Origin of the sequence: Mesorhizobium sp. WSM4312 (genome assembly GCF_002294875.1) — a bacterium.
In the GTDB taxonomy this organism is placed as follows: Bacteria; Pseudomonadota; Alphaproteobacteria; order Rhizobiales; family Rhizobiaceae; genus Mesorhizobium.
The window spans coordinates 1-54,032 of sequence record NZ_NSFU01000009.1 but is presented as its reverse complement, the minus strand read 5'-3'; the positions used below and the strand labels follow the sequence as shown (position 1 = coordinate 54,032).

Here is a 54,032-nt window from a genome sequence, read left to right as displayed (position 1 = left end):
CGCCGCACAGCTGGTCAAGACCCATGTCGGTACGCAGGCGCAACTGGACGACGCGCAGACCGCGCTCGACCAGGCCAATGCAGCGCTGGTTGGCGCCGATGCGCAGATCGCCGCCGCGCAGGCCAATATCGGCGTGTTCGAGGCGCAGCGCGCCGAGTCCGCGAGCACGCTCGCTTCGCTGCAGCTCAGCCGCGACAAGGCCGCGCGCGACCTGTCCTTCACCGTGCTCAAGGCGCCTTATGACGGCGTCGTCGGCAACCGTTCCGTCGAGCAGGGCGACCTCGTCAGCCCTGGCCAGAAGCTCGCCGTCGTCGTGCCGTTGGACAAGCTCTACATCGTCGCCAACTTCAAGGAGACGCAGCTTGCCCGCCTGGTTCCCGGCGAAAAGGTCAACATCTCGGTCGACGCCATAGACGGCCATCCCATCCAGGGAACCGTCTCGTCGCTCGCTCCTGCCTCAGGCGCGGTCTTCTCGCTGCTGCCGCCGGAAAACGCCACCGGCAACTTCACCAAGGTTGTGCAGCGCGTCCCGGTCCGCATCGACGTGCCGGCCGATGCCCTGAAGGCCGGCAAGCTGCGTGCTGGCTTGAGCGTTGTCGTCAACGTCGACAGCCGCACCGCACCTGCCGCGACGACCAACTAAGCGCTTTCGGAGGGCGGCTCGGCGGCTGATGAAGCGCTGGGCCGCCCGGCCTGCCTCAAGGAGGCCCATGAAATGGCAACCGCAACCATCACCGCAGGAGCGCCGCCGGCAAGGCCGGCGGTCCCTGACACCATTTCCACACGCCGCGTCATCGCCTTCCTGGCGATGGTGTTCGGCATGTTCATGGCGATCCTGGACATCCAGATCGTGTCGGCTTCGCTGGCCGAAATCCAGGCGGGCCTCAGCGCCAGCTCCGACGAAATTCCGTGGGTGCAGACGGCCTATCTGATCGCCGAGGTGGTCATGATCCCGTTGTCGGGCTTCCTCAGCCGGATGCTGTCGACGCGCGTGCTGTTCACCATCGCCGCTGCCGGCTTCACCGCGGCCAGCGCGCTTGCCGCGACCGCCACCAACATCGACCAGATGATTGTCTACCGCGCCGTGCAAGGCTTCATCGGCGGCGGCATGATCCCGAGCGTCTTTGCCGCGGCCTTTACCATCTTTCCGCCCTCCAAGCGCGCCGTCGTCTCGCCGATGATCGGTCTGGTGGCGACGCTGGCGCCGACCATCGGCCCGACCGTCGGCGGCTATATCAGTCACGCCTTTTCATGGCACTGGCTGTTCCTGGTCAATGTCGTACCCGGCATCCTGGTGGCGACCGCCGCCTGGTCGCTGATCGATTTCGACAAGCCCAATCTCAAGCTGTTCAACAAGTTCGACTGGTGGGGCCTCGCCGGCATGGCGGCCTTCCTCGGCTGCATGGAATATGTGCTGGAAGAGGGTCCGAACAATGACTGGCTGCAGGACCAGGGCGTGTTCATCTGCGCCATCGTCATGAGCGTCGGCGCGGTGATCTTCTTCTGGCGTGTCTTCACCGCCGAGGAGCCGATCGTCGATCTCAGGGCCTTCAGCAACGTCAACTTTGCCTTCGGCTCGCTGTTTTCCTTCGTCATCGGCATCGGCCTCTACGGCCTGACCTATCTCTATCCGGTCTTCCTCGGCCGTATCCGCGGCTATGATTCGATGATGATCGGCGAGGCGCTGTTCGTCAGCGGCCTGGCGATGTTCGTCACCGCGCCGATCTCCGGCATCCTGTCGAGCAAGATGGATTTGCGGCTGATGATGATGATCGGCTTCTTCGGCTTCGCCACCGGCACCTGGTGGATGACGCATCTGACCGCCGACTGGGATTTCTACGAGTTGCTCATCCCGCAGATCCTGCGCGGCTGTTCGATGATGCTGTGCATGGTGCCGATCAACAACATCGCGCTCGGCACCTTGCCGCCCGACCGGCTGAAGAACGCGTCCGGCCTGTTCAACCTCACCCGCAACCTCGGCGGTGCCGTCGGCCTTGCCCTCATCAACACCGTGCTGATCGACCGCAACGCCTTCCACTATGCGAGGCTGGCCGAGCATGTGCAGTGGGGCAGTGCCGCCGCGCAGACCAAGCTGCAGAACATGACGCTGAACTTCGAGCAGACATCAGGCCTCGACGCGGCCGGTGCGGCGATCTCCAAGCTGTCGGGCATGGTCCATCAGCAGGCGGCGCTGCTGTCCTTCATGGACGTGTTCTACATGCTGACGGTGCTGTTCGCGACGCTCGGCCTGTTCACCATGCTGATCAACAAGCCGGCCGCGCCCAGTGGAGGTGGGGGCGGCGGGCACTAAGCAATTCCAGGAAAAGTGTGAAGCGGTTTTCCGTCAGGAATTGCGCCAAAACAGAATAACCAACACGTGGGCAGCGGTTTCGGGAAGTTCCTCCAGTCCACGCCCGAAAAGCTCTGACCGCGCAAAAAAAACTCCGGGCCGCAAGACCCGGAGTTTTTCGTTTCCGGTCTAACTCGTCAGGCCGTGGCCGGCTTGAAGGTCAGTGCCACGCCGTTGATGCAGTGGCGCAGGCCGGTCGGCGCCGGACCGTCGTCGAAGACATGGCCGAGATGACCGCCGCAGCGGCGGCAATGCACCTCGGTGCGCGTCATGCCGAGCGACCTGTCCTCGGTCTTGCCGATGCCGTTGGCGATCTCCTGCCAGAAGCTCGGCCAGCCGGTGCCGGAATCGAATTTCGTCTCAGAGGGATAGACCGGCAGGTCGCAGCCTGCGCAGGCGAAAATGCCCTTGCGGTGCTCGTTGAGCAGCGGGCTAGTGCCCGGATATTCCGTGCCTTGCTTGCGCAGCACGTCGAAAGCGGCGGGCGACAATATGGCTTTCCACTCGTCGTCCGTCTTGGTGATCTCGAACTTCTCGGCCGCCAGCGCGGGCTGCGGAGTGCCCATGCGCAGCATGGTCGCGGCGGCTCCGACGACGCCAATGGCGGCGGCCCCGCTCAAAAGAAAGTCGCGACGGTTCATGACCAGTTCCTCCGGTTGTCCTTTTGCCAAACTATACCGCCACGCCAAAATCAAAAGCCGGTGACGGTTGCCCCAAACGACACTCCGCGCCGTTCCATGGTTGACCATGCGCGGCGCGGAGCGTGCGCGTCGATTGCGGATCACGGGAGCGGGACGACGCAATCGGCGGAGAGCTCTTGCCGCAGGTTCGTCCGCGGCAAGCCCCTTGTTACATCTTCGGCAAAAGAACCTTGTCGATGACGTGGATGACGCCGTTGGACTGCTCGACATCGGCGATCGTCACATTGGCGACATTGCCGTTCTCGTCGGTGACGGTGACCTTGCCGCCCTCGGCCTTCAGCGACAGCTCGCAGCCGCCGACCGTCTTGACCTTGTGCGTGCCGCCGTCAGCCTTGGCCATCGAGGCCACATCCGCCGCCATCGCCTTGGCGCCGATGACATGGCAGGTCAGGACCTTGGTCAGCTTGTCCTTGTTCTCGGGCTTGAGCAGCGTGTCGACCGTGCCGGCCGGCAGTGCCGCGAAGGCCTCGTTGGTCGGCGCGAAGACGGTGAACGGACCGGCGCCCTGCAGCGTCTCGACCAGGCCAGCGGCCTTGACGGCGGCGACCAACGTCGTGTGATCCTTCGACTTCACGGCGTTCTCGACGATGTTCTTCTGGGCATACATGGCGGCGCCGCCAACCATCGGGTTTTCGGCATAGGCCGCGGTGGCAAGAGCGGAAATAGCGATCGTACCGGCAAGCAAAAGGGTGGCGTATCTACGCATGATGTTCAAACTCCTCGGGTTTCTCTTCCCATTTGTGGGAACGCGAGGAGATACGGAACACAAACGCACGAGTTTCAGAATATTCTCAGATTTTTGATTTTTTCGCTCGGGCAAAGAGATCTGCTGGCGTACCTTCTTGCCGGCACGCACACCTGTTCTAGGCATGTGTCACATAAGATATATTGGGAACATTCCGGAGACGGCTTCGCTGCGATATGCAGCAGGTCAGATGCCCTTCAGGTCGCCAGCGGCAACCACCGGTCCGGTCGGTTGTCCCGTCGGCGAGCCGCCGGCCGGTTCCAGGCTAACGGCCAGCACCGCGCCCTGCGCCAGCTTCTGCTGCGTGGCGGGCGAGACCCCGATATGGGCGGTCGCGCCGGCCGGGATGACGCCCATCGAGACCGGAGCGTTCTTGCCCTCGATCATCCAAAGTTCGAAGTCCTTGCCGGAAGCGAGCGTGCCGGAAACATGCGAAAGGCTGACCTCATGCCGCTCGGAATCATAGACGGCGAGATATTTTACGTCGCTGCCGTCGGCCGCCAGCGAGGCGACAAGCCGCGCCTGCGGCTGTTCAGCCGGCCGGTTGACATAGGGCACGGCGATATAGAGCGCCAGGGCCGCGACCGCCGCCACGGCAAGGCCGCGCCAGAAGGCGAGGCTGGACCACAGGCCGGCGCGTGCCTCGGCCGATGTGGCCGCGGTCGATGCGAACAGCCGGCGGTCGACAGCAGCCTTCACCATAGGCGGCGGCTCGACCTCCGCATAGGTTGATGCCAACGGCGAGAGGCGTACCTCCCAGCCATCGACGAGCCGCGCGAAGTCGGTCTCGCTGTCGATGCGCCTGGACGCGATCTGCCGCTCTTCCACCGGCAGAACGCCGAGAACGTATTCGGCGGCGAACAGGTCGTCGCCTCCACGTTCCGGTCCATTGTCTTCTGCCAGTGTCATCGTTCCAGACATTCTCTCAGTTTCATCAGGCTGCGGCGCAGCCAGGTACGCATCGTGTTCAGCGGCACGCCGTGGCGCTCCGCAAGTTCGGCATAGCTTTCGCCCTTGAGATAAGCGCCCCGGACGGCCGCCGCCCGGTCCTTCTCCAGCTCCTCGAGACAATGATGGATGCGTACGGATTCGTCGCCCGCCACCACCATCGCTTCAGGTCCCGGTGCCGGATCGGCCACGTCAAGCGCGGCATCGATATCGGCAGCAGGCTTGCGCCGCGCCCTGACGCGATCGATCGCGTGGTTGCGGGCGATTGCCACCAGCCAGGAGATCGGGCTCAGATCGGAGACGGCAAAACGATCCGCCTTCGTCCATATCTTGACGAAGACTTCCTGCAGCGCTTCTTCAGCATCTCCCCGGTCGTTCAATACACGAAGGCACACACCGAAAAGTTTCGCGCTGGTCTGCCGGTAGAGCAGATCGAACGCGGCCCGATCCTTCATCGAAGTCCGGACGATCAGCTTGGTGATGTCCTGCGGCGTCATGCGCGCCAAGTTAGGCGATTGCGTTGTATTTGCAACGCTGGAAATATTCCGTGCACCTAAAGTCCGGCGTCTCGGCGCAGGCTTCGATTGCCAAGGGATCAGCCGCTGGCTAGCTTGGCAGGGAACGGGGAAGCGCCGATGTCGATCGAACGGATCCTGTGGCAAGAAGACGCGACCGGCCTCGCCGGTCTGGTGCGCAAGGGCGAGCTGTCGGCGATCGAGCTGACCGACGCGGCGATCGCGCGCGCCGAGGCCACGAGGCCCGACATCAATGCCACGGCCGAGCCGCTCTACGAGGCCGCGCGGGCGCGGGCGAAAACCATGGACCGCTCGCTGCCGCTGGCCGGAGTGCCCTTTGCCATCAAGGACCTCGGCATCGCCGTCAAGGGCGTGCCCTCGCATGGCGGCAGCCGCATTCCGGCCTCGGTGCCCGACGTCAATTCGCTGATGACCGACCGCTATCTCGCCGCCGGACTGATCCCGATCGTCACTTCGACATCGCCGGAGCACGGGCTGCGGCTGATGACCGAATCCGAGGCCTTCGGCATCACTCGCAATCCCTGGAACACCGGCCACACCAGCGGCGGCTCGTCGGGTGGCGCGGCGGCCCTCGTCGCTGCCGGCGTGGTGCCGGTGGCGCATGCCTCCGATGGCGGGGGCTCGATCCGCGTGCCTTCCGCCTGCACGGGCCTGGTCGGCCTCAAGACCTCGCGCGGCCGCATCCCGCTGACGCCGCTGGTCAGCGAAAGCTGGTACGGCATGGTGGTCGATCATGCCGTCACCCGCTCGGTGCGCGATAGCGCGCTGCTGCTCGACCTCACCCACGGTCCCGACTCCCTGTCGCCCTATGCGGCACTGCCGCCGAAGGGCACATTCGCCGCCGCTGCCGCGCGTGATCCGGGCAAGCTCAGCCTGGCCGTCTACCGCGAGTCGCCGCTTGGCCTGCCGATCTCGGCCGAAACTATGAAAGCGCTGGACACCGCCGTGGCGCTTGCGCGCGAGGGCGGCCACACCGTCGTGGAGATCGACCTGCCCTTCATCGGCCGCGATTTCATGGCCGATTTCTGCAGGACGGTTGCTTCCGCCGTCGCCGGCATGCTGCGGGCAGAAGCGCTGCGCGTCGGCCGTTCCGTTACCGGCGACGTCGAGCGCGCCACCCGGGTGCTCGGCCGGTTGGGCGAAATGGTCTCTGCCGGCGAGATCTATGCCGGCCTGCAGCGGCTACACGCCGCCTCGCGCCGGATGATCGAGGAAACCGCGCACTACGATGCGGTGCTGATGCCTGTTATCGCGCACCCGCCGCTCGCCTGCGGCGCCATGGACCCGAAAGGCGCCGACGAGCTGATCGAAAACCTGCTCGACAAGCTTCATCTCACGCCTTTGCTGAAGCTCAAGCCACTGTTCGGCCAGTTGATGGACAAGAGCCTTCTGTTCACGCACTGGCCGGCGATCCACAATGTCAGCGGCCAGCCATCGATCGCGCTGCCCGTCCATGTCACCGAGGCCGGCCTGCCGCTCGGCATCCAGGCCGCCGGGCGCCCGGGCGACGAGGAGACGCTTTTGTCCTTCGCCGCGCAGATGGAGAAGCTTTCGGGTTGGCTGAAACGGCGGGCGCCGCTGATGGTGCCGTCATGATGACGAGGCCGTGAACGCGGCGAATATGACAGCAATGCCATTTGCCCCCCGCGCCAATTCCCGCTAAGACGCCGCCGTCTTTACCTGATGCATGTCTCCAAAAGTGCCCGGCGGTTTTGGGGCAACGACATGCATAAACCAAAAAGCCAGGGAACCGCCCGATGACGGACATCGCCGCCACCGCCGAAATGCAGGCCGCCCTGCTGTCTCGCGCTTTGCCCTACATGCAGCGCTACGAACACAAGACCGTCGTGGTGAAATATGGCGGCCACGCCATGGGCGACATCGAGCTCGGCAAGGCCTTCGCCCGCGACATCGCGCTGCTGAAGCAATCGGGCGTCAACCCGATCGTCGTTCATGGCGGCGGGCCGCAGATCGGCGCCATGCTGACCAAGATGGGCATCGAATCCAAATTCGAGGGCGGCTTGCGCGTCACTGACCAGAAGACGGTCGAGATCGTAGAGATGGTGCTGGCCGGCTCGATCAACAAAGAGATCGTCGCGCTGATCAACGCCGAGGGCGAATGGGCGATCGGCCTCTGCGGCAAGGACGGCAACATGGTGTTCGCCGAAAAGGCGCGCAAGACCATGATCGATCCCGATTCCAACATCGAGCGGGTGCTCGATCTGGGCTTCGTCGGCGAGCCGGTCGAGGTCGACCGCACGCTGCTCGACCTCCTGGCCCGCTCCGAAATGATCCCGGTGCTGGCGCCGGTGGCGCCCGGGCGCGACGGCCATACCTATAACATCAATGCCGACACTTTCGCTGGCGCCATCGCCGGCGCCTGCAAGGCCTCGCGCCTTTTGTTCCTCACCGACGTGCCCGGCGTGCTCGACAAGAACAAGAAGCTGATCGACGAATTGACCGTCGCCGAGGCCAGGGCGCTGATCAAGGACGGCACGGTCTCCGGCGGCATGATCCCCAAGGTCGAGACCTGCATCGAGGCGATCGAGCGCGGCGTCGAAGGCGTCGTCATCCTCAACGGCAAGACGCCGCATGCGGTGCTGCTCGAACTCTTCACCGAACACGGCGCCGGCACGCTGATCGTGCCTTGAGCTGTACGCTCGTCGCTCGCGGCTCAGCCGATCAGGCGGGTTGCGGAAGGCGCGCGATGACCTTTATCTCGAAGTCGAAGCCCGCCAGCCAGTTCACGCCCACCGCGGTCCAGTTCGTGTAGGGCGGTTCGCCGAACACCTTCAGTCGGACGGCGTCGATCGCCTGCCACTGCGCGGCGGGATCGGTGTGGAATGTGGTGACGTCGACAATGTCGTCGAACGTGCAGCCTGCGGCCTTCAGTACGGCCGCGAGGTTGTCGAAGGCAAGCTGGACCTGCTTTTCGAAGACAGGCTCGGGTGACCCGTCCTCGCGGCTGCCCACTTGCCCTGAGACGAACAGAAGGTCTCCCGAGCGGATCGCCGCCGAATAGCGGTTGATGTCATAGAGAGCCTGCCGGCCGGCAGGGAAGATCGCGTCACGTTTGGTCATTTTCACTCCGTTCAAACAAAGGCAGGCCCGATCTCCCGACGATCGCGACCTGCGCTCCACTGTCCGGGGCAATTTACATACGCCCCGTATGCCGGATGTGGGTGCATACGCGGCGTATGTCAATATTGATACGCTGCGTATTTTTGTGAGAGTGGCAAGCCGGTCAGGCGCCCGGCGAAATCGCGGCGGCAGCTTCGGCCGGCTTGCGCGGTGGACGTGCGACGATCATCGATTCCTCCTCGGCGTCCTGCGGCGCGCCCCAGAATTCGGCAAGCGTCGGGCCGTCCTTCACCCTGATGTCTCGGACCAGGAAACCCCAGACCTCGCGAAACCAGACCCGGCGGCCCATCCTGGTGTACCAGCGCATCGAATGCCGCTGCTCGGGGTCGGGGTGGAACAGGATGCGCGCCAGCGCCTTCGGCCGCGATTGCACGGCAAGCTCGATCAGCTTGACGCTGAAGAACAGCATCCACGGCTTCAGCCGTGTCATCTCCAGCACCTGGTGCTTGTAGTCCCACAGCCGGGCATCCTTCTGGATGACCTTGCGGTCGCGCGCGATGCGGAAGAACGGCGTCCAGCGATGCGGCGTCACATAAAGCGCCTGGATCTGGTCGGGGTCATAGGCGATGAGCTGGCGAAAACCGCGCCACAGGTCGCGAAACCCCTCATCCTCGAAGCCGGCCACCCACGTCGCCATCGACAATATGCCGTGCTTTCGCAGCAGCCTTATCGCCTCGCGGTCGGACGAGGTGCTGCCGCCCTTGCGGATCAATTGCAGCGTCTGCTCGTCGGTGTTTTCCATGCCGAGCAGCCAGCGGATGACACCGGCCCTGCGGTAGAGATGCAGGATGTCGGCGTCGCGCACGATGTCGTCGGCACGCGTCGAGCCGACGATCAGCACCGGCACGTTCTCGGCGATCAGGGCGTCGAGAAAGGCCCGCCACGCCTTCTTCGAAACCGTCGGGTTCTCGTCGGCGAGATTGACCAGCTCGACGCCATGTTCGCGGTGCAGCCAGGCGATCTCTTGCGCGAACCTTTTTGGATCGCGATGCCGCCAGCGGGTCCAGAAGCCGCGCTGGCCGCAATAGTTGCACAGATGCGGACAGCCGCGCGAAAACTGCATCACCACGGCGCGCTTGCCGCCCCAGTAACTGTAGCGGCGGTGGTCGATCAGCTCCCAGCCGACGCGGTAGGCGTCGAGTTCGGCAATGGTCATGGCCGCCTGCGTGGCGAAGGGCCGGCGCAGATCGTCGCGAAAGGCGATGCCGGCGACGCTCGCCGGCGGCTGGTGCATTTCCAGCGCCTCGACCAGCGCCACCACGGTCGCTTCGCCCTCGCCGCGCACGATGAAGTCGAAGCCGTCGGTCGCCGCCAGTATGTCGCGCCAGTGGTAGGTCGGGAAGACGCCGCCATAGATGATGATGGTCGCCGGCTCGTGCTCCTTGATCATTTTGGCGATCAGCAAGGCGGTCGGGTGTGCCGAGGTCGAGCCGGAATGGCCGATCAGGACGAAGTCCGGGATGTCATCCAAGGCGTCGTCCACCACCTTGTCGAGCGGCATCGGCCCGAACTCGCCATCGACGAGGCGTACGTCGTGGCCGGCATCGATGAGCGGGCCGCCGATCGCCAGCAGTCCAAGCGGCGGCAGATGATCATCCGGCACCCGGCTGCCGATGGCGGTGTGCGGCGGATTGATCAGGACGATTTTCATGGCGGACCTCCGAGAGATTGGTCCGCGCATGCTGGCCGGCGATCTAGCCGCCCGATTGGCCCGTTTCAGCAGTTTGCGTGCAGCTTTTCCGCAGGAGCGCTGGAGATGGCGCTACTTCCTGAGATGCGCGAGCGGCACGTGGCCGGGGCCCTTGATGTTCTGCAGCACGAGCTGCGTGTGGACGTCGCGCACGCCGTCGAGCCGCATCAGCCGATGCATGACGAAGGCGTTGAGCTCGTCGACCGAAGGCACCATCACATGCAGCAGGAAGTCGTGGTCGCCGGTCATCGTCCAGCACGAGGACACCTCGTCCATGCGCTGCACCGCGGCAATGAATTTTTCCGGCGAACCGTCGCTGTGGCTGACCAGGCGCACCTGGATGAACACCTCGACCATCAGGCCGACCGCGCGGCGGCTGATCACCGCGGCAAAGCCCTTGATGATGCCGGCATCCTGCAGCGCCTCGAAGCGCCGCGCGCATGGCGTCGTCGACAGGCCGATCTCTTGCGCCAGTTCGGAGACGGGCTTGCGCCCGTCGCGTTGCAGCACATCGAGCATCTTGATCTCGAAGTCGTCAAATTGAGGCATTTTCACTCCTCCGATCCGGATTGTGGGTGAATGTTATCCCGAATATCGCTGATGAGCCACCATCGGAACCAAATTGCCTCGGCAAATCCGGTTACCCTTCGGACACGTCTGCCATTGCCGATTTGCGAGGAGAAAAACCATGACGGCGATGAGTGTTGCCGAATATGCCCGCGATTGCGCGGCGCAGGGGTTGCGCGGCGACTATTCGGTCTGCCGTGCCGATTTCACCGTGGCCCAGGGCTATGACTACAGCGGCGAGGAACAGGCGGTGTGGCGCACATTGTGCGACCGCCAGACCAAGCTGACGCGCAAGCTCGCCCATCATTCCTATCTCGACGGTGTCGACAAACTCGGCCTGCTCGACCGCATTCCCGACTTCGAGGACGTCAGCACCAAGCTGCGCAAGCTGACCGGCTGGGAGATCGTTGCGGTGCCGGGCCTCATTCCCGCCGCGCCCTTCTTCGACCATCTCGCCAACCGCCGCTTCCCGGTCACCAACTGGCTGCGCACCCGGCAGGAGCTCGACTACATCGTCGAGCCGGACATGTTCCATGATTTCTTCGGCCACGTGCCGGTGCTATCGCAGCCGGTCTTCGCCGACTTCATGCAGATGTATGGCAAGAAGGCCGGCGACATCATCGCGCTCGGCGGTGACGAGATGATCACCCGGCTCTACTGGTACACGGCCGAATACGGCTTGATGCAGGAGGCCGGCCAGCCGTTGAAGGCCTTTGGCGCCGGCCTGATGTCGTCCTTCACCGAATTGCAGTTCGCCGTCGAGGGCAAGGACGCCCACCATGTGCCTTTCGATCTCGAAACGGTGATGCGCACCGGCTACGAGATCGACAAGTTCCAGCGCGCCTATTTCGTGCTGCCATCCTTCGACGCCTTGCGCGATGCTTTCCAGACGGCCGATTTCGAGGCGATCGTCGCGCGCCGCAAGGACCAGCCGGCACTCGACCCGGCGACGGTCTAAAACACAAAGCGCGTCGCATGAATCCGTTTCAACGCGACGCGCTTTGGACGCTTTGATCCCGCTGGGCTATTGCATGGCGGCGGGGTTCATCCACAGGAGCTCCCAGACGTTGCCGTCGGGGTCTTCGATGTGGCGGTTGAACATGAAGCCGAGGTCCTGCGCGGGGTTGGGATCGGCGCGGCCGCCGGCCGCGACGCCCTTCTCGATCGTGGCATTGACCTCGTCCTTGCTGCCGGCGGTGAGCGCGATCAGCATCTGGCTGTCACGCCTGGCGTCGCCGATCTGGCGGGTTGTGAACTGGCCGTAATGCTGGTGCGTCAGCAACATCACGCCGATCGCGTCGGAGAACATGATCGAGCTCGCCTGGTCGTTCGAGAACTGCGGATTGAGCGTGCCGCCGATCGCGAGATAGAAGTTGGTCGCTGCCTGCAGATCGCGCACCGGCAGATTTATGAAGATCATCTTGGTCATCGGTCTAAGCCTTGCCTTCGTTGACAGGTACTAGTCAGTCCAGTACCGTTTCATGGCTACCATGAGAGAACGGTACCGTCTAGTACTGGTTGGAAGGGCGCAATGAAAACCGGCGGTGAGACCAGATCGGCTCGCAAGGATCGTGAGATCATCCAGGCGGCCACGGCGGCGTTCATCAGCAAGGGTTATGACGGGACCAGCATGGAGGAAATCGCCACCAAGGCGGGGGCTTCCAAGCAGACCGTCTACAAGCATTTCACCGACAAGGAGACGCTGTTCGGCGAAGTCGTTCTGTCAACCGCTACCCAGGTCAATGACATCATCGAGTCCGTGACGACGCTGCTTTCCGAGGCGAAATTCATGGAAGGCGGCCTGCAGCAGCTTGCCCGACGCCTGATAGCGGTTCTCATGGATGAAGAGTTGTTGAAGCTGCGGCGCTTGATCATCGCCAACGCGGATCGAATGCCGCAGCTTGGCCGCGCTTGGTACGAAAAAGGTTTTGAGCGCATGCTTGCCTCGACGGCGTCCTGCTTTCAAAAGCTCACCAGTCGAGGACTGTTACAAACCAGCGATCCCTATCTGGCAGCCAGCCATCTCTTTGGAATGCTTCTTTGGATCCCCATGAATGAAGCCATGTTCACGGGCAGCAACCGGCGCTCCAAGGCCGAACTGGAACGGCACGCGGATGCCTCGGTGGAGGCATTTCTGGCCGTCTACGGGGCCTAGCCGAAATAATGCCGTTCCCCGCCGACGTTTGCGACAACGCCGCCGACACACCGAACCCTATCATCCAGGGGTGTCCGGCCCCTCGGCCGTCAGCCGTGCAAGCTGGGCACGCTGCAGGTCGAGCGCGGCGTTGACGAAGCGTGATATGGTCGCGAGCTCGGCGTCGCTGAAGGTGGCGATCACCTTTTCGCCCTCCTTGGCGATGGCGCCGTAATAGCGCGCCGACAGCTCCCGCGTCGCCTCGGTCGCTTCAATCACCACCTTGCGCCTGTCCTCGAGACTGCGCGTGCGCGTCAGCAGCCCGCGCGCCTCCAGCCGGTCGATCAGCGCCGTCACGGCGGCCGGCGTCAGGCCGGTCGCGGTCGCGATCGCGCCAGCCGATTGCGGGCCGCCATGGAGCAGCCCGACGCAATGGCGCTCGGCCATGTTGAGCCCGAGCCGCGTCCCCACCGCCTCGTCATAGGCCTGCGTGGCGTCCTGCCATTGCATCACGGCTACGCCGATCGCGGCCGCCATTTCGTCGCGATACCCGCTTGACGAATTTGTTTCGATCATCTAACTATCAATCCGTCTAACATTTAGACCATCGCAGCAATATGCGGCGGCACTGCCGACAAGGCAAGGGCCGGCCGCCGACACGGAGTGAAAAATGAGCTCGATCGAACAACGTACCCCTCTCTCGCATGAGGACGAATTCAAATACGCCAAGCTGGCGATGGAATGGTACGGCTGGGGTTCCCCCATCGGCCTCGGCATCCTGCTCGTGGCGCTGGCCGCCGCGGCGGTGCTGGTGCGCATCGCCGTCTACGGCTTCTGAACTGGAGCATGATGCCGCACACCTGCCGGCGCCATCACTGGCGCCGGCTACCGTGGAATGTCAGACAGCGACCACCTTGCTCAGGTGATCTCCCAGCCGGCAGGCCAGCGCGGTGATCGTCGTCGTCGGGTTGGCTTGGCCGGATGTGCAGAACACCGAGGAACCGCCGACATAGAGATTGTCCATGCCGTGCACCTTGCAGTTGGCGTCCACCACGCTTCTGCTGATGTCGATGCCCATCCGCGTGCCGCCCATATGATGGTGGCCGGCGGTCTCCTCGTCGGTCGGATAATCCTCGCCATTGGCAATCCAGTCCATGAGACGGACACGGCCGAGATCCTTCTCGATGAGCGTCGTGCCGAACAGCTTCAGGCCTTCGACAAGCGTGCGGCGCTCGAGCTCCGATTTCTTCCAGTGCAGCTCGATGCGCGGCACGCCGGCATGGTCGACATCGGTCTTGGACAGCTTGATCTGGTTGGAGGCCAGCGGCGCCTGTTCCCAGGCGACGTAGAGCTGGGCCGCGCAGCGCAGGTTCTGGCTGAGCCGATAGGCGACCCATTCGGCCATGTCGGGCGCCGTGCAGGCGAGGTCGGCAATCACATGCTTGACGCCGGCATAGGGCGTCTCGATCAGCCTGATGCCGAAATTCATGATCCGCAGGCGCTCCATCGCGGCAAGCGTCGGCGAGAAGAAGGCCTCGTTGACGGCATCCACTTCGAACTCGCCATAGTCGGCAAGAATGGCATTGCCGCCCTCGAAGGTCGGGTGTTCCATCCAGTAGCGGCCAAGTGCCGTGGCGTTCGGGACGACGCCGCCATTGGAACGCTGGTTCGACCACAGAAGCAGCCGCGAATTCTCCAGCCCGCCGGTGCAGACGATGAAATAGTCGGCGCTGAAGGCGCCCGCGTCCTGGCCGTTGGACCATAGTTTGGCGCCGGTCACCCGTTTGCCGTCACCGGCAAGCTCGGTGGCATAGGTGTTGAGCACGACGGCGATGTTGCGGCTCTTGTCGAGCTCGTCGGCGAATTTCTCGCCGAAGCGCACCGCCGGGCTCTTGATCAGCTGCACCCAGCGAATGTCGTCCGAGATCGGCACATCAGGCCGGAAATCAGGAAGTTCGAGGATATCGTGCACCTCCGGCAGATAGGGCTCGATGTCGGTGCGGCGGATCGGCCAGCCTGTGTCGGGTGCCCAGGCCTTCGGCTCGAAATCCTGCTTGTCGAGCACGCGGCACCAGCCGGCCCAATGGTTGGAGCTGCCGCCCATACACCGCAGCCGGGTGATGTCGAGGTCGAAATAGAAATCGCCGACCGTGGTGCCGCGGTAGAAATCCTGCGACTCGTTGCTGAACTCGCGCGAGCCGGCCTCCAGCACCACGACGGGGATGCCGGCAGCGCCCAGCTTGCGGGCAATGGTGGTGCCGGCCGGACCCGAACCGAGGATGCAGACCTTGGGTTTGAAGTTGGCGGCGCGATACGCCTCATGACTGTCGAAGATCATGCCAGGTCGCTCCGCTTCAGGATCCAGCCATTGACCTCGACGATCTCATTCGGGTCGGCCGGTGACGGATCGGCCCTTGAAGGACCGGCACGGGCCGCGTCGGCTTCAGGCAGCTTGCGGAACAAGGACAAGGCAGGCAGGGCGATCAGCGCCTGCACGAGCGTGCGGCGCGACATTTTCTTGAAGAAGCTCATGCCGGGTCTCTCGGATAAGGGCCTCGATGCGCGCATGACATTCCCCAAACGGCACACGCATCGTCACAGACGCCAGTATCGTGCCAAGCCCGGCCCCAAGGCGTGAAAAGGCGGGCAAGCGCTACAACCGAATGCAAACAGGGTTAGAAATTCCTTAACGGGCGAGGTGTGCCCGACCGGCCGGCTCACGCGGCCGCGGAAATGTCCGTATCGAGGATCGTCAGGTTGCGGCCGCCATGCTTGGCCTGGTAGAGGCGCCGGTCCGCGGCGCGCATCAAATCCGATACGTTGACGTCCTCGCCGCACACGGTGCCGCCGATGCTGACGGTCAGCGGAATGGTCCGTTCGTCCACCGGCCGGAAGCGGATCAGCTCGACCTCTCGGCGAATGCGCTCGGCGACACGCTTGGCTTCCTGCTCGGTGGCGCCGACCAGAAAGGCGCCGAACTCCTCGCCGCCGATGCGGCCAAGCACGTCGCCGCTGCGCACGCCGCGCTCGATGGCGCTGGCGATCAGCAGCAGCGCGTCGTCACCGGTCAGGTGGCCGAAACTGTCATTGATCTTCTTGAAATGGTCGGCGTCGATGATCAGCAGCGCGCCGCGGTCGGACTTGCGCCGCGAACCGTCCAACGCGGCAAAGAAGCTTTCCCGGTTGAGCATGCCGGTCATGTCGTCGCGGCTGGCCTTCTCCGACAGGCGGCGGTGCGCGGCTGCAAGCTGGGCGTGTGCCCGGGCCAGTTCGCGGTGCGCGTTCTTCAGCCTGTCGCTCTGCCAGAAGGTGCTGGCGCAGGCCACCCATGCAAGCACCAGCGGACAGAGCGTCGAACTCAGCCAGATCGTTCGGCTGATCGGGAATCCCAAGGCCGGAACGATGATCAGCGTCAGAACAAGCGAGGCGGCGACGGAGGCGAAAGCGATAGCGGCGGATTTCAGAATGATGCTGTTCATCGCGGGCTCCCCACAGGACTTTCTCTGTGCCAGCAAGCCCTGAAGGCCACCTTTCCCGGTTGCATAAAATTTGAATCTTGCGGCCATTTCTGCCACCAAAAGCGCGTGGAAGTTGTGGATAAAGTCCATTTCAGAATCCGCGTTTCATGCCATAAGGAGCGCATGACCACGCAGCCTGACCCCGCCCGCTTCGCCCATGTCACCGACTGGGTGTTCGACCTCGACAACACGCTCTATCCGCATCATTCGAATCTGTTCTCGCAGATCGACGTCAAGATGACCGCCTATGTCGGGGAGCTGCTGTCGCTGCCGCGCGAGGAGGCGCGCAAGCTGCAGAAGGAGCTTTATCGCGAATATGGCACGACGCTGAACGGGTTGATGGCGCGCCACGGCATCGATCCCGACGATTTCCTCGAGAAGGTGCATGACATCGACTATTCATGGCTGGTGCCCGACCCTGTCCTGGGCACCGCCATCCGCCAGCTTCCCGGCCGCAAGTTCATCTTCACCAATGGCGACCGCCGGCATGCCGAGCGCACCGCGCGCCAGCTCGGCATCCTCGACCATTTCGACGACATCTTCGATATCGTCGCCGCCGGCCTCAATCCCAAGCCCGCGCGCCAGACCTACGAGAAGTTCGCCGAGCTGCATGCCGTTACCGGCCACAATGCGGTGATGTTCGAGGACCTCGCCCGCAACCTGGAGGTGCCCAAGGCGCTGGGCATGACCACCGTGCTCGTCGTGCCGCGCAATTTCGAGCCGACCTTCGCCGAGATCTGGGAACGCGACCCTACGCAGGAAGACGACGTCGATTTCGTCACTGACGATCTGGCGGGGTTTTTGACCGCGATTGTGGAGAGGGAGTAGGGGAATTGAAGAACTGAAGAATTGGAGATTTGATCGGGAATGCGGGGGCCACGATTCTCCTCAATTCCTCAATTCCTCAATTCCTCATTCCTCAATTCCTCAATTCCTCAATTCTCCAGTTCCCCAACTCCTCCCTCACTCCCCCAACTTGTAGAACCGGCTGACAATCCCCCAGGCCTCGTCGGCGGTGTCGACGAAATCGATGATGTCCTGGTCGCCGGGGCTGATCGTGCCTTGCTCGGCGAGGAAGTCGAGGTTGATCGCGCGTTTCCAGAACGATTTGCCGAACAGGATCACCGGCACGCGCTCCATGCGTCCGGTCTGGATCAGCGTCAGCGTCTCGAAGAACTCGTCCATCGTGCCGAAGCCGCCGGGAAACACCGCCACCGCCTTGGCGCGCATGACGAAGTGCATCTTGCGGATGGCGAAATAGTGGAAGTTGAAACACAGCTCCGGCGTCACATAGACGTTCGGCGCCTGCTCATGCGGCAGCACGATGTTGAGTCCGATCGACGGCGCGCCGACATCGTCGGCGCCGCGATTTCCCGCTTCCATCACGCCGGGGCCGCCGCCGGTCACCACGACATATTCGCGGTAGTACGAGGCGGCCGATTGCCGCGAGCACAGGCGGGCGAATTTGCGCGCCTCCTCGTAATATTTGCTGTTTTCCTCGAGGTTCTTCTTCTGCGTCTCGTTCTTGGCCGCCCAGGCCACGCCGCCGGGTTCCGGCAGGCGCGCGCCGCCGAACAGGATCACCGTCGAACGGATGCCGCGCTCGGCCAGGATCATTTCCGGCTTCAAGAGTTCGAGCTGCAGCCGCACCGCGCGCAATTCGCGCCGCGTCATGAAGTCGGGATCGTTCCAGGCAAGCCGGTAGGTCTCGGCCCGCGTCTGCGGCGTGTCCGGCACGCTTTTCGACCGCTCCAGATCCTCGTCCGAATGCGGCAGCGGCGTCCACCCCGCCTTTTCCATAGGTGTCATCAAATTACCCGTCCAAATTTCCTTGACTGCGCCGTCCCATGACGCAGGTGCGATTGACCCTCACTGAGCCTTAACATAAGCAGGTTCCGCAAACGTGTCCGGCGGTTTTGCGACAAGAACCTGCTTATGCAAAGACCCAGGCAGGCGAAGCACGCCCAGGGTCCACGCGACTTCAAAACAGGTTAAGGCGCGGCCCCTTAACAGCTTGGTAATGGAGCGAATTCATGTCGAAGCCCGATCTGGCGAGCCTCGAAAAGACCATCGAGAAGGCCTTCGACGAACGCGATACGATTTCGACCGCGACCCGCGGCGAGACGCGCGACGCCATCCAGGCCGCGCTCGACCTGCTCGACCGCGGCACGGCGCGCGTCGCAGAGCGCCAGGCCGACGGCAAGTGGCAGGTCAACCAGTGGCTGAAGAAGGCCGTTCTGCTCTCCTTCCGGCTCAACCCGATGGAGATCATCAAGGGTGGCCCGGGCCAGGCCGTCTGGTGGGACAAGGTGCCGTCCAAGTTCGATGGCTGGAGTGCGGTCGATTTCGAGAAGGCAGGCTTCCGCGCCGTGCCGTCGTCGATCGTGCGCCGTTCCGCCTATGTCGCGCCGGGCGCCGTGCTGATGCCATCCTTTGTCAATGTCGGCGCCTATGTCGATACGGGGACCATGGTCGATACCTGGGCCTCGGTCGGCTCCTGCGCCCAGATCGGCAAGAACGTGCATCTGTCGGGTGGCGTCGGCATTGGCGGCGTGCTCGAGCCGATGCAGGCCGGCCCCACCATCATCGAGGACAATTGCTTCATCGGCGCGCGTTCGGAAGTCGTCGAGGGCTGCATCGTGCGCGAAGGCTCGGTGCTCGGCATGGGCGTGTTTATCGGCCAGTCGACCAAGATCGTCGACCGCGCCACCGGTGAGATCTTTTACGGCGAAGTGCCGCCCAATTCGGTGGTCGTCGCCGGCTCGCTGCCGGGCAAGCCTTTGCCGAACAACGAGCCGGGGCCTAGCCTCTACTGCGCCGTCATCGTCAAGCGCGTCGACGCCAAGACCCGGTCCAAGACCTCGATCAACGAATTGCTGCGCGATTGATCTTTCCGCAAAGCGGGCGCACCTTCCGCCGGCGCGACAATCCGTCGCGCTGGTTCAACATGGAGGGGTGACATGGACTGGAAATATCTGCTGACAAGTTTCGACGGCCGCATCAATCGCGCCAAGTTCTGGGCCGGCATCGGCGTGTTCATCGTTATCGGCATCGTCGCCTTCATTCTCGACTCGATCCTTGGCACGCGTTTCACCACCAGCAGCGGCGCTCAGGTCGGCATCATCGGCATCCTCTTCGCGCTGGCATCGATCTATTTCGCTATTGCCCTCTACGCGAAACGCTGGCACGACCGCGACAAGTCGGGCTGGTGGACGCTGATTGGCCTCGTACCTGTCATCGGCGGCATCTGGCTGCTGGTCGAACTCGGCATCCTCCAAGGCACCAGCGGTGCCAATCAATACGGACCGGACCCGCTTGCCTGACAGTCCAAATCTCACCTGGCTTTTCTTCAAGACATCGGGCCGCGTCAGCCGCGCGGCCTATTTTCTTGGCGGCCTGCTCGTCGCCATCATCCAGGCCTTCCCGCTCTACCGCTTCACGCTGGTGCCGGAAGGCTCGGCCGAGGGCAATATGTGGTCGTTCATCTTTTTCATCGCCTTCATTGCCTCGCTATGGTCGAACATCGCGCTGGCGGTGAAGCGGCTGCACGACCTCGACAAGCCGGGCATTGCCGCGCTGATCCTGTTCGTACCGGTCGTCTCGATCGTCGCCTTTCTTGTGTTGTGCCTGTTTCCAGGGCAGCCTGGACCCAACCGCTATGGCCGGCGCACCAACGAGCCGGCGCAACCCTAGAGCCGGATGATTTCAGGTCGAATCGACCTGAAATCTGAATCCGTCTCTAAATCAAAGAGATAGAGCATGATGTCGTCCGAAAATCGCTTCACACTTTTCGGCATCATGCTCTGAGGGCCGATCGGACATGCGCTACCGCACGCTTGATCCGAAACTGATCATCGAGACCGCCGAACGGCTTGAGGAGCGCGTTGCGGAACGGTTTCCCCAGGCCGGGCTGCGCGGCGTCGCCGCCGAACTGGTGTCGCTGTCACGCGATCTGGCCAGGGCGGCCCAGGCGCTCGAAGCGCCGATCTGGTGGCTGCGCGGGCTCATCATCGCCGCCGTCCTCGCCGGCGCGTTGATCTTCCTGTTCGTCGGCACCATCCTGCCGCTCATTCACATCTCCCAGGCTGACGATGCGGTGCAGTCGGTGCAAGGCATCGAAGCCACGATCAACATGATCATCCTTGCCGTGCTCGGCCTGCTGGCGCTGATCCGCACCGAGGAGCGCATAAAGCGCAAGCGGGTGTTTCGCCAGCTGCACGGCCTGCGCTCGCTGATCCATGTCATCGACATGCACCAGCTGACCAAGGATCCGGCGGCGCTCTCGGCCGATTTCAAGCCGACGGCGCATTCCCCGGCCCGCATCACCAATGCCTCCGATCTCGCTCGCTACCTCGATTATTGCTCCGAAATGCTGTCTATCACCGGCAAGATAGCCGCGCTGTTCGCGCAGTCGGTCAATGACAATGTCGTCATCGACGGCGTCAATGACATCGAGAACCTGGCGTCCAACCTGTCGCGCAAGATCTGGCAGAAGATCACGCTGATCGAGAGGCACCCGGCGGCACGACCTGTTCCGGCGCCAGGCCGGGCGGGCCAAGCCGCGCCGCTTCCGCCGCGCGCACCAAAGCGGTAACGCTTTTCAAGAGCGGCGCCGGCGTCCCCGTTTTTTCGGCGAGGCCGAGCACCGCGCCTTGCAGTTCGCCGATTTCCGTCGGCCGGCGGCGCTGCAGATCGTCCCACATCGACGAGCGTGCCTGAGGGTCGATCGCCAGCATGCGCCGCGCCAGCAGTTTGAACAGCCAGTCCGGCAGCCGGAGCACTTTCGGCAGCAGCGCCGGCCGCGGTCCGGCGATCCGCGCCGGCGCGATGCCGGAGGCTTTCATCGCCCGCAGCGCCTCGTCGATCTGGCCGGCCAGGATCAGCCGCCAGCGCCGATCGGCGAGTTCGCTCGCCAGCGGCAGGTCCGACAATGCCACCAGAGCGTTGTTGAGGTTCATCAAAAGCTTGCCCCACAGCACGGCCTTCATGTCGCCATGCGTCCCTACCGCCAGCCCTTCGACATCAAGAAGACTGGCGACATCGAGAAGGCCGGCGACATCGAGACGGCCGGCAGGGCCGCCATCGTCGATCATCACCTTGCCGTCGCTGGCGCGGTGGACGCGCAGCGGCAGCTCGCCGTCAGGCGATTGCACCACATTGAACGGCACCATGCCGGCCAGCACGGTGCGCTGGCCAGACCCGGCGCGCAGCCTGTCGGCATTGTCGACGCCGTTCTGCAGGCTGACCACCACCGCGTCGGGTCGGGCATGGGCCTCGATCAGCGCCGCCATCTCCTGCGTCGCGCCGCTCTTGACGGTCACCAGGATCACATCCGCCCGCGGCAGAGCGACGGCGGGATCGGCGGTGATCCCGAGCGCGTCAGGCTTGACCAGGCGATCGCGGCCTTCAAGGTCGCTGACGCGCAATCCGCCTTGCCGCAGCGCTGCCTCGATGCGCGGCCGGGCCAGCAGCACAACCGGCCGCCCGGCAAGCGCCAGGCAGCCGCCGACATAGCAGCCGATGCTGCCGGCGCCGGCGATGACGATCCGTTTTTCCCCGTCTGCCATCTCTTGCTCCGCACCGGCCCGACTATACGACATGAAAACCATAATGTCGGCGGCATCGTCTGCCATTGCGCTGGCTCCTATGTCTGCCCGTGACAGGCCCTCAGCTTTCGACTATCGCTTTTGCCATGACGCTGCCGACCGATCCCGCCGCAAACCTCGCCGCCCTTATCCGTTGCGCCTCAGTGACACCAGCCGAAGGCGGTGCGCTGAGCGCCCTGGAAACGATGCTGAAACCGCTCGGCTTCCTGGTCGACCGGCCGGTCTTTTCGGAGGACGGCACGCCCGACATCGAGAACCTCTATGCAAGGCGGTCCGGCAACGGCCCGCATCTGATGTTCGCCGGCCATACCGATGTCGTGCCGGTCGGCGACGAGGCCGCCTGGACGCATCCGCCTTTCGCCGCCGAGATCGCGAATGGCGAGATGTATGGCCGCGGCGCCGTCGACATGAAGGGCGGCATCGCCTGCTTCATCGCGGCGATAGCGCGCCATGTCGAGAAGCATGGCGGCCCCAAGGGCTCGGTCTCGCTGCTGATCACCGGTGACGAGGAAGGCCCGGCCATCAACGGCACGGTCAAGCTGCTCGAATGGGCGGCTTCCAGGGGCGAGAAATGGGATGCCTCGATCGTTGGCGAGCCGACCAACCCGGATGCGCTCGGCGACATGATCAAGATCGGCCGGCGCGGTTCGCTGTCCGGTTCGGTCACCGTCAACGGCCGCCAGGGCCATGCCGCCTATCCGCAGCTTGCCGACAATCCGGTGCGCGGTCTGATCGGCTTGGTCGACGCCTTGCTGCATCCCGTCTTCGACAAGGGAACCAGGGATTTCCAGCCGACCAATCTGGAGGTCACCTCCATCGATGTCGGCAATCCGGCCACCAATGTCATCCCGGCGAAGGCGACCGCGACCTTCAACATCCGCTTCAACGACACCTGGACGGCCGAGACCGTCCAGGCCGAAATCCACAACCGGCTCGACCAGGCGGCCAAGCGCAAGAAGTACCGACCGGGCAAGAAGGCGCCGGTCGACTACGACCTTGTCTGGCGCGACGGGCCAAGCCATGTCTTCCTGACCCGCGACGACAAGTTGGTCGACACGCTTGCCGGCTCGATCAAGGCGGCGGTCGGCAGGGAGCCGACATTGTCGACCTCCGGCGGTACGTCGGATGCGCGGTTCATCAAGGATTACTGCCCGGTGGTCGAGTTCGGTCTGGTCGGCAAGACCATGCATATGGTCGACGAGCGCGTCGCCCTTGCCGATCTCGAAACGCTGACGCGGATCTACCAGCGCTTCATCGAAGACTGGTTCGGACAGGGCTGAGCAGCATGCTTTCGGCGGATGAAACCCAAGCTTCGTTGACCGGTGCCTGGCGGCTTATGCTCGGCAAGGCCGACGGCCTGCGCCTGCTCGACCTGTCGGCCGACGGTTTCTGGAATTCCTTCTTCGCCATCGTCGTTGCCGCGCCGGCGCTGATCGTGGGCTGGGTCGGCATCGCCAACGAGATCGGCGATCCCAACGCCTTCGTGGGCCGTTTCGGCATGCTGGTGCGCCTGGCGACGGTCGACATCGGCTCCTGGGTGCTGCCGCTGGTCGTGCTTGCCCTGGTCGCGCCGCGCGCCGGCATTGGCGGGCGCTTCGTCCACTATGTCGTCGCCAGCAACTGGGCCTCGGCCATCACTGCCTGGCTCATGCTGCCCTCGGCGCTGATCAGGCTTTTCCTGTCGTCGGCAAGCCAGGTCTCGAGCCTTGTGTCGCTGCTGCTGTTCGCCTTGTCGATGGCGCTGACCTGGCGCATGACCAATGCCACGATCGGCAAGGGTGCGGCGGTCGGCACCGCCGTTTTCGTCGGCATGTTCATCGCTTCGCTGCTGGTGTTGTTCGGGCTGCAGATGCTGCTTGGCATCACCGTGCCGGACGATATCGGGGCCCAGAGCCTTTCCGGACCGTTTCCGGGGTTGGAGCCTGCCGGGCTCTGAATAGGGCCTACCGGTTCTTTTCGGAATAGAGCCTTCGGGCTCTATTCCGGACAGAGCTTCTGCACTCTGTTCAGGGATAATCGACGCCAATGAGAAAAAGCCCGTCGGGCGGCGCCACCTGGCCGCAGGCGGCGCGGTCGCGCGCTTCGAGCGCTGCCTTGAGGTCGGCCTCGGTCCAGCCGCCATCGCCGACGCGCTTGAGCGAGCCGACCATGGAGCGCACCTGGTTGTGCAGGAAGGAACGGGCCGAGGCTCTCACCTCGATCATGTCGCCAGCCCGGCTCACATCGAGCCGTTCCAGTGTCCGAACCGGGCTGTTGGCCTGGCACTGGGTCGAACGGAAGGTGGTGAAGTCATGCCGGCCGAGCAGGAGTTTCGCGGCCTCGTGCATGGCGCCGGCATCGAGCCGCTTCGGCACCCACCACACCTTGCCCTTTTCCAGCGCCGCGGGCGCGCGGCGGTTGAGGATGCGGTAGAGATAGTGGCGGCCGGTGGCCGAGAAGCGCGCGTCGAAATCGTCCGGGACGATCGCCGCCTTCAGGATGGCGACATGCGCGCCGGCTGCCTGCAGGTGGGCGTTGACGGCATCGCGCACCTTGTCGCCAGGCCAAGGCTTGGCGAGGTCGGCATGCGCCACCTGGGCGCTCGCATGCACGCCGGCATCGGTGCGGCCGGCGGCGCGCAGCCGCACCGCCTCACCGCAGAATTTCTCGATCGCCAGCTCGATCGCCTGCTGCACCGAAGGCTGGTCGGCCTGGTGCTGCCAGCCGGCAAACAGGTTGCCGTCATATTCGATGTCGAGGCGAAAACGCGGCATGCCGGCAGCTTATACGCTTTCGCCTACGCGGCGAGAGCCGTGAAGGCGGAAGCGTACACCAGCCTGCCGGCCTCAGGAGCGTCGCCCCAGGCCAGCGCCTGCAGCGCCTCGCCTTGATATTCGCTCTCGAACTTCTCGGCCCGCGCATGGCTATAACCGAACCGGCCGTAATAGGCCGGGTCGCCCAGCACCACCGCCAGCGTCTCGCCGGCATCCCTGAGGCGGATATGCGCCTCGCGGATCAGCGCGCCGCCAATGCCGCTGCCGTGAAACGAAGGCTCCACCGCCAGCGGCGCCAGCGCCACGGCCGCGAAGCTCTTGCCGCCATTCTGGACGAACAGCCGGGAAAACAAGATATGGCCGACCACCTGGCCGTCTTCTTCCGCCACCAGTTCGACGACGGCGTCGCCGCCGGTCACCAGCGCGTCGACCAGCCCGGCCTCCGCCTGCTGGCCGAAGGCGTGTTCCTCGACGAGGCGAATTGCCTCGCGATCCCGCGGCGTTGCCGCGCGTATCGACATCATGCTCATGAGAACTTCATTCCTTTTACGATCTTGGCTCCGCGCAGGAATTCCGACGCGGCGGCGGGCTTTCCGCCCGCGCGTTGAACTTCGACCAGCCTGATCGCGCCTGCCCCGCAGGCGACCGTCAGCCGGTCATCGAGAATTCCTCCCGACTCGCCCAAACCTTCCGAAAGCGACAGGCCTTCGGACAGCGTCGAGCGAAGCAGTTTCAGCCGTTCCATGCGGCCGCCAATGTCTATTTCGGACCAGGCGCCGGGAAAGGGCGACAGGCCGCGAAGATGGTTGTGGACCTCGGCCGCAGGCCGCGTCCAGTCCACCCGCGTCTCGGATTTATCGATTTTTCTGGCGTAAGTCACCCCTTCCGCCGCTTGCGCGGCAAATGTCAGGGTGTTCCCCTCCAGCCGCGCCAGCGCTTCCACCATCAGGGCAGCACCGACGCGCATCAACCGATCATGCAGATCGCCGGCTGTCATATCGGGTTCGATGGTGCATTTTTCAAGCAATCCCACCGGTCCGGTGTCCAGCCCCTCTTCCATGCGCATTACCATCATGCCGCTTTCCAGGTCACCAGCCATGATGGCGCGCTGGATGGGGGCGGCACCGCGCCAGCGCGGCAAAAGCGATGCATGGCCGTTGATGCAGCCAAGCCGGGGCGCGTCAAGAATCGCCTTCGGCAGCAGCAAACCATAGGCGACGACCACGGCGATATCGGTCCGCAGGGCGCTGAAAGCCGCCTGCTCGGCGTCGCCCTTGAGGGATATCGGCGTGCGCACCTCGATGCCCAGCCGTTCGGCCTCGCGCTGCACCGGCGACGGCGTCAGCTCCAGCCCGCGCCGGCCGCCGGCGCGCGGCGGCTGCGTGTAGACGGCGGAAATCTCATGTCCGGCCTCGGCGATCGCGCGCAGCGTCGGCACCGAAAACTCCGGCGTGCCCATGAAGATGACGCGCAGGGGCATGTTCCCCTATCCCACCAGCTTGCCCGGCGCCTTGTCCTTGGCGAGCTTCTTGAATTTCTTCACCACCATGTCGCGCTTCAGCTTGGAGATATGGTCGATGAACAGCACGCCGTTGAGATGGTCGATCTCGTGCTGCAGGCAGGTCGCCATCAGCCCCTCGGCCTCCATCTCCTGCAACTTGCCGTCGCGGTCGAGATATTTCACGCGAACGGAAGCCGGGCGTTCCACCTCGGCGTAATAGTCGGGAATCGACAGGCAGCCTTCCTCGTAGACCGAGCGCGCCTCGGCGCTTTCCAGGATCTCCGGGTTGATGAAGACATGCGGCGCCGGCGTTTCGTCTTCCTTGGCGAGATCGATCACCAGCATGCGCAGCGGCTCGCCGATCTGGATTGCCGCCAGCCCGATGCCGGGCGCGTCATACATGGTCGCCAGCATGTCGTCGGCCAGTTTGCGCAAAGGCGCATCGACGCGCTCCACCGGCTTGGAAACCTGGCGCAGGATGGGATCGGGAAGGATGATGAGCGGCTTGATCGGCATGGCGTCCCACGTAAGACGTCCAGCGAAAAGCGTCAACCGGTGGACCTGAGTATCGTTCACGTTTTGATCTGTGCCAGCCCACCGAATCGGCTATGCTGTCCACATGAATGATCTGAGCACCATCCTTTCGCAGCCCGTCGCACGGCTTGGCGCCTCGACAATCACGCTGGGCCACGCCCTGGCCTTCGGCGCCTTGCTGTTCCTCGGCCTGTTCCTGGCGCTGGTCGTCGCGCTGTGGCGGTCGGCCAAGGCGCGCGCGGTCGCTGCCGCGGAAGCCGCCGACCATGCCCGCGACGCCGAGGCGCGGATGGCCGGCATCTTGCAAAGCCAGGCCGAGATGCAGGGCCGCATGGGCGCCATCGCCGAAGTGTTCGGCGCGCGCCAGGCGGAGCTGACGCAGTCGATCGGCCAGCGCCTCGACGCCATGACCGGCCGCCTCGGCCAGACCATGACCGAGCAGACCAAATCGACGCATGAGAGCCTGGCCAAGCTGCAGGAGCGGCTGGCCATCATCGATGTCGCGCAAGGCAACATCCAGTCGCTCGCCGGCCAGGTCGTGCAGCTGCAGGCGATCCTTTCCAACAAGCAGACGCGCGGTGCCTTCGGCCAGTCGCGCATGGAGGCGATCGTCGCCGACGGCCTGCCGCATGGCGCTTATGAATTCCAGGCGACGCTGTCGAATGGCAGCCGGCCCGATTGCCTGGTGAAGATGCCGAACGGCGCGCCCTCGCTGGCCATCGATGCCAAGTTCCCGCTGGAAGCCTGGAATGCCATCCGCGCCGCCGACGGCGCCGATCTGCAGAAGGTCGCGTCCCAGGCCTTCCGCCGCGACATCGAGATCCATGTCCGCGATATCTCGGAAAAATACCTGATCCAGGGCGAGACGCAGGACACCGCCTTCATGTTCGTGCCGTCGGAATCGGTGTTCGCCGAAATCCACGAGAATTTCGAGGCGATCGTCCACAAGGCGCACCGCGCCCGCGTTGTCATCGTCTCGCCGTCGCTGCTGATGCTGTCGATCCAGGTCATCCAGGCGATCCTCAAGGATGCCCGCATGCGCGAACAGGCGCATCTGATCCAGGGCGAGGTCATCCGGCTGATGGAGGATGTCGCGCGCGTCGACGAGCGCGTGCGCAAGCTGCAGGTGCATTTCGGCCAGTCGGCCAAGGACATCGACGATATCCTGGTCTCGACATCGAAAGTGACCAAGCGCGGCCAGAAGATCGAGGCGCTGGAGTTCGGCGCGCAGGCCGATGGCGATGCCGGCCCGGAGACGCCGTCACGGGCGCCCGCGGCGAAACTCGAGCCCGGTCCGCGCGCTGCCGATTCAAAGACCGGGCAGCTCAGGCTGCGGGTCGTCGAAGGCGACGACTAGAGCAATTCCAGGAAAAGTGTGAAACGGTTTTCCGTCCGGAATTGCGTTAAAACAAAGAGTTAGAGCGGGTTGCCGTTTCCGTGAAACGGTGAACTGCTCTAGCCGGCAATTCCGGCCTAGGCCACGGCCACGATGACGTGTGCCTGGATCTTGGCGGCAACCGCGCCGCTGCCATGTCTGGCCGCAATCGCGGATGCGGCGTAATCCGTTGCAGCGTCCAGTTTCCCGGGATCCCTGGCCTCGATTTCGGTGCGAAGCACCGTTCCCTGGCAATAGGCCACGGCCGGCAGGCGCGGCGAGGGGGCGCGGCTCTGTTCGGCTCTCGTTTCGATCGCCACACCGGAGAAGCCGGCCTCTTCCAGTTCGCCGCGGATCAGCGCCGTATCGTGGTAGCCATGCGGCGTGCGGGCGAGAAAGCGCGGCGGATCGTTCGCAAACATCGTGGCCAGCGCATTGGTCACATCATCGGCGAAGACATTCTCCTCGATGCGATCCCAAACGTTGAACAGGAAATGCCCGCCGGGTTTCAGCACCCGCCTGGCCTCGCGGTAGGCGGATGGGCGGCTGGGAAAGAACATCGCGCCGAACTGGCAGCAAACGAGATCGAAGGCCGCGTCCTCGAACGGAAGCGCCATGGCATCGGCCTGGCGCCATTGGATGCGACCGTCGCGAGCCTGTCGCGAAGCGGCGTAGTCGAGCATCGGCTGGTTGAGGTCGGTCACGACATAGGTTGCGTCAGGGGACAGTTTTGGCGCCAAGGCGCGGGTGACGACCCCGGTGCCCGCGGCGACTTCCAGGACGGCTTTGGGCGAAAAGGACGCTGCCCGCCGTGCAAGGTCCGCGGCGAATGGCTCGAAAATCAACGGCACCATATAGCGGTCGTAGTTTTCCGGGATCGAGCCGGCGAACAGTTTGTCCGTTTCCAACATCGCTATTACCCGCCGCTTGATGGTGAGCGAGGCTAGCACAGAATTGCTTGTCCTGGGGCGGCTTTCGACCGGGAGCGCGGGGCTATTGCTCCTCCACGATGCTCATGCCTTCGAATTCGGGAAGCCAGTGCAGGGCCGACCGGTGCCATTTCTGTTGTGTCGGCACCAGATCCTCGCGTTGCCGCGCGGTGCCCGCCCTGATTCCATAGACCTTCGGGCCGTCGCCAACCGAAGTCGCGAAAAGATGCGAACCGCAGTCGCCACAAAAGGCCTGGGCGCGCTTGGCGCCGCTCGATCCGGTCTTGATATAGAGTTTTGGCGTGCCCCTGGTGATCCGGTAGTGATCCTCGGGCGCGGGAACAGTGACGCGAAAGGCCGTGCCGGTCAGCTGCTGGCAGTCCGTGCAATGGCAGATCGAGGTCTTCGCCGGGTCGACCTCCGCCTCATAGGTGATGGCGCCGCAATGGCACCCGCCGTCGATCTTCATGGTCGTTCCTCCGAAATCCGTCGCCTGATCTTAGCAAGGCAATGCGACGGGGCAACGGTGCAGCGCTGGTCCAGGACTAGTTCGATGCCGTTTCGATCAGCTTGCGCCGCTGCTCCCAGGTGCCCGTGGTCTGCGGCTTGACGAACAGCCGCGTGATCTCCGGCATCTCCTTCTTCAGCCGTGCCTCGATGCGCTCGACACAGGCTTCGATTTCCGGCGCTGCCAGATGGTCCTCGAATTCGATGCTGAGCCCGGCAACGATCTCTCGCGGTCCCATATGGACGGTCAGGACACCGTTCGCGCGCTGCACCGCCGGATCCTGCTGCACGATCGCCAGCACCTTTTTTTGCACTTCGGGCGACGCCGGTTCGCCGATCAGCAGCCCCTTGCTTTCGCGGGCGAGGAAAATCGCCGTGGCGCCGAGAATGAGCGCGATGCCGATCGAGGCGACGCCGTCGAGTTCCGGCATCTCCAGCAACTCCGCCGCCAGTATGCCGGCAAAGGCGACGATCAGGCCGACAAGCGCCGCGCTGTCCTCGAACAGCACGGTATAGACGCTCGGGTCCTTGCTCGACTGCAGGGCCTGCAGCCAACTCTGTTTGCCTTTCTCTCGGCGGAATTCCTTCAGAGCCACCAGCCAGGAGCTGCCCTCGAACAGGAAGGACAAGCCGAGAACGACATAGTTCACCTTGACGTTGGCGACAGGCTCCGGCGCCATGATGTGGATGATGCCCTCGTAGAACGACACGCCGGCGCCCAGCGCGAAGACCAGGAGGGCAACGATGAAGCTCCAGAAATAGAGTTCGCGGCCATGCCCAAGCGGATGCGTGCGGTCGGCCGGGCGCGCGGCACGGTGCATGCCGTAGAGCAGCAGGCCGCCATTGCCGGTATCGACCAGCGAATGCACACCTTCCGACAGCATCGCCGAGCTGCCGGTGAAGAAGGCGGCGGCGAATTTGGTCAGCGCGATCGCCAGATTGCCGGCAAGTGCCGCATAGATGACCATTTTGGAGCCGCCGTGACCGGCCATGCGGTTTGGTCCTCGTTCAACGTGCCCCAGTCTAACGGCCGGACGGCCGCAGCTCCACCATAACGCGCCAACTGGCGGGTCGTTCAAGACGCGATTTGTTTGGGACCGGCCGGCGGGAGACCGCGACTATTCGACGATCTCGTCGGTCCACACCTTGAAGCCGGCCAGTGTCCCCGGTCCGAAAATATGGGTTAGCGGCACATCCGCGGCGTCGCGCCCGGAAGCGATCAGGATACGGCCGATGCGCGGCGCATTGTTGCGCGGGTCGAAAACATGCCAGCGGCCGCCGAGATAGACTTCCATCCAGGCGGCGAAATCCATGCTCGACCACGGCTTCGGCATACCGATATCGCTGATGTAGCCGGTGCAGTAGCGCGTCGGGATGTTGAGCGCCCGGCAGAAGGTGACGGCAAGATGCGCGAAATCGCGGCAGACGCCGCTCTGTTCCCGATAGGCTTCCGCAGCGGTGCGCGTCGGCCGCGCGTTGCCGTAGTTGAAGACGATGTGGTTGTGGACGAAATCGCACACCGCCTGCACGCGCGGAATGCCGAGCGGCGTATGGCCGAACAGCCGCCAGGCTTCGTTGGCCAACAGGTCGCTCTCGCAAAACCGGCTGGGCAGCAGGAACAGCAGCGTCTCGGCCGGCAGGTCGCGCACCTCGTGCTGCCAGGCCATCGGCTCGCCCATCTCGAATGTGCCGGTGTCGCGGATCACCGCATCCGTACCGAAGGTGAATCGCCCGGGCGGCGCGACGAAGCGATTGCACCAATTGCCGAAACTGTCGCGATAACCCTCAACCGGAACTGGCGGGCTGGAGGTCAGGAAATCCGGCCGCTCGAGGTCGGAGGCGCGGGAATAGTGGACATTGAGCATCGCGATGAGCGGCGTCTCCTGCGGGAAGTCGAAACTCATCGCGCAGCCGATGTGGATCCGCATTGTCGTCCTGACCGGCCTGCCCGACGATCACCCGGGCGAAGGCGCGGGTCGATGCTGCAGTGCGAAAACGAGAATGGCACGGACGGCCATGGTTTACGAGCAAATTAGAAACCGGTTGAAAGCAGTCGGCCGGCGGTTGCGACAGACACTGCCCACTTGCAGCAAAGCGTTTCTCTTGTTTCACTTCATTCCCCGCAACTGGAGGAACGAATCATGGCTAAAGGTGCGATGAAGGCAGGCAAGGAAGCCCGCAAGCCGAAGAAGGATGCCAAGAAGCCGGCACCCGCTCCCGCCCTGAAGGCGCCGCCGGTCAAGGCGATGCGCATCAAGGAAAAGTAGGCCTCGGCAAGTCAGGCACGCAAATCCCACCGGCGGCGTCAGACAATGCCGCCGGGTTGATCGGGCGTTTGGACAGCCTATATCGACGGTGCGGGGACGACCCCGCGCCTCCCCAACAATACGGTCGGGACGACCCGCCATAATGATCGGTATCTGAGGATCGGATCCTGTCTCCGGCCCGGTGCTGGATGGAGCGTTCCGATGTCCTGGACTTTTCTGTTTTTCGCTGGCCTCTTCGAAATCGGCTGGGCGATCGGCCTCAAATACACCGACGGATTTACCAGGCTGGTTCCGACCGTGCTCACGGTCGCCTCGATGATCGTCAGTCTCACCTTGCTTGGCCTGGCGCTGAAGGCGCTTCCCGTCGGCACCGCCTATGCGGTGTGGACCGGTATCGGCACGGTCGGCACGGCCCTGTTCGGCATCTGGCTGCTCGGCGAGCCCGCCACCGCGATCCGCCTCGGCTGCATCGCGCTGATCGTTTGCGGCATCATGGGGCTGAAATTCGCGGCCTGAAAGCGGCGTGGGACAGCGATATGCGTCCAACAGGAAAAAGCGCCGCACAAACACCTTCAGGGCCGCTGCAAGGCGACCCTGATTCAATGTTCGAGCTTGGCTGCGCCGAAGCTGCTAGCGGGCGGAAAAGCCCGGAGGAGCCCTGCCGGTCCGTGCCTTGCGCGCCGCATAGCGTGCGTCGCGCTTGGCCTTGCGCTCGGCCTCGTCGGCGAGCAGGCGGGCAATGCGCTCGGTCTCTTCGGCTTCCCGAATTTTGGCCTCGGCCTGGGCTGCCTCTTCGGCGGCGATGCGTGCCGCTTCGGCTGCTGCCTCGCGCTCGGCCTTCTCCGCGGCTTCGCGTGCCAGCTTTTCCTGCTTCAGCCTTGCCTTCTCGGCTTCGCGGATCTCACGAGCCTGGAGGATTGCCTTGCGTTCGGCCTGTCGCGCCAGCACCGCAGGATCATCTGCCGCCGGCTTTGACTTGAAGCGCTCCAGAAGCGCCTTCTTTGCCTCGTTCGCGGCGTTGCGCCGCTCGAAAATGTCTTTTTCCCTGTAGATAGCCAAGTCCACTTCCCTGAAGTCAATTCGCGAGGCTTACATACGCGCGAATGCCGAGAGTTCAAGCGCCAAAACGGTATGCCAGCCATGAAATTCCGTGATGTTGCCGCCGGGAGACGCCTTTTGCCGCCCAAACCGACATGCACTGTTCACCGTCCACGCCTCTGGCGGCAAGACAGTTCGCTCGCTACGTCTAGCTGCAAAACCCAACGCCAGGATGACATCAAATGGAACTCGGTCTCTACACTTTCGCCGACGTCAGCCCGCAGCCCGGCCCGGGCGCCATCGGGCCGCATGAGCGCTTGCGCAACCTGATCGAGGAGGTCGAACTCGCCGACCAGGTCGGTCTCGACGTCTTCGGTCTCGGCGAGCATCACCGGCCCGATTATGCCGCCTCCGCGCCGGTCGTGGCGCTCGCCGCTGCCGCCGAGCGCTCGAAGCGCATCAAGCTGACCAGCGCGGTCACGGTATTGTCCTCCGACGATCCGGTGCGCGTCTTCCAGCAGTTCGCCACGCTCGATCTTCTCTCGGGCGGCCGTGCCGAGATCATGGCCGGGCGCGGTTCGTTCATCGAATCCTTCCCGCTGTTCGGCTACAATCTGGAAGACTATGACGAGCTCTTTGCGGAAAAGCTGGATCTGCTGCTCGCCATCCGTGACAGCGTCAAGGTCACCTGGTCCGGCAATCTGCGTACGCCGATCAACGATCGCGGCGTCTATCCCCGGCCCTTCCAGGACAGGCTGCCGGTCTGGATCGCGATTGGTGGGACGCCGCAGTCCGCCGCCCGCGCCGGCGCGCTCGGCCTGCCGCTGGCACTTGCCATCATCGGCGGCGAGCCGGCGCGCTTCGCGCCGCTGTTCGACCTCTACCGCGAGGCCGCCAGGCGCGCCGGCAGCGACCCGGCGGGTCTCGCCACCAGCATCAACGTGCACGGCTTCATCGCCGACACCACCGAACAGGCGGCCGACGATTTCTACGGCCCGCAGGCCGAGGTGATGAACCGCATCGGCCGCGAGCGTGGCTGGGGCCCGACATCGCGCGCGCATTTCGACCAGTCGCGTGGTCCCGACGGCGCCCTGTTCGTCGGCAGTCCAGAGCAGGTGGCCGAGAAGATCGTCGCCCAGCACAGGATCTTCAACAATGACCGCTTCCTGCTGCAGATGGCGATCGGCACCATGCCGCATGCCAAGATCATGAAGGCGATCGAACTCTACGGCACCAAAGTGGCGCCGATCGTGCGCAAGGAAACGGCGAAGTCCGCGCCGGCGGTGGCCGCGCCCGTCGCATAAGGGGCCTTGCCGGCTAAAGGAACCTTGCTGGCGCGCCGGCGTTTTCGTCAACGGACTGCACCAGTTGCGGTGCCCGCTGAGGGTGCATGATGAAAACCGAACCCGCCGCTACGGGCGCTGGCGTTGCCGATAGCCCGGATCCGCGCGTCGAAGCCCGCGCGGACACCCATCTGATGCGTTCGCTGCTGGTCGGCATCTTCATCTTCATGACCGTCTATGCGCTCTATTTCGGTCGTGCCTTCTTCATGCCGGTCATGCTCGCTTTCCTGCTGGCGCTGACATTGACGCCGATCGTGCGGCTGCTGCGCAAGCGCGGCATTCCCGAAGCGGTTTCGGCGACGCTCCTGGTGCTTTTGTCCATCTGCGTGTTCGCCAGCGCCGGCTATTTGCTCTCAGGTCCTGTCATCGATCTCCTCAACAACACCTCGTCGATCGGCCAGCAACTCACCGAGCGGCTGGCGCAATTGCGGCGTCCGCTGGAAAGGATCATGCAGGTCTCGCATCAGATCGAGCAGATGACCGAAACCTCGCAGGAGCCTGGCGTCCAGAAGGTGGCCGTCGCCCAGTCCGGTATCCTGTCGTCGGCCGCCAGCAACATCCTGGCGGCGGGTACAAGCCTCACCATCATCTTCGTGCTGTCGCTGTTCCTGCTCGCCTCGGGCACGATGTTCTACGAGAAGATCATCCAGTCCTTCGCCAGCCTCACCGAGAAGAAGCGGGCGCTGCGCGTCGTCTATGACGTCGAGCACGAAATCTCGCACTATCTGCTCACCGTCACCATCATCAATGCGGGTCTCGGCACCGTCATCGGCCTTGGCCTGTGGGCGCTCGGCATGCCCAACCCGCTGGTCTGGGGTGTCGCCGCCGCATTGTTCAACTTCCTGCCCTATGTCGGCGCGCTGCTGACCATCGTGCTGGTGGCGGTGATGGCGCTGATCAGCTTCGACAGCATCTCCTACGCGCTTCTGGCACCGGCCTTCGTGCTTTTGTGCGATGTCGTCGAAGGCCAGTTCGTGACACCGATGGTGGTCGGCAGGCGCCTGGAAATCAACGCGGTGGCGATCTTCATCGCCATTGCCTTCTGGTCGTGGCTGTGGGGTTTCGTCGGCGCATTGATGGCGGTGCCGCTGCTGGTCGTCATCAAGGTGTTCTGCGACCATTTCGAAGGGCTTGGCCATGTCGGCAATTTCCTCGCCGCGCAGCAAACCGCCGTGGTCGACGACGAACCCGTCGAGGAGAACGGCAAGGCGGCGGCATAGAAGGCGGACGCCGTTTGCCGCGGCGGTATCGAATGCCTATATCCGGCCGATCAACGTCCGGTGCCTTCCCTATGAGCGATGCTCCTGCCTTCGACCTCGACGCCTATCTCGCGCGCATCGGTTACGCCGGTCCGCGCGACACGTCGCTGGATACGCTGAGGGCGCTGCATTTCGCGCATCCGCAGGCGATCCCCTTCGAGAACATCGATCCGTTTCTTGGCCGCCCGGTCCGGCTCGACCTCGCCGCGCTGCAGGACAAGATCGTCCTTGGCGGGCGTGGTGGTTATTGCTTCGAGCACAACCTCCTCTTCATGCATGCGCTGCGGGCGCTTGGTTTCGAGGTCGGCGGCCTGGCCGCGCGCGTGCTCTGGGGCCAGAGCGAGGACGCCATCACCGCGCGCAGCCACATGCTTTTGCGCGTCGAGCTCGATGGCCGTACCTACATCGCCGACGTCGGCTTCGGCGGCCTGACCCTGACCGCGCCGCTGCTGCTGGATCCCGGCCCGGAACAGAAAACCCCGCATGAGCCATTCCGCATCGTCGAGGCCGGCGATCATTTCCGCCTGCAGGCCGCCATCGGCGGCGACTGGCGATCGCTCTACCGGTTCGACCTGCAGCCGCAATACGAGGTCGACTATTCCGTCACCAATTACTTCCTGTCGACCAGCCCGACATCGCATTTCCTCTCCTCCGTCATTGCGGCGCGCGCCGCGCCGGATCGGCGTTACGCGCTGCGGGGAAACCGCCTGTCGATCCATCACCTTGGCGGCCGCACCGAGCAGACGGAGATGGCCACCGCCGCCGAACTCGCCGACACGCTGCAAGGCCTGCTCGGCATCATCATTCCCGACCGCGCTGCTTTCGAGGCCAAAGTGCGTGAGACGAAGATCGTGGAGACCACCGCATGACCGAATTGTCCGTTCTCGACCTGTCGCCGATCGTCGAAGGCAGCGATGCCTCGCAGTCGCTTGCCAACTCGCTCGATCTCGCCCGCCATGCCGAGCGGCTGGGCTACAAGCGCTACTGGCTGGCCGAGCACCACAACATGCCGGGCATTGCGAGCGCCGCCACATCCGTGGTCATCGCCCATGTAGCCGGCGGCACCAAAACCATCCGAGTCGGTGCCGGCGGCATCATGCTGCCCAACCATGCGCCGCTGGTGATCGCCGAGCAATTCGGCACGCTGGCCGCTCTGTTTCCCGGCCGCATCGATCTCGGCCTCGGCCGGGCGCCCGGCACCGACATGAACACCGCGCGCGCCTTGCGCCGCAACCTCGAGGCCGGCGCCGACACCTTCCCGCAGGATGTCGTCGAACTGATGGGCTATTTCCTGCCGGCGGAGGAAGGCCAGCGCCTCAGGGCCGTGCCGGGCGAGGGCCAGACCGTTCCGATCTGGATTCTCGGCTCCAGCCTCTACGGCGCGCAGCTCGCCGCCATGCTCGGCCTGCCCTACGCCTTCGCCTCGCATTTCGCGCCGGCCGAGCTCGATCATGCGCTGGACATCTACCGCTCGCGCTTCCAGCCGTCCGAACAGCTCGACAGGCCGCATGTGATGCTCGGCCTCAACGTCTTTGCCGCGCCCACCGATGCCAAGGCGCGGCTGCTGTTCACCTCGCTGCAGCAGGCCTTCGTCAATCTGCGCACCGGCCGTCCCGGACGGTTGCCGCCACCGGTCGAGAACTATGACCGCGATCTCGACCCGATGGCCAAGACCATGCTCGGCCAGGCGCTGTCCTGCGCCGTCGTCGGTTCTCCCGAAACAGTGCGCCAAGGCATCGATGCCTTCGTGCGCCGCACCGGCGCCGACGAGCTGATGGTCACCGCGCAGATCTTCGATCACGCGGCGCGGGTGCGGTCGTTCGAGATCCTGGCTGACGCTCACAAATCGCTGTCGCAAGCAGCCTGACATTTATCCGCCAGGTGCTTTTGCCGGCGGCGATGCTCTGCTAAGTGGCGGGCGCATCCCCAGCAAGAGCGAGCCTTCCCGTGACCCATGATCTTGACGCCCGCACGCAGTTTGCCATCGATCTGGCGCGGCGGGCCGGCGAACGCGGGCTCGAATATTTCCGCGATCTGGAAAGCCTGACCATCGAGAGCAAGGGCCATCAGGACCTGGTCTCGCAGGCCGACCGCGAGGTCGAGCTGTTCATACGTGCGGCGATCGCCAAGGACTATCCGCAGGACGGCATCGTCGGCGAGGAACACGCTTCTGTCGCCGGCTCGAGCGGCTATGCCTGGGTCGTCGATCCCATCGACGGCACCGCCAATTTCGTGCGCGGCATTCCGGCCTGGTGCGTGGTGATCGCTTGCGCAAGGGACGGGGAGACGATCGTCGGCGTCATCCACGAACCGTCGACCGGGGAGACGTTCCATGGCAGGCGCGGCGGCGGCGCCTTCATCAACGGCAGGCCGATCAAGGCAAGTGCCGCGACCAGCCTGGAAGAAGGCTCGGTGGGGACCGGATTCTCGAACCGGGCCGAGGCCGAGAACATCGCCGTGCTGATCAAGAAGATCCTCGCCGAAGGCGGTGTCTTCTTCCGCAACGCGTCCGGCGCCCTGATGCTGGCCTATGTGGCCTCGGGCCGGCTGCTTGGCTATGTCGAGGAACACATGAACGCCTGGGACTGCCTGGCCGGCATGTTGCTGATCGAGGAGGCCGGCGGCACCGTCCTGCAGGCGGATCCCAAGACGGTGCTGCAGAGCGGCACGCAGGTCATCACCGGCGGAAAGGGCGTCTTTTCGAAGCTGCAGGAATTGTGCAGGGAAGCGTTCACGCTCTGATCGCCATTTGATGCGATGGATCGTCGCGGCACCCTACGCCAGCTTGGCCAGCAGCTTCATGAAGGTGGCGATCTCCTTGGCCGAGAGCGGCGCCAGCGTTTCCCTGGTGATCTCGCGCGCCAGCGGGATCAGGCGTTCGATGGCGTCGCGGCCTTCGGCGGTCAGATTGACCAGCAGCCGCCTTTTGTCGCCCTCATGCTTGGAGAGTTCGACCAGGCCGCGCGCCTTCAACCGGTCGATCACGCCCTTCACGGTCGCCGCATCCATGGCGATCAGCGTGCCAAGCTGGTTCTGCGAGGTCTCGCCGACATCGCGCAGCTTGGCCAGCGCCGCGAATTGCGGCGGCGTCAGGTCGCCGATATGCGCGGCGAAGATCGAGACATGGCGCTGGTGCGCCTTGCGCAGGATGAAGCCGACCTGCTCCTGCAGGAGGTAATCCTGCTCCTCGGGTTCTTCGACCTCGACCAGCTTGAGCAGATTGTCCTCGCCGCTCACCGCAGCCCGTCCCAGGCCTTGATGCCGTCGGCCGCCAGGCCGCCCATGCGGTTGTGAATGCGCGGGCCACAGGTCATGGCCAGACAAAAAAGGATCTCGTCGGGACGCGGCCCGTCGCTGATGCCGACTTCCATGGCGTCGAAATGGCTGCGGACATAGGCGGCGTTGATGTGGCCGAGCGGCACGTCGAGCTTCGAGCCGAAGGCGCCGACCTTCTTGGCCGACGGCACGATCGCCTTGGCGTCGCCAAGCCGCTCGCGCATGGCGTAGCCGCCCGGCACGTGCCAGAGCGCGCCGTGCTCCAGCTCGCCCGCCGTGCCGACAATGGCGCCCTTGCCGTAGCCGTCGATCTGTTTGACGTCGCCGCCCAATGCGGCGATCAGCCTGTCGGAAAGCAGCAGGCCGAGAGGCTTCAGATCGTCCATGGCGCTCTGCAGATCCTCGACATAGCGTCCGGCGAACGGGTTCTTGACCACGGCCATGGCCGCCGCACGCCGGCGCGGCACGTCCGCGACCGGACCGCCCTCATGAAATATCTCTTCGCTCAGCACTGCGATCTTGCGGATCGGAAACTCAGGCATGGGCAACTTCCTCCCTCGGATTTTTGTTGGGTGCGGCAAGCGCCACGGAACCACTGATGCGGGCCTCACCGCCAAGAAACAGCGCCGATCCGGCAATCAGGCCGCGCCGGCGAAAATCTTCGGCGACGGCAAGGCCATTGTCCAGCGCCCGCGCCACCTCGCCAGGCGCAAGCGTGCCGACGCCTTGCGTCACCAGCCGCGCGCCGAGGTCGCTGTCGGGCGACAGTTCACATGCGGGAATGCGCTGGATGGCGGGATTGCCGGGCAGGTCCACCGCATTGGCAATGAGCGTCGCCGCCGCATCGGCCTCGGCACCGGTCCGCGCCAGCACGGTGACGGCGTCGGCAACGCCAAGCGAGAAGGAACGGCCGCGCCAGCCGCTGGTGGCGACGCCGCGAACGCCATCCTCCGCGCGGATCGTGATCCGGTCGGCCATGCCGTTGCCGGTGCCGGCGACCGCCAGGCCGATCGATCGGCCCGTGCCGAGGTGGAGGGCGCTGTCGCCACCATTGTTGACATAGGCGCGCTCGAGCCTGCGGCCGGCAAGCAATGCGGCGAGCATTTCGTCGGCTACCGATCCTGCGACGGCGGCCATCGGCGTTATGAAACATTCCGCGAGCGGCATGACGGCCGCTTCCATGCGGCGCGCCGTCGGACCGTTGAAGGCCCGCGGCGCCAGGAAAAATGCCGGGAGCCGCAATTCGGGAAGCTCCCTGACCAGCTCGATCAGGACCGTCTGGAAGCGCGCGACGGCTTGCTCATAGGCCAGGCGGCATTCCTGCGCCTCGCCAAAGGCCTCGACGATCAGATCGATCGGCCCATGGTTGAGATGCAGCCGCTTGCCGTCCTGCAGCCAATGCGCCTGCGGGCCGTCCATCGTCAGGCTCCGTTCGATGCGGCGCGCCGCAGCTGCGCCAGCGGCGGCCATGGATTGTCGGACGGCGCACCCGTGCCGTGGCGCGGGTTGAGGTATTCGCCGCCCTTGGCGACGATATCCTCGACACTGCGGATCTCGGCCTCGTAGCCGCCAAGCCTGACATAGTCGTCACGGCGCAAGGTGAACTCGATCGGCGCCACCAGCGCCGGCGTCGGCACATAGCCGAAGGCACCTTCCGGCACCCGGGTGACATCGACCATCAGCGTGATGCCGCCGCCCGGCCAGACATAGACCGGCGCGCCGCCGACCGTCACGTAAGTCTTCAGGCCTTGCACCGAGCGGGTGAGATTGACCGGGTTTTCGGTGACGCCGGCGCGCAGCGAGCCGCCGGCACCGCCGATGAACAGCACGGTGCACAGCGCCGGCTCGCAATTGTCCTCGATCAGATTGACCGACTTCTGCAACCGCTCCGGAAACGGCTTCCCGACCGGCTTCAATTCGTCGTCGAGCTCGTAATAGGCGAACTGCTCGCCGGTGGTCGAAACCATCAACAGCGACAGGCCCGGCCGCGCGCCCTTCTTGGCGTTCCATTCGCCGAGGATCGACAGCGGGTCGGAAATCGAGGTGCCGCCCCAGCCGAGGCCGGGCTCGGAGACCTTGAAATAGCGGCCCGGCGTCGAACGGCGTCCGATGATTTTGATGCCCGTATCCTGCCAGCCCAGCACCTTGCCGGCCTGGTGCTCGGAGACGACGCCGGTGATGTGGTCGTCGACCACCACCACCTCGTCGACCAGCCCGCGCCATTGCGTGGCGAACATGCCGATGGTGGCCGAGCCGCAGCCGACGCGCATGCGGTGTTCCTGCTTGCCGTCGATGACAGGCGGTTTGCCGGCTTCCACGATGATGGTGGCGCCGCCGTCGATGGTCAGTTCCACCGGCTTGCGGTTGCACAGATTGAGCAGCGCGTCGCAGGTTGCCCGGCCTTCCGCCTTGGAGCCGCCGGTCAGATGATGCACGCCGCCCAGCGACAGCATCTGCGAGCCATATTCGCCCGTCGTGACATGGCCGATCGCCTCGCCTTGCGAGCGCACGACTGCCGTTTCGGGTCCGATATGACGGTCGGTGTCGATCTTCACCTTGACGCCGCAATACGAAAAAATGCCTTCGGTGACGACGGTGACGAGATCGACGCCTTCGACTTGCTGGCTGACGATGAACGGCGCCGGCTTATAGTCGGGATAGGTGGTGCCCGCGCCGATTGCCGTGACGAAGCGGCGGCCGGTGTTGACCAGTTCGCCGTCCCACGCCTCGCCTTCGGCGACGAAGGGCACGATTGTCCCGCCGGTCTCGGCAGCATGGTCGAGAATGGTCAGCGGGTCCATGCGCACGATCCGGCCGCCGGCATTGCCGTAGCGGTCGCAGGCGCCGGTGCGACCATCGGCTATGTAGCACATGACCGGGCAGGCATCGCAGCGGATCTTCTCCGCCACCAGCTTCTCGCCGGGATCATGGGTCTCAAAACGCTCGGCAAGCTCACTCATGCGCGTGCCTCCTTTTCGCGGATGCCATCTTTTTCACGGATGCCAGCGCGGATGCGCGTCGGCGTCGCCGGAACCTTGGTGACCAGCACGCCGGTGGCATGGCGGATGGCGTTGAGGATCGCGGGTGCCGTCGGGATCAGCACATGCTCGCCCAGGCCCTTGGCGCCGAACGGCCCTTCGGGATCGGGAACCTCGACCAGGATGGTTTCGATCGGCGGCACGTCGCCGATGGTCGGGATGAGATAGTCGTGCAGATTCTCGGTGCGGCCGGGAATGTACTCTTCCATCAGCGCCATGCCGATGCCTTGCGCGATGCCGCCCTCGATCTGGCCCTCGGCCAGCAGCGGGTTGATCGCCTTGCCGACATCATGCGCGGCGGTGACCTTGATCAGCTTGACCGTGCCGAGCTTGAGATCGACCTCCAGTTCGGCGATCTGCGCGCCATAGCCATAGACGGCATAGGGCTTGCCCTGGCCCTTGGCATCGAGCGGCAGTGTCGGCGGGTCGTAGGTCTCCTCGGCGCGGAAGACGAAGCCCTCGGCATCCATGTCGAGCGAGGCGAGATCGATGCGGCGCGCGGCTTCGCCTTCGCGGATGACGATCGCCGTTCCGTCCAGTTGCAGGCTTGCCTTCTCGGAGACATTGGCAAAGCGCAGGATCTTTTCCCGCAGGGCCCGCCCGGCCTTCTCGGCGGCCTTGCCGGTCACGAAAGTCTGGCGCGAGGCAGAGGTCTTGCCCGCGTCGGGGCTGATTGCCGTATCGGCGCTTTTCAGCCGGAACCTTTCCAGCGGCAGGCCAAGCGCGTCGGCGCAGATCTGCGCGATGACGGTGTTGGAACCCTGGCCGATGTCGACGGCGCCCTGGTGCAGGATGACGGTACCGTCAGCCGCGATGCCGACCCGGATGGTCGACGGATTGGGCAGCGAGGTGTTGCCGCAGCCATACCAGCAGGACGCCACGCCGACGCCGCGCTTTTTATCGCCATTGGCATTGTTGAAAGCATCCGCGTCGGCTTCCGCCCGCGCCCAATGTGGCCGCAAGGCCTCGAGACATTCGGCAATGCCGACGCCGGATTCCAGCTTCTGGCCGGTGACTGTTTCGGATCCGTTCCGAAGGCAGTTTCTCAGGCGGAAATCGAGGCGGTCGATGTCGAGCTTGCCGGCCAGCTCATCGTAAAGCGTCTCCTGCATGATCGTCGCCTGCGGCACGCCGAAGCCGCGGAAGGCGCCGGAGATCGGGCCATGGGTGTGGATGGCGCGGCCCTCGGCGCGGTAGTTCGGCGTCGCGTAGGGGCCGGAAGCATGCACCGGCACGCGGTTGGCGACGGTCGGCCCCCAGCTGGCATAGGCGCCGGTGTTGAAATCGCCTGAAAAGATCATGCCGGTGACATGGCCGTCGGCATCGGCGCCGATGGTCGCCTTCATCTCTGCGGGGTGGCGCTTGGTGGTCGATATCATCGATTCGTTGCGCGTGTAGGCCAAGGCGGCCGGACGCCCGGTCTTCAGCGCCACGAGGCCGATCAGCGGCTGCAGCGAAACGTCGAGTTTCGAGCCGAAGCCGCCGCCGGTCGCGGTCGGCACGATGCGCACCTTGTCGACAGCCAGGCCAAGCACCTTCGCCGTGTCGTCGCGGTCCATATAGGGCGCCTGGGTGCAGGCGACGACGACCAGCGTGTCGGCGTCCATATAGGCATGGCCGGCCTCGGGCTCGATATAGGCGTGCTCGACATAGGAGGTGTCGATCGCACCGGTCACGGTCACAGCGGCGCCGGCAAGCGCCGCCTCGGGATCGCCGCGCTCGACGAAGCCGGAGGTCAAGAGGTTCGAAGGGCGGTTCCGATGGATCAGCGCAGCACCCTCAGCCTGTGCTTCGCTGGGCTGCAGGACATGCGGCAGCTCGGTCCAGCGGATTGGGAAATCCGACAGGTCCAGATCGAAAATTGCCTCGCGCTCGCCGGCGACCAGCGCCACCGCCTCGCCGCGAAGCCGCGCAAACCCTTCGGCGAGCGCCGGCTGGTCGGCAAACGGGCCGATGACGCCGAAACAGTTCTTGCCCGGAATGTCGGCCGCCGTGAAGACACCAACGATGCCGGGGGTCTTCCTTGCCCAGCCGTCGAGGTCGCCAAAGGCGAAGCCGGCGTGATAATGCGGCGAGCGGACCACCAGCACAGCAAGCGCATCGGCCGGGAAGGAATCGCCGCCGAATTTCTCGGCCCCGGTCACCTTTGGCACACCGTCCAGCCTGACGGGCGACGCGCCGATCGCATGGCCGGACTGGGGCAGGCGGAAATCGAGGCTTGCCACTTGCGAGGAGGCGTCCATCACCGCCGCGATGATCTTCCGGTAGCCGGTGCAGCGGCACAGAATCCCGCCCAGCGCATCCTGCACCTCGATTTCGGTTGGTCTCGGCGTCGTGTCCAACAGTGCTGTCGCCGCCACCAGCAGCGCCGGCGTGCAGATGCCGCATTGTGCCGCGCCATGGGCCAGGAAAGAAGCCTGCAGCGCTGACAACAGGCCGTTGGCCAGCCCCTCGACCGTCGTCACCGATGCGCCCGCGGCCGAAGCCGCCGGCATCAGGCAGGCGCAGACGGGATCGCCGTCGACCAGCACCGTGCAGGCGCCGCAATCGCCGGCATCGCAGCCGACCTTGGTGCCGGTGAGCCGCAATTCGTCGCGCAGGACCTGGGACAGCCGGCGCAGCGGCGGCACGTTGACCGAGACGGCGGCGCCATTGACCGCGAAGGCGATGTCGGCGCGCTCGAGGCCGGGCTGGACTATGCCCAAATCCGGCCGACCTTCATCCACTTCGGGCAGAACCTGGTTCATGTCAGGCTGAGCTTGTCTCATGCCGCCGCCACCATATGATCGTTCATCGGCCCAGCGGCCGTCAGCACGGCCCGGGCAACAATCTCGCGCACCGCGTCGAGCCTGTACTCGGCGCTGCCGCGCACATCGGCGATCGGCGACAGTTCCGTTATCGGCGCGGACTGGATGGCGCCGGCGAGCCCGCCATCCCCAGGCAATCCGAGCAACGCCGCCTCGACGCCGGCAAGCCGCCTGGCGACAGCCGAGCAGGACCCGACGGCAATGGCCGCTTCGGCAACCCTGCCGTTCGCCACGACCAGGCGCGCCGCTACCATGGCGATGGAGATGACGAGGTAGCGCCGCGCGCCGAGCTTGACGAAAGCCGATGCACCGGCGGCGGCCAGCTTAGGCACGCGGATGGCGGTCACCATTTCGCCAGGCCGCAGGGCCGTGCGGCGATTGCCGAGAATGAAATCCGGCAAGGGCAGATGCCGCGTCGCTCTCGCCGAGCGCAGTTCGACCTCGGCATCGAGCGCGAGCAGGCCCGGCACGCCATCGGCGGCCGGCGAGGCGTTGCAGAGATTGCCGGCCACCGAGGCGACGTTTTGGATCTGCGGCGAACCGACCTCGCGCGCGGCCTGTTTCAGCGCCTCGAAAGCCGGCGGCAAGGGGTGACGGATGAGGTCGGTCCAGGTCGTGCGCGCGCCGATGACAAAGTGGTCATCCGTCTCGGCAATACCGCGCAACGCAGCGAGGCCATTGACGTCGAGGACATTGTCGCGGAACGGCTTCGCGCCCTGTGCCGGATAGAAATCCGTGCCGCCGGCAAGAATGCGCCAGGCGCCCTCGCCAAGCAGCGTGAGTGCTTCGTCGACCGTGTTGGGTTTCGCGTAACGGATCACGCTTTGCCTTCCCAGAGAGTGGGCCTTCCCCGAAATGGCCCTCCCAGGGCGTTTACCCCAGGCATGATCTTGCCGGTCCGCAAACCGGAAATTCATTCGTATGCAAATGATATCAAGCCGGTGGAAATTGTCAAAGCCAGAGTTTGGGCTGTCGTGCTTGCCAGGGTGCGGACAACGAGATTGTTACGCCTTCGGAGGTTGACGCGGCCGGCCATCTGGTCAAGTTTCTGCCTCCGGTCGCGTCAGCGGCATCTTTCTACTGGAGCCTGAGCCCAACGCAGAGAAGAAGGAGACCAAATGGCCGACCAAGCGCTTGTTGTGATCGACCTGCAGAACGACTTTTGCCCGGGCGGTGCGTTGGCGGTGACCGGCGGCGACGAGATCGTGCCGCTGGTCAATGACATGATCCGGCACGCCGACCATGTCGTGCTGACGCAGGACTGGCATCCCGCCGGGCATTCGAGCTTCGCCTCCAGCCATCCGGGCGCGCAGCCCTTCACCATGATCGAAATGCCCTACGGCCAGCAGACGCTGTGGCCGGATCATTGCATCCAGGGCAGCCTCGGCTCGGACTTCCATTCCGGCCTTGCCTGGACCAAGGCCGAACTCGTCATCCGCAAGGGGTTTCGCCCGGCAATCGACAGCTATTCGGCCTTTTTCGAGAACGACCACACGACGCCGACCGGCCTCGGAGGCTACCTCAAGGAGCGCGGTATCGACACCGTCACCCTGGTCGGGCTGGCGACGGATTTCTGCGTCGGCTTTTCGGCGCTGGACGCCGTCAGCCAGGGTTTCAAGACCACCGTCCGGCTTGACGCCTGCCGCGGCATCGATCTCAATGGCTCGCTCGATGCCATGCTGCGGCGCATGCGCGATGCCGGCGTGACGCTCGAAGACCATTTGTCGGACTGAACGGAAGGTGGGGCGGCAGGGGAAGTTATCGCGGGTCGGTACAGGCGTGATGGCGGGCGCGGCCCTTGCCGTCGCCATGCTGTTGCCGGACGCCGCCGTCGCGGCGGAGGAACACACGCTGCCCGGCGCCTCGATGTCGCTGTGGTGGGCGCTGCCCTTTGCCGGCCTGCTGCTGTCGATCGCCACCGGTCCGCTGCTGTTCCACCATGTCTGGGAGCATCATTACGGCAAGATCGCGGCCCTGTGGGCGGCGCTGGTCGTCGTGCCGCTGGCGCTCGCCTTCGGCATCCCTTCGGCGACCGAGGCGGTGCTGCACGCGCTGCTCACCGAATACATGTCCTTCATCATTCTGCTGTTCGCGCTGTTCACCATTTCGGGTGGCATCCTGGTCGCCGGCAACATCCACGGCACGCCGCTGGTCAATGTCGGGCTGCTGCTGGTCGGCGCGCTGCTCGCCTCGGTCATCGGCACGACGGGCGCCTCGATGATCCTGATCCGGCCGATCATCCGCGCCAACGACGCCAGGCCATTCAACGCCCATGTCATCGTCTTCTTCATCTTCCTGGTCTCCAACATTGGCGGCTCGCTGACGCCGCTCGGTGATCCCCCGCTGTTCGTTGGCTTCCTGCGCGGGGTCGACTTCTTCTGGACGACCGCCAACCTTTGGCGCGAGACGCTGTTTGTCGGCGGCTTGGTGCTGGCGGTGTTCCTGGCGATCGACATCATCCTGCACCGGCGCGAGGCCGGCGAGCCGAAGATCAAGGATCCGACGCCGGATTCGAAGGTTCGCATCCGCGGCCTGCCCAACATTCCGCTGCTCGCCGGCGTCATCGGCGCCATCCTGCTGTCGGCCACATGGAAGCCTGATGTCACCTTGTCCATTCAAGGCGTGACGCTGGAACTGCAGAACCTGGTGCGCGACGCCGTCATCCTGGCGCTTGCCTTCGTGTCACTGGCGGTTTCGCGCAAGGAATACCGCAAGGCGAACGGCTTCAACTGGGGCCCGATCGCCGAAGTGGCAAAATTGTTTGCCGGCATCTTCATCTGCATCGTGCCGGTCGTCGCCATCCTGAGGGCCGGTCACGAGGGCGCGCTGGCGCCGCTGGTCGCGCTCGTCACTTCGGCGCAAGGCACGCCCAACGATCTCGCCTATTTCTGGCTGACCGGGGCGCTGTCGTCCTTCCTCGACAATGCGCCGACCTATCTGGTGTTCTTCGAACTGGCGGGCGGCGATCCACACCACCTGATGACCGAATTCGCCTCGACGCTTGCCGCGATCTCGGCGGGAGCGGTGTTCATGGGGGCCAACACCTATATCGGCAATGCGCCCAACTTCATGGTCTATGCCATTGCCAGGCATCGCGGCGTCAAGATGCCCGGCTTCTTCGGCTACATGCTGTGGTCCGGGCTGGTGCTGATCCCGACCTTCTTGATCGCCGGCTTCCTGTTCTTCGGCTGATCAACCAACGCCCACATACCGCCGCACCGCCGACGGATCCGCGCGCAATTCCTCGACATCCACCGTCTCGCGGTTACGGCCGTTCTCGATGAACGAGACGCGGTCGGCGACCGACAGCACCGCATCGACCCGCTGTTCCACCAGGATGGTCGAAACGTGCATCTCGCGCAGCTTCGATACCGTCTCGCGGATCTTGGCGATCATCGACGGCATCAGCCCCTCCGTCGGCTCGTCGAGCAACAGCACCTGCGGTTCGAGGCAGAGTGCGCGCGCCATCGCCAGCATCTGCTGCTCACCGCCCGACAAGGTGCCCGAGCGCTGCCGCAGCCGCTGGCGCAGCAGCGGGAAGAGGTCGAGCACGCTCTCTCGTGTCGCCTTGCCCTTGCCGCGCGCCATCAGCCCGATCTCGATGTTTTCCGCCACCGTCATCTCGGCGAACAGCCGCCTGCCTTGCGGCACATAGGCGACTCCGGCCTTCGGCACTTCGTGCGCCGGCAGGCCGGTCAATTCCCGGCCGGCGAGTTTGATCGAGCCGGCGCTTGAAGGAAGCAGGCCCATGATCGCCTTCAGCGTCGTCGTCTTGCCGGCGCCATTGCGGCCGAACAGGCACAGCACCTCGCCCTTGTTCAGCACGAGGTCGAGGCCGTAGAGCACTTGGACTTCGCCATAGAAACAGTCCAGTCCCGCGATCCGCAACGCTTCCGTCTTGCTCCTCTCAATCATGGGGCGGTCCCCAGATAGGCTTCCTGCACCGCCGCGTTTTCGCGGATCGCCTCCGGCGTGCCTTCCGCCAGGATCTTGCCGGCGTTGAAGACGGTGATGCGGTCGGCCAACTGCATGACGACGGGCATATTGTGTTCGATCAGCAGCACCGTGGCGCTGCTGGCGATGTCGCGCACCAGCACGATGAAATTGTCGATCTCGCTGTCGGCCAGCCCCTGCGTAGGCTCGTCGAGGATCAGCAGGCGCGGCTTCAGCGCCAGGCCCATCGCCACCTCCAGCAGGCGCTGGTGGCCATAGGACAATTGCCCGGCCGGCATATGGGCGCGGTCGGCCAGCCCGGTGCGTTCCAGCGCCGTCATGACAGCGGCCTGTATTGCGCTCTTGGAAGGCCCGTGCCGCAGCGTCAGTTGCACGGGCAGCGCGACGTTGGCGTAAACGGACAGGTTGGCATAGATGCTGGTGATCTGGAACGTGTAGGCGATGCCTTGGCGCACCCTGACATAGGCCGGTAGGCTGGTGATGTCGGTGCCATCGAAGACGATCGCTCCCGAAGACGGCTGGATGCGGCCGCTGACCATGCTGACGAAGGTGGTCTTCCCCGCCCCGTTGGGGCCGATGACGGCGCGAATTTCTCCGGGCATCAAGGTGAAGTCGACACTGTCGACGGCGCGCAGGCCGCCGAAATTGCGGGACAGGCCCTTGGTGGCCAAAAGCGGCGTCATGGCAGCCACCCGAGCCACCGCTGGCGGATGCTGCCGAGAATGCCTTTGGGAAAGAACAGCACCAAAAGGATGAGCGCGATGCCGACGATCAGCAGATAGGCCGAGGTGTAGCCGCTGGTTACGTCGATGACATAGTACATGAAGACCGTGCCGATCAGCGGCCCGAGCGTCGTGGCCGCACCGCCGAGCAGCACCCACAGCAGCGGCAGGATCGAATACTGCACCGACGCGAAGCTCGAGCCGACATAGCCAAACAGCACTGCGTAGGCGGCACCCGACGCCGCGCAGATCGTGCCGGAGACGACCACGGCTATGAGCTTGTTGGAGAAGGTATCGTAGCCCAGCATCTTCGTGCGCTCCTCATTCTCGCGGATGGCGACCAGCACGCGGCCATACCGGGAGCGGACAATGGCCAGCGTGACCAGAAGCACGAGCGCGAACAGCCCAAGCGCGCTCATGTAGCGCACGGTCGGGTTGGTGAGGTCGAGCGAGGTCGCGCCGAGATTGAGGACGCGCGCCGGCTGCGGCACGACCTGGCCCTGGTCACCGCCGGTCCATGCCGCGAAGTAGAGGATCAGGAGATAAAACACCTGGGCGAACATCATGGTGACGATCATGAAAGCGACACCCGTGGTGCGCAGCGCCAGCAGGCCGATCACCAGTGCCAGCACCGCGCCGCAGGCAATCCCGCCGAGGATGGCCAGTGGCACGCTCCAGCCGAGCTGGATGATGGCAAGGCCGGCGCCGTAAAGCCCGGCGCCGAAGAACATGGCATGGCCGAGGCTGAGCAGGCCGACATAGCCGAACAGAATGTTGTAGCCCATGGCGAACACCGCCAGCACCATGATGCGGGCGAGCAGGCCGTGATAGTAGTCCGGCAGCACGAAGCTCAGCACGAAGAGCAGCGCGATGACGCCGAGATGCAGGGAATAGGCCCTTGCCGGCGAAGCCTCGCTCATCGCGATGCCGTCCCGAACAGGCCTTGCGGCCGGAACACCAGCACCATGGCGACCAGCAGCGTGGCGATGATCTTGGCCAAGGTCGGCGAGAAGAACATCGAGATGATGCCGTCGGAAAGGCCGATCAGCACGGCGGCGACGACGGTGCCGCGCAGCGAGCCGAGGCCGCCGATGATGACGACGATGAAGGACAAGAGCAGCGGATCCTGCCCCATCAGGTAATGCGCCTGGCTGATCGGCACGATCAGCACCGCGGCAATCGCCGCCAGCATGGCGCCGAGCGCGAAGACGCCGCCATAGACGCGGTCGACCGGAATGCCGAAGGCCTGCGCCGTCTCGCTGTCATACTGCGTGGCGCGCATGATCAGGCCGATCCTGGTGCGCGTCAGCACCAGCCATGTCGCGATCAGCAGGAGCGCCGAGGCGGCAATGATCGACAGCTTGTAGCCGGAATAGCCGAACCACGGCAAAAGGATGCGGTAGCTGAAGGGCGGCTCGACGGGCCGCGCCTCCGGACCATAGAAGCTCAGCGCCAGCTGCTGGATGATGTAGAGCATGCCGATGGTGGCGACGATGGTGGCTTCCGGATTGTAGTTGAGCCGGCGCAGCACCAGCCGTTCGGCCACCAGCGCGATGGCGCCGACGATCAGCGGCGCGATCACCAGCGCCGCCAGGAAGCCGAGCGCCGGATGGCCCGATATCGCCGTCGAGATGGCCCAGGCGAGCACGGCGCCAAGCATGAAGAACTCGCCATGCGCGACATTGACCACGCGCATGACGCCGAACACCAGTGACAGCCCGAGCGCCGTCAGCGCCAGCACGGCTGATGTGACGAGGCCTTCGAGGGCGGCGAGGAGAAGGTGAGGACCGAAGTGCATCGGCTAAGAGCCCAAGGCACATGCGAAGGGCCCACCCCTTGAGGGGGGTGAGGAGTGGTCCGCGGAGCGGACGGAAAGCCAATTGCCTGGCTTTCCGAACGACGAACGCCCGGAGCGACAGCGAAGGGTCGGGTCCGGCAGGGCAGAGGGGGGGAGGCCGAAGGGCACTGTGCTTAAAGAACCAAGCCTAAAGCGCCTGCGTCGTATAGTCCCCTTCCGGCTCGTAAAGCCCGTCCTCGATCTTGGTCTTGTGCACCACCTTCAGCTTGCCGCCTTCGACCTTAGAGATGTTCTGGATGCCGAAGCACTGATGGATCTTGCCGTTGAAGGTCTTTGGCCCCTGCGGATGCTCCGGACCTTCGGCAAAGGCGGTCAGCGCCTCGGTCGCCTCGACCAGCTTGGCGCGGTCTTCCGGGCCCTTGTAGCCGGCGTCTTCCATCGCCTTCTTGACGACATAGAGGGTTTCCCAGCAGCCGAACATGTGCGACGCGGTGGAGACGTCCTTTGGATCGCCTACGGCCGCACCATTGTCGTCGATGCCGACGGCGGCGCGATAGGCTTTTTGCGCGGCGCTGTCATCGGCCTGCGCATAGCGCGGCGAACCCTCCCAGAAATGGCTGCCGTCCAGAAATTCGAGGCCGGGGCTGTTGATGTCGGTGGCTTCCAGCGAATCCATGAAGCCGAACAGCTGCGGCCGGTTGGAGCCGTAGAACTCGCCGAGCTCCTTGACGAAGGTGAGCACCGCCGGGCCGACCATGACGTGGTAGATCACCTCGGTCTCGGGCGGGATCTGCGGAAAATATTTGGTGAAGGAGGATTCCGTCGGCGGGATGGCGATCTGCGCGATGACCTCGGCGCCCTGCGCCTTCAGCGCCGGCGGCAGGTAGTCGCGGTGGTCGTAGCCAAAGGCGAAATCCGGGAAGATCTGCGTCACCTTCTTGCCCGCATTGGCCGCGATCCACGGCGCCATCGACTGGATCTGGCTCTTCACGTCGGTGATGCCGGGCTGGAAGACATAGCGGTTGAGCTTGGTCGAGGCGACGTGGTGGCCTTCGCTGACGACGAAGTAGGGGATCTTGGCCTCGCCGGCGGCGGGCGCCGAGCCGATGACGACATGCGAGAACAGCGTGCCGTAGACGATATCGGTCTTGTGCTGGGTGGCGAACTTGCCGACCACTTCGGCGCCGCGGCCGGGATCGGTGCCGTCATCCTCGATGATCACCTCGACCTGGCGGCCATTGATGCCGCCGGCGGCATTGATGGCCTTGACCGCGGCAGCGGTGGTCTTCTCGTACCAGCGGCCATAGGCGGCGCCGATGCCGGTGCGGTGCGACTGGAAGCCGATCTTGATCGGCGCCGAGCTCTGCGCCTGGGAATAGCGGACGAAACCGGGCGCCACGGCGAGGCCGGCGCCCGCGGCCAGGCCCTTCAGCGCGGTGCGGCGGGTAAGGCCAGTCTTGGAGAGGTCGAAAAATCCGTTCTTGTCAGCCATGTTCGTTCCCCTGTTTTTTCAGTCTTGACCAACGATAGGGCGGGTTCGGCATCCTCGCTCAGAGGATGCGGAAAATTGCATGTGTACAAACTAAATCACCAAAGCCCTGATGTGGCAAGCGAGCTTTCCCCAACGACATCGGGGCCGCCCTTTTTTCATCCAACCGTTGGCGTGGCAAGCAGCCAGAGGCCGAAGACCGTGTAGGCGATCATCAGCAGGGTGAGCGGAAACTGGCGGAGCGCGGCGCGGCCAGGCTGCGGATGCAGGCGCCAGGCAAAGCCGTGCGCGACGAGAACGGCCAGCACATGGCCAAGGATGATGGCGCCGGCCTGGATGTTCCACAGCCACCAGGCCGACTCCGCCCCGGCGACAATGCCGGCCTCGACCTGGAGGTCGGCGGTGCCGAACAGGTTCCAGCCCAGCACGAACGGGTCGGACAGCGAGGCCAGTGCATACTGGCCGTCGACCAGCAGCGCCGTCAGATAGTGCGCGACATGGTAGGCGAGCGCGATCGGCACGATCGACCACACCAGCAGTCCCGCGGCCTGGCCAAGCGGCGGACCGCCGCCGGCCAGGCGCTGGCCGAGCCAGACCGCGAAAAGGAACACCGCCGTCAGCATCGCGAATGTCAGAACGAGCCCAAGGCTGCCGCTGCCGATCACGGCAGTGCGGCCGGGGAATTCGAGCGGATTGACGCCGAACAGGCCCAGCCAGAAGAAGGTTTTCGACAGGCCGTCGAAGGAGACCGAAGACAGGGCCAGCAGCAGGAAAGCGATGCCGCTGGGCGGCAGTGGCTTTGCGGCCAGCAGCTTGGCGGCCGGCCAGCACAGCGCAAGCCGGCCATTCTCGTCGCGCTCGGCCGGCGCGAAACGCGCCACCATCGAGAAGAAGATCGTCAGAAACTCGCCACTGCGGCTCCAGCCGCGATAGCCGAACGCCAGCATGGCAAGAAAGGTGAGCAGCCAGTACAGGCCGGCGGCGCAGGCGAGCCGTGCCGGGTCGTCAGGCGCCGGATCGATGAGTTCGAACCAGGCAAAGGCGAAGAACAGGATGACGGCCGGCCAGCAGCCGAGCCAGCTGGGGAGGCGCCATGGTGCCTCGTCGCCTGTGCCGAGCAGGCGCGAGACGAGGCGCCACGGTCCAACCCAAGGGTTCAGCCATGACCAGAGATCGCCGAAGACGCCTTGCAGCAGCGTGATGCCGGCCCACAGCAGTGTCCAGATCACCAGCGGCAGTGGGTTGGAGAGCGGGTCGCGGCTGCCGAAAAGCCCGGCGGCGACGAGAATTGCAAAGCCGGCAAAGGATATCAGGCTGATGGCGGTGCGGGCGCTGTCGCCGAGGGCGAAGAGCGACAGGCGCCTGCGCCAGAAACGGTCGAGGGCGGCTGCGGGCAGCAGCGCCAGCACGAGAAAGCTGACGGCCACGGCGAATGCGCCGCCGATCAGGTAGTAGCCGGTCGGCAACAGCAGGACGTGGCCTCGGTCGGAGGCGTGGGCGGAGGCG

General features: G+C 64.7%; 59 protein-coding genes (1 of these 59 running past the window's edge). 24 read left to right on the top strand and 35 right to left on the bottom strand.

Annotated features, from left to right (window positions below):
- Both CK228_RS16285 and CK228_RS16280 read left to right on the top strand, forming a co-directional pair.
- Positions 1–643 carry the 3' portion of an HlyD family secretion protein gene (locus tag CK228_RS16285; protein WP_095773272.1) on the top strand. The gene continues 545 nt to the left of window position 1, outside the view, so 643 of the gene's 1,188 nt are visible here — the last part of the coding sequence; its start codon lies off the left edge, out of view; it ends in the stop codon at positions 641–643.
- A gap of 72 nt (positions 644–715) precedes the next feature.
- Positions 716–2,311, top strand: a complete 1,596-nt coding sequence (locus CK228_RS16280; protein WP_095788502.1) for a DHA2 family efflux MFS transporter permease subunit — start codon at positions 716–718, stop codon at positions 2,309–2,311.
- 176 nt (positions 2,312–2,487) lie between these two features.
- On the opposite strand, the gene msrB is transcribed toward CK228_RS16280, so the two are convergent.
- The 4 genes from msrB to CK228_RS16260 all read right to left on the bottom strand — a co-directional run bounded on the left by msrB (position 2,488) and on the right by CK228_RS16260 (position 5,241).
- On the bottom strand, positions 2,488–2,991 hold the full coding sequence (msrB, locus tag CK228_RS16275; RefSeq protein ID WP_095773270.1) for a peptide-methionine (R)-S-oxide reductase MsrB: 504 nt from the start codon (positions 2,989–2,991) through the stop codon (positions 2,488–2,490).
- Between the two features lie 208 nt (positions 2,992–3,199).
- Entirely contained in the window at positions 3,200–3,757 is a 558-nt protein-coding gene (locus tag CK228_RS16270) for a fasciclin domain-containing protein (protein WP_095773439.1), read from the bottom strand.
- Positions 3,758–3,982: 225 nt separating this feature from the next.
- Positions 3,983–4,705, bottom strand: coding sequence for an anti-sigma factor (locus CK228_RS16265; protein ID WP_095788501.1), 723 nt, complete (start codon positions 4,703–4,705; stop codon positions 3,983–3,985).
- Positions 4,702–5,241, bottom strand: coding sequence for a sigma-70 family RNA polymerase sigma factor (locus tag CK228_RS16260; protein ID WP_095788500.1), 540 nt, complete (start codon positions 5,239–5,241; stop codon positions 4,702–4,704). Before CK228_RS16260 ends, CK228_RS16265 begins: the two co-directional genes overlap by 4 nt.
- Before the next feature lie 138 nt (positions 5,242–5,379).
- On the opposite strand from CK228_RS16260, the gene CK228_RS16255 reads away from it, so the two are divergent.
- Positions 5,380–6,876 (top strand): amidase, encoded by a 1,497-nt coding sequence (locus CK228_RS16255; RefSeq protein ID WP_095788499.1) that lies wholly within the window; start codon positions 5,380–5,382, stop codon positions 6,874–6,876.
- Between the two features lie 161 nt (positions 6,877–7,037).
- Positions 7,038–7,931 (top strand): acetylglutamate kinase, encoded by an 894-nt coding sequence (argB, locus tag CK228_RS16250; protein WP_038651183.1) that lies wholly within the window; start codon positions 7,038–7,040, stop codon positions 7,929–7,931.
- A gap of 31 nt (positions 7,932–7,962) precedes the next feature.
- Here the strand turns inward: argB and CK228_RS16245 are convergent, their stop codons facing one another.
- From CK228_RS16245 to CK228_RS16235, 3 genes are all read right to left on the bottom strand, one after another.
- Positions 7,963–8,361: a RidA family protein gene (locus tag CK228_RS16245; protein ID WP_010912737.1), complete on the bottom strand. Its 399-nt coding sequence runs from the start codon at positions 8,359–8,361 to the stop codon at positions 7,963–7,965.
- Positions 8,362–8,524: 163 nt separating this feature from the next.
- Complete coding sequence (gene bchE, locus CK228_RS16240; protein WP_095788498.1) at positions 8,525–10,072, bottom strand: magnesium-protoporphyrin IX monomethyl ester anaerobic oxidative cyclase; 1,548 nt, start codon at positions 10,070–10,072, stop codon at positions 8,525–8,527.
- A 111-nt stretch (positions 10,073–10,183) separates the two neighbouring features.
- Complete coding sequence (locus tag CK228_RS16235) at positions 10,184–10,660, bottom strand: Lrp/AsnC family transcriptional regulator (protein WP_095788497.1); 477 nt, start codon at positions 10,658–10,660, stop codon at positions 10,184–10,186.
- Positions 10,661–10,799: 139 nt separating this feature from the next.
- On the opposite strand from CK228_RS16235, the gene phhA reads away from it, so the two are divergent.
- Positions 10,800–11,636 (top strand): phenylalanine 4-monooxygenase, encoded by an 837-nt coding sequence (gene phhA, locus CK228_RS16230; RefSeq protein WP_095788496.1) that lies wholly within the window; start codon positions 10,800–10,802, stop codon positions 11,634–11,636.
- A 66-nt stretch (positions 11,637–11,702) separates the two neighbouring features.
- Here phhA and CK228_RS16225 read toward each other — a convergent pair whose 3' ends face one another.
- On the bottom strand, positions 11,703–12,107 hold the full coding sequence (locus CK228_RS16225) for a VOC family protein (RefSeq protein ID WP_095773263.1): 405 nt from the start codon (positions 12,105–12,107) through the stop codon (positions 11,703–11,705).
- Between the two features lie 102 nt (positions 12,108–12,209).
- Here CK228_RS16225 and CK228_RS16220 point away from each other — a divergent pair, with 102 nt between their 5' ends.
- Entirely contained in the window at positions 12,210–12,833 is a 624-nt protein-coding gene (locus tag CK228_RS16220) for a TetR/AcrR family transcriptional regulator (protein WP_095788495.1), read from the top strand.
- A 60-nt stretch (positions 12,834–12,893) separates the two neighbouring features.
- Here the strand turns inward: CK228_RS16220 and CK228_RS16215 are convergent, their stop codons facing one another.
- Entirely contained in the window at positions 12,894–13,388 is a 495-nt protein-coding gene (locus CK228_RS16215; RefSeq protein WP_095788494.1) for a MarR family transcriptional regulator, read from the bottom strand.
- A 94-nt stretch (positions 13,389–13,482) separates the two neighbouring features.
- On the opposite strand from CK228_RS16215, the gene CK228_RS35320 reads away from it, so the two are divergent.
- The gene (locus CK228_RS35320) at positions 13,483–13,650 is read left to right on the top strand and encodes a hypothetical protein (protein ID WP_179295942.1); all 168 of its coding nucleotides are present in this window, start codon (positions 13,483–13,485) and stop codon (positions 13,648–13,650) included.
- Positions 13,651–13,710: 60 nt separating this feature from the next.
- Here CK228_RS35320 and CK228_RS16210 read toward each other — a convergent pair whose 3' ends face one another.
- The 3 genes from CK228_RS16210 to CK228_RS16200 all read right to left on the bottom strand — a co-directional run bounded on the left by CK228_RS16210 (position 13,711) and on the right by CK228_RS16200 (position 16,291).
- Positions 13,711–15,150 carry a GMC family oxidoreductase gene (locus CK228_RS16210; RefSeq protein WP_095788493.1) on the bottom strand — a complete coding sequence of 480 codons (1,440 nt, stop codon included), beginning with the start codon at positions 15,148–15,150 and terminating at the stop codon, positions 13,711–13,713.
- The gene (locus CK228_RS16205) at positions 15,147–15,344 is read right to left on the bottom strand and encodes a hypothetical protein (protein WP_095773259.1); all 198 of its coding nucleotides are present in this window, start codon (positions 15,342–15,344) and stop codon (positions 15,147–15,149) included. The genes CK228_RS16210 and CK228_RS16205 overlap by 4 nt, the downstream gene beginning before the upstream one ends.
- Before the next feature lie 185 nt (positions 15,345–15,529).
- On the bottom strand, positions 15,530–16,291 hold the full coding sequence (locus tag CK228_RS16200) for a GGDEF domain-containing protein (protein WP_095773258.1): 762 nt from the start codon (positions 16,289–16,291) through the stop codon (positions 15,530–15,532).
- A 162-nt stretch (positions 16,292–16,453) separates the two neighbouring features.
- Here CK228_RS16200 and CK228_RS16195 point away from each other — a divergent pair, with 162 nt between their 5' ends.
- Positions 16,454–17,158: a pyrimidine 5'-nucleotidase gene (locus CK228_RS16195; protein ID WP_095773257.1), complete on the top strand. Its 705-nt coding sequence runs from the start codon at positions 16,454–16,456 to the stop codon at positions 17,156–17,158.
- 135 nt (positions 17,159–17,293) lie between these two features.
- Here the strand turns inward: CK228_RS16195 and CK228_RS16190 are convergent, their stop codons facing one another.
- The gene (locus CK228_RS16190) at positions 17,294–18,139 is read right to left on the bottom strand and encodes an LOG family protein (protein WP_095773256.1); all 846 of its coding nucleotides are present in this window, start codon (positions 18,137–18,139) and stop codon (positions 17,294–17,296) included.
- A gap of 224 nt (positions 18,140–18,363) precedes the next feature.
- Here CK228_RS16190 and dapD point away from each other — a divergent pair, with 224 nt between their 5' ends.
- The 4 genes from dapD (at position 18,364) to CK228_RS16170 (ending at position 20,924) form a co-directional block, all read left to right on the top strand.
- A complete protein-coding gene (gene dapD, locus CK228_RS16185; RefSeq protein WP_095788492.1) occupies positions 18,364–19,218 on the top strand; it encodes a 2,3,4,5-tetrahydropyridine-2,6-dicarboxylate N-succinyltransferase in 855 nt (284 codons plus the stop codon).
- 72 nt (positions 19,219–19,290) lie between these two features.
- Entirely contained in the window at positions 19,291–19,653 is a 363-nt protein-coding gene (locus tag CK228_RS16180; RefSeq protein WP_095773254.1) for a DUF805 domain-containing protein, read from the top strand.
- Positions 19,646–20,023, top strand: coding sequence for a DUF805 domain-containing protein (locus CK228_RS16175; protein ID WP_179295941.1), 378 nt, complete (start codon positions 19,646–19,648; stop codon positions 20,021–20,023). The genes CK228_RS16180 and CK228_RS16175 overlap by 8 nt, the downstream gene beginning before the upstream one ends.
- Before the next feature lie 127 nt (positions 20,024–20,150).
- Positions 20,151–20,924, top strand: coding sequence for a hypothetical protein (locus CK228_RS16170; RefSeq protein ID WP_095788491.1), 774 nt, complete (start codon positions 20,151–20,153; stop codon positions 20,922–20,924).
- Here CK228_RS16170 and CK228_RS16165 read toward each other — a convergent pair.
- Entirely contained in the window at positions 20,827–21,897 is a 1,071-nt protein-coding gene (locus tag CK228_RS16165) for a 2-dehydropantoate 2-reductase (RefSeq protein ID WP_095788490.1), read from the bottom strand. The genes CK228_RS16170 and CK228_RS16165 overlap by 98 nt on opposite strands.
- A 125-nt stretch (positions 21,898–22,022) precedes the next feature.
- Here CK228_RS16165 and dapE point away from each other — a divergent pair, with 125 nt between their 5' ends.
- Entirely contained in the window at positions 22,023–23,216 is a 1,194-nt protein-coding gene (gene dapE, locus CK228_RS16160; protein ID WP_095788489.1) for a succinyl-diaminopimelate desuccinylase, read from the top strand.
- A 5-nt stretch (positions 23,217–23,221) separates the two neighbouring features.
- The gene (locus CK228_RS16155) at positions 23,222–23,872 is read left to right on the top strand and encodes a transporter (protein WP_095773250.1); all 651 of its coding nucleotides are present in this window, start codon (positions 23,222–23,224) and stop codon (positions 23,870–23,872) included.
- 70 nt (positions 23,873–23,942) lie between these two features.
- Here the strand turns inward: CK228_RS16155 and truA are convergent, their stop codons facing one another.
- Genes truA through def form a run of 4 tightly spaced genes read right to left on the bottom strand, consistent with a single transcriptional unit; the run spans position 23,943 to position 26,706 of the window.
- The gene (gene truA / locus CK228_RS16150) at positions 23,943–24,689 is read right to left on the bottom strand and encodes a tRNA pseudouridine(38-40) synthase TruA (protein ID WP_095788488.1); all 747 of its coding nucleotides are present in this window, start codon (positions 24,687–24,689) and stop codon (positions 23,943–23,945) included.
- A gap of 23 nt (positions 24,690–24,712) precedes the next feature.
- A complete protein-coding gene (locus tag CK228_RS16145; RefSeq protein ID WP_095773248.1) occupies positions 24,713–25,219 on the bottom strand; it encodes an N-acetyltransferase in 507 nt (168 codons plus the stop codon).
- Entirely contained in the window at positions 25,216–26,163 is a 948-nt protein-coding gene (gene fmt / locus CK228_RS16140) for a methionyl-tRNA formyltransferase (protein ID WP_179295953.1), read from the bottom strand. The genes CK228_RS16145 and fmt overlap by 4 nt, the downstream gene beginning before the upstream one ends.
- Positions 26,164–26,175: 12 nt before the next feature.
- Positions 26,176–26,706, bottom strand: a complete 531-nt coding sequence (gene def, locus CK228_RS16135) for a peptide deformylase (protein WP_010912760.1) — start codon at positions 26,704–26,706, stop codon at positions 26,176–26,178.
- Positions 26,707–26,809: 103 nt separating this feature from the next.
- On the opposite strand from def, the gene CK228_RS16130 reads away from it, so the two are divergent.
- Positions 26,810–28,081: a DNA recombination protein RmuC gene (locus CK228_RS16130; protein ID WP_095788486.1), complete on the top strand. Its 1,272-nt coding sequence runs from the start codon at positions 26,810–26,812 to the stop codon at positions 28,079–28,081.
- A gap of 116 nt (positions 28,082–28,197) precedes the next feature.
- Here the strand turns inward: CK228_RS16130 and CK228_RS16125 are convergent, their stop codons facing one another.
- From CK228_RS16125 to CK228_RS16110, 4 genes are all read right to left on the bottom strand, one after another.
- Positions 28,198–29,010 carry a class I SAM-dependent methyltransferase gene (locus CK228_RS16125; RefSeq protein WP_095788485.1) on the bottom strand — a complete coding sequence of 271 codons (813 nt, stop codon included), beginning with the start codon at positions 29,008–29,010 and terminating at the stop codon, positions 28,198–28,200.
- Between the two features lie 82 nt (positions 29,011–29,092).
- Complete coding sequence (locus CK228_RS16120) at positions 29,093–29,497, bottom strand: GFA family protein (protein ID WP_095788484.1); 405 nt, start codon at positions 29,495–29,497, stop codon at positions 29,093–29,095.
- 76 nt (positions 29,498–29,573) lie between these two features.
- On the bottom strand, positions 29,574–30,527 hold the full coding sequence (locus CK228_RS16115; RefSeq protein WP_095788483.1) for a cation diffusion facilitator family transporter: 954 nt from the start codon (positions 30,525–30,527) through the stop codon (positions 29,574–29,576).
- Between the two features lie 126 nt (positions 30,528–30,653).
- Positions 30,654–31,463: a transglutaminase family protein gene (locus tag CK228_RS16110; protein WP_095773243.1), complete on the bottom strand. Its 810-nt coding sequence runs from the start codon at positions 31,461–31,463 to the stop codon at positions 30,654–30,656.
- 213 nt (positions 31,464–31,676) lie between these two features.
- Here CK228_RS16110 and CK228_RS36315 point away from each other — a divergent pair, with 213 nt between their 5' ends.
- Positions 31,677–31,802, top strand: a complete 126-nt coding sequence (locus CK228_RS36315; protein WP_013891842.1) for a hypothetical protein — start codon at positions 31,677–31,679, stop codon at positions 31,800–31,802.
- 201 nt (positions 31,803–32,003) lie between these two features.
- Positions 32,004–32,318 (top strand): quaternary ammonium compound efflux SMR transporter SugE, encoded by a 315-nt coding sequence (gene sugE, locus CK228_RS16100; protein ID WP_095773242.1) that lies wholly within the window; start codon positions 32,004–32,006, stop codon positions 32,316–32,318.
- Between the two features lie 114 nt (positions 32,319–32,432).
- Here the strand turns inward: sugE and CK228_RS16095 are convergent, their stop codons facing one another.
- Complete coding sequence (locus CK228_RS16095) at positions 32,433–32,861, bottom strand: DUF6481 family protein (protein WP_027047610.1); 429 nt, start codon at positions 32,859–32,861, stop codon at positions 32,433–32,435.
- Between the two features lie 221 nt (positions 32,862–33,082).
- Between CK228_RS16095 and CK228_RS16090 the strand changes: the two genes are divergently transcribed.
- The 5 genes from CK228_RS16090 to CK228_RS16070 all read left to right on the top strand — a co-directional run bounded on the left by CK228_RS16090 (position 33,083) and on the right by CK228_RS16070 (position 38,184).
- The gene (locus tag CK228_RS16090; protein WP_095788482.1) at positions 33,083–34,144 is read left to right on the top strand and encodes an LLM class flavin-dependent oxidoreductase; all 1,062 of its coding nucleotides are present in this window, start codon (positions 33,083–33,085) and stop codon (positions 34,142–34,144) included.
- Positions 34,145–34,233: 89 nt separating this feature from the next.
- On the top strand, positions 34,234–35,403 hold the full coding sequence (locus CK228_RS16085) for an AI-2E family transporter (protein WP_095788673.1): 1,170 nt from the start codon (positions 34,234–34,236) through the stop codon (positions 35,401–35,403).
- 71 nt (positions 35,404–35,474) lie between these two features.
- Positions 35,475–36,311, top strand: coding sequence for an arylamine N-acetyltransferase (locus CK228_RS16080; protein WP_095788481.1), 837 nt, complete (start codon positions 35,475–35,477; stop codon positions 36,309–36,311).
- Positions 36,308–37,309, top strand: coding sequence for an LLM class flavin-dependent oxidoreductase (locus CK228_RS16075; protein ID WP_095788480.1), 1,002 nt, complete (start codon positions 36,308–36,310; stop codon positions 37,307–37,309). The genes CK228_RS16080 and CK228_RS16075 overlap by 4 nt, the downstream gene beginning before the upstream one ends.
- 80 nt (positions 37,310–37,389) lie before the next feature.
- Positions 37,390–38,184 (top strand): inositol monophosphatase family protein, encoded by a 795-nt coding sequence (locus CK228_RS16070; protein WP_095788479.1) that lies wholly within the window; start codon positions 37,390–37,392, stop codon positions 38,182–38,184.
- A 33-nt stretch (positions 38,185–38,217) separates the two neighbouring features.
- On the opposite strand, the gene CK228_RS16065 is transcribed toward CK228_RS16070, so the two are convergent.
- From CK228_RS16065 to CK228_RS16040, 6 genes are read right to left on the bottom strand one after another with little or no spacing between them, the layout of a single operon-like run.
- Entirely contained in the window at positions 38,218–38,679 is a 462-nt protein-coding gene (locus CK228_RS16065) for a MarR family transcriptional regulator (RefSeq protein ID WP_095788478.1), read from the bottom strand.
- Positions 38,676–39,260, bottom strand: a complete 585-nt coding sequence (locus CK228_RS16060; protein WP_095773236.1) for an amino acid synthesis family protein — start codon at positions 39,258–39,260, stop codon at positions 38,676–38,678. Before CK228_RS16060 ends, CK228_RS16065 begins: the two co-directional genes overlap by 4 nt.
- Complete coding sequence (locus CK228_RS16055; protein ID WP_095788672.1) at positions 39,253–40,137, bottom strand: UPF0280 family protein; 885 nt, start codon at positions 40,135–40,137, stop codon at positions 39,253–39,255. Before CK228_RS16055 ends, CK228_RS16060 begins: the two co-directional genes overlap by 8 nt.
- A 2-nt stretch (positions 40,138–40,139) precedes the next feature.
- Positions 40,140–41,678: a 6-hydroxynicotinate reductase gene (locus CK228_RS16050; RefSeq protein ID WP_095788477.1), complete on the bottom strand. Its 1,539-nt coding sequence runs from the start codon at positions 41,676–41,678 to the stop codon at positions 40,140–40,142.
- Positions 41,675–44,503: a molybdopterin-dependent oxidoreductase gene (locus CK228_RS16045; RefSeq protein WP_095788476.1), complete on the bottom strand. Its 2,829-nt coding sequence runs from the start codon at positions 44,501–44,503 to the stop codon at positions 41,675–41,677. Before CK228_RS16045 ends, CK228_RS16050 begins: the two co-directional genes overlap by 4 nt.
- 17 nt (positions 44,504–44,520) lie before the next feature.
- The gene (locus tag CK228_RS16040; RefSeq protein WP_095788475.1) at positions 44,521–45,384 is read right to left on the bottom strand and encodes a xanthine dehydrogenase family protein subunit M; all 864 of its coding nucleotides are present in this window, start codon (positions 45,382–45,384) and stop codon (positions 44,521–44,523) included.
- A gap of 297 nt (positions 45,385–45,681) precedes the next feature.
- On the opposite strand from CK228_RS16040, the gene pncA reads away from it, so the two are divergent.
- Both pncA and CK228_RS16030 read left to right on the top strand, forming a co-directional pair.
- Positions 45,682–46,296, top strand: coding sequence for a bifunctional nicotinamidase/pyrazinamidase (pncA, locus tag CK228_RS16035; protein ID WP_095773232.1), 615 nt, complete (start codon positions 45,682–45,684; stop codon positions 46,294–46,296).
- A 49-nt stretch (positions 46,297–46,345) separates the two neighbouring features.
- Positions 46,346–47,755 (top strand): sodium:proton antiporter, encoded by a 1,410-nt coding sequence (locus tag CK228_RS16030; RefSeq protein ID WP_095773231.1) that lies wholly within the window; start codon positions 46,346–46,348, stop codon positions 47,753–47,755.
- On the opposite strand, the gene CK228_RS16025 is transcribed toward CK228_RS16030, so the two are convergent.
- The 6 genes from CK228_RS16025 to CK228_RS16000 all read right to left on the bottom strand — a co-directional run.
- Positions 47,756–48,478 carry an ABC transporter ATP-binding protein gene (locus tag CK228_RS16025; protein ID WP_095773230.1) on the bottom strand — a complete coding sequence of 241 codons (723 nt, stop codon included), beginning with the start codon at positions 48,476–48,478 and terminating at the stop codon, positions 47,756–47,758. It abuts the gene before it with no gap.
- Positions 48,475–49,200 carry an ABC transporter ATP-binding protein gene (locus CK228_RS16020; RefSeq protein WP_095773229.1) on the bottom strand — a complete coding sequence of 242 codons (726 nt, stop codon included), beginning with the start codon at positions 49,198–49,200 and terminating at the stop codon, positions 48,475–48,477. The genes CK228_RS16025 and CK228_RS16020 overlap by 4 nt, the downstream gene beginning before the upstream one ends.
- The gene (locus CK228_RS16015; protein ID WP_095788474.1) at positions 49,197–50,159 is read right to left on the bottom strand and encodes a branched-chain amino acid ABC transporter permease; all 963 of its coding nucleotides are present in this window, start codon (positions 50,157–50,159) and stop codon (positions 49,197–49,199) included. Before CK228_RS16015 ends, CK228_RS16020 begins: the two co-directional genes overlap by 4 nt.
- Positions 50,156–51,037 carry a branched-chain amino acid ABC transporter permease gene (locus CK228_RS16010; RefSeq protein ID WP_095788473.1) on the bottom strand — a complete coding sequence of 294 codons (882 nt, stop codon included), beginning with the start codon at positions 51,035–51,037 and terminating at the stop codon, positions 50,156–50,158. The genes CK228_RS16015 and CK228_RS16010 overlap by 4 nt, the downstream gene beginning before the upstream one ends.
- 187 nt (positions 51,038–51,224) lie before the next feature.
- Positions 51,225–52,529 (bottom strand): ABC transporter substrate-binding protein, encoded by a 1,305-nt coding sequence (locus tag CK228_RS16005; protein WP_095788472.1) that lies wholly within the window; start codon positions 52,527–52,529, stop codon positions 51,225–51,227.
- 155 nt (positions 52,530–52,684) lie between these two features.
- The coding region (locus CK228_RS16000; protein WP_143750590.1) for a hypothetical protein at positions 52,685–54,032 on the bottom strand (1,348 nt) is incomplete at its 5' end.

Bases quoted from the DNA above. Each gene is read 5' to 3' on its own strand.
- CK228_RS16280 (WP_095788502.1), top strand. From the start codon at position 716: ATGGCAACCGCAACCATCACCGCAGGAGCGCCGCCGGCAAGGCCGGCG.
- msrB (WP_095773270.1), bottom strand. From the start codon at position 2,991: ATGAACCGTCGCGACTTTCTTTTGAGCGGGGCCGCCGCCATTGGCGTC.
- CK228_RS16270 (WP_095773439.1), bottom strand. From the start codon at position 3,757: ATGCGTAGATACGCCACCCTTTTGCTTGCCGGTACGATCGCTATTTCC.
- CK228_RS16265 (WP_095788501.1), bottom strand. From the start codon at position 4,705: ATGACACTGGCAGAAGACAATGGACCGGAACGTGGAGGCGACGACCTG.
- CK228_RS16260 (WP_095788500.1), bottom strand. From the start codon at position 5,241: ATGACGCCGCAGGACATCACCAAGCTGATCGTCCGGACTTCGATGAAG.
- CK228_RS16255 (WP_095788499.1), top strand. From the start codon at position 5,380: ATGTCGATCGAACGGATCCTGTGGCAAGAAGACGCGACCGGCCTCGCC.
- argB (WP_038651183.1), top strand. From the start codon at position 7,038: ATGACGGACATCGCCGCCACCGCCGAAATGCAGGCCGCCCTGCTGTCT.
- CK228_RS16245 (WP_010912737.1), bottom strand. From the start codon at position 8,361: ATGACCAAACGTGACGCGATCTTCCCTGCCGGCCGGCAGGCTCTCTAT.
- bchE (WP_095788498.1), bottom strand. From the start codon at position 10,072: ATGAAAATCGTCCTGATCAATCCGCCGCACACCGCCATCGGCAGCCGG.
- CK228_RS16235 (WP_095788497.1), bottom strand. From the start codon at position 10,660: ATGCCTCAATTTGACGACTTCGAGATCAAGATGCTCGATGTGCTGCAA.
- phhA (WP_095788496.1), top strand. From the start codon at position 10,800: ATGACGGCGATGAGTGTTGCCGAATATGCCCGCGATTGCGCGGCGCAG.
- CK228_RS16225 (WP_095773263.1), bottom strand. From the start codon at position 12,107: ATGACCAAGATGATCTTCATAAATCTGCCGGTGCGCGATCTGCAGGCA.
- CK228_RS16220 (WP_095788495.1), top strand. From the start codon at position 12,210: ATGAAAACCGGCGGTGAGACCAGATCGGCTCGCAAGGATCGTGAGATC.
- CK228_RS16215 (WP_095788494.1), bottom strand. From the start codon at position 13,388: ATGATCGAAACAAATTCGTCAAGCGGGTATCGCGACGAAATGGCGGCC.
- CK228_RS35320 (WP_179295942.1), top strand. From the start codon at position 13,483: ATGAGCTCGATCGAACAACGTACCCCTCTCTCGCATGAGGACGAATTC.
- CK228_RS16210 (WP_095788493.1), bottom strand. From the start codon at position 15,150: ATGATCTTCGACAGTCATGAGGCGTATCGCGCCGCCAACTTCAAACCC.
- CK228_RS16205 (WP_095773259.1), bottom strand. From the start codon at position 15,344: ATGAGCTTCTTCAAGAAAATGTCGCGCCGCACGCTCGTGCAGGCGCTG.
- CK228_RS16200 (WP_095773258.1), bottom strand. From the start codon at position 16,291: ATGAACAGCATCATTCTGAAATCCGCCGCTATCGCTTTCGCCTCCGTC.
- CK228_RS16195 (WP_095773257.1), top strand. From the start codon at position 16,454: ATGACCACGCAGCCTGACCCCGCCCGCTTCGCCCATGTCACCGACTGG.
- CK228_RS16190 (WP_095773256.1), bottom strand. From the start codon at position 18,139: ATGACACCTATGGAAAAGGCGGGGTGGACGCCGCTGCCGCATTCGGAC.
- dapD (WP_095788492.1), top strand. From the start codon at position 18,364: ATGTCGAAGCCCGATCTGGCGAGCCTCGAAAAGACCATCGAGAAGGCC.
- CK228_RS16180 (WP_095773254.1), top strand. From the start codon at position 19,291: ATGGACTGGAAATATCTGCTGACAAGTTTCGACGGCCGCATCAATCGC.
- CK228_RS16170 (WP_095788491.1), top strand. From the start codon at position 20,151: ATGCGCTACCGCACGCTTGATCCGAAACTGATCATCGAGACCGCCGAA.
- CK228_RS16165 (WP_095788490.1), bottom strand. From the start codon at position 21,897: ATGGCAGACGGGGAAAAACGGATCGTCATCGCCGGCGCCGGCAGCATC.
- dapE (WP_095788489.1), top strand. From the start codon at position 22,023: ATGACGCTGCCGACCGATCCCGCCGCAAACCTCGCCGCCCTTATCCGT.
- CK228_RS16155 (WP_095773250.1), top strand. From the start codon at position 23,222: ATGCTTTCGGCGGATGAAACCCAAGCTTCGTTGACCGGTGCCTGGCGG.
- truA (WP_095788488.1), bottom strand. From the start codon at position 24,689: ATGCCGCGTTTTCGCCTCGACATCGAATATGACGGCAACCTGTTTGCC.
- CK228_RS16145 (WP_095773248.1), bottom strand. From the start codon at position 25,219: ATGAGCATGATGTCGATACGCGCGGCAACGCCGCGGGATCGCGAGGCA.
- def (WP_010912760.1), bottom strand. From the start codon at position 26,706: ATGCCGATCAAGCCGCTCATCATCCTTCCCGATCCCATCCTGCGCCAG.
- CK228_RS16130 (WP_095788486.1), top strand. From the start codon at position 26,810: ATGAATGATCTGAGCACCATCCTTTCGCAGCCCGTCGCACGGCTTGGC.
- CK228_RS16125 (WP_095788485.1), bottom strand. From the start codon at position 29,010: ATGTTGGAAACGGACAAACTGTTCGCCGGCTCGATCCCGGAAAACTAC.
- CK228_RS16120 (WP_095788484.1), bottom strand. From the start codon at position 29,497: ATGAAGATCGACGGCGGGTGCCATTGCGGCGCCATCACCTATGAGGCG.
- CK228_RS16115 (WP_095788483.1), bottom strand. From the start codon at position 30,527: ATGGCCGGTCACGGCGGCTCCAAAATGGTCATCTATGCGGCACTTGCC.
- CK228_RS16110 (WP_095773243.1), bottom strand. From the start codon at position 31,463: ATGCGGATCCACATCGGCTGCGCGATGAGTTTCGACTTCCCGCAGGAG.
- CK228_RS36315 (WP_013891842.1), top strand. From the start codon at position 31,677: ATGGCTAAAGGTGCGATGAAGGCAGGCAAGGAAGCCCGCAAGCCGAAG.
- sugE (WP_095773242.1), top strand. From the start codon at position 32,004: ATGTCCTGGACTTTTCTGTTTTTCGCTGGCCTCTTCGAAATCGGCTGG.
- CK228_RS16090 (WP_095788482.1), top strand. From the start codon at position 33,083: ATGGAACTCGGTCTCTACACTTTCGCCGACGTCAGCCCGCAGCCCGGC.
- CK228_RS16085 (WP_095788673.1), top strand. From the start codon at position 34,234: ATGAAAACCGAACCCGCCGCTACGGGCGCTGGCGTTGCCGATAGCCCG.
- CK228_RS16080 (WP_095788481.1), top strand. From the start codon at position 35,475: ATGAGCGATGCTCCTGCCTTCGACCTCGACGCCTATCTCGCGCGCATC.
- CK228_RS16075 (WP_095788480.1), top strand. From the start codon at position 36,308: ATGACCGAATTGTCCGTTCTCGACCTGTCGCCGATCGTCGAAGGCAGC.
- CK228_RS16060 (WP_095773236.1), bottom strand. From the start codon at position 39,260: ATGCCTGAGTTTCCGATCCGCAAGATCGCAGTGCTGAGCGAAGAGATA.
- CK228_RS16055 (WP_095788672.1), bottom strand. From the start codon at position 40,137: ATGGACGGCCCGCAGGCGCATTGGCTGCAGGACGGCAAGCGGCTGCAT.
- CK228_RS16050 (WP_095788477.1), bottom strand. From the start codon at position 41,678: ATGAGTGAGCTTGCCGAGCGTTTTGAGACCCATGATCCCGGCGAGAAG.
- CK228_RS16045 (WP_095788476.1), bottom strand. From the start codon at position 44,503: ATGAACCAGGTTCTGCCCGAAGTGGATGAAGGTCGGCCGGATTTGGGC.
- pncA (WP_095773232.1), top strand. From the start codon at position 45,682: ATGGCCGACCAAGCGCTTGTTGTGATCGACCTGCAGAACGACTTTTGC.
- CK228_RS16030 (WP_095773231.1), top strand. From the start codon at position 46,346: ATGGCGGGCGCGGCCCTTGCCGTCGCCATGCTGTTGCCGGACGCCGCC.
- CK228_RS16025 (WP_095773230.1), bottom strand. From the start codon at position 48,478: ATGATTGAGAGGAGCAAGACGGAAGCGTTGCGGATCGCGGGACTGGAC.
- CK228_RS16020 (WP_095773229.1), bottom strand. From the start codon at position 49,200: ATGACGCCGCTTTTGGCCACCAAGGGCCTGTCCCGCAATTTCGGCGGC.
- CK228_RS16015 (WP_095788474.1), bottom strand. From the start codon at position 50,159: ATGAGCGAGGCTTCGCCGGCAAGGGCCTATTCCCTGCATCTCGGCGTC.
- CK228_RS16010 (WP_095788473.1), bottom strand. From the start codon at position 51,037: ATGCACTTCGGTCCTCACCTTCTCCTCGCCGCCCTCGAAGGCCTCGTC.
- CK228_RS16005 (WP_095788472.1), bottom strand. From the start codon at position 52,529: ATGGCTGACAAGAACGGATTTTTCGACCTCTCCAAGACTGGCCTTACC.